General features: G+C 67.5%; 47 protein-coding genes and 2 tRNA genes (1 of these 49 cut by a window edge). 19 read left to right on the top strand and 30 right to left on the bottom strand.

Annotation, left to right across the window (positions count from 1 at the left end; genetic code table 11):
• The 4 genes from EKG36_RS16055 to EKG36_RS16040 all read right to left on the bottom strand — a co-directional run.
• Positions 1-1839: glucose PTS transporter subunit IIA (locus EKG36_RS16055; protein ID WP_126485915.1), on the bottom strand; the 1839-nt coding region annotated here is incomplete at its 3' end.
• Between the two features lie 42 nt (positions 1840-1881).
• On the bottom strand, positions 1882-2901 hold the full coding sequence (locus EKG36_RS16050; protein ID WP_221766100.1) for an SIS domain-containing protein: 1020 nt from the start codon (positions 2899-2901) through the stop codon (positions 1882-1884).
• On the bottom strand, positions 2885-4003 hold the full coding sequence (nagA, locus tag EKG36_RS16045; protein ID WP_126485912.1) for an N-acetylglucosamine-6-phosphate deacetylase: 1119 nt from the start codon (positions 4001-4003) through the stop codon (positions 2885-2887). Before nagA ends, EKG36_RS16050 begins: the two co-directional genes overlap by 17 nt.
• An 11-nt stretch (positions 4004-4014) precedes the next feature.
• Positions 4015-4749, bottom strand: a complete 735-nt coding sequence (locus tag EKG36_RS16040; protein WP_126485910.1) for a GntR family transcriptional regulator — start codon at positions 4747-4749, stop codon at positions 4015-4017.
• A gap of 249 nt (positions 4750-4998) precedes the next feature.
• Between EKG36_RS16040 and EKG36_RS16035 the strand changes: the two genes are divergently transcribed.
• On the top strand, positions 4999-6939 hold the full coding sequence (locus EKG36_RS16035; protein ID WP_126485908.1) for an exoribonuclease II: 1941 nt from the start codon (positions 4999-5001) through the stop codon (positions 6937-6939).
• A 144-nt stretch (positions 6940-7083) separates the two neighbouring features.
• The gene (locus tag EKG36_RS16030; protein WP_221766099.1) at positions 7084-7248 is read left to right on the top strand and encodes a hypothetical protein; all 165 of its coding nucleotides are present in this window, start codon (positions 7084-7086) and stop codon (positions 7246-7248) included.
• Positions 7249-7259: 11 nt separating this feature from the next.
• On the opposite strand, the gene EKG36_RS16025 is transcribed toward EKG36_RS16030, so the two are convergent.
• Entirely contained in the window at positions 7260-8582 is a 1323-nt protein-coding gene (locus EKG36_RS16025; protein WP_126485906.1) for an HlyD family type I secretion periplasmic adaptor subunit, read from the bottom strand.
• A complete protein-coding gene (locus EKG36_RS16020; protein ID WP_126485903.1) occupies positions 8579-10309 on the bottom strand; it encodes a type I secretion system permease/ATPase in 1731 nt (576 codons plus the stop codon). The genes EKG36_RS16025 and EKG36_RS16020 overlap by 4 nt, the downstream gene beginning before the upstream one ends.
• A 335-nt stretch (positions 10310-10644) precedes the next feature.
• Here EKG36_RS16020 and EKG36_RS16015 point away from each other — a divergent pair, with 335 nt between their 5' ends.
• From EKG36_RS16015 to siaD, 6 genes are all read left to right on the top strand, one after another.
• A complete protein-coding gene (locus EKG36_RS16015) occupies positions 10645-12513 on the top strand; it encodes a cellulose binding domain-containing protein (RefSeq protein ID WP_126485901.1) in 1869 nt (622 codons plus the stop codon).
• Between the two features lie 547 nt (positions 12514-13060).
• Positions 13061-15253 carry a cellulose binding domain-containing protein gene (locus EKG36_RS16010; RefSeq protein ID WP_126485899.1) on the top strand — a complete coding sequence of 731 codons (2193 nt, stop codon included), beginning with the start codon at positions 13061-13063 and terminating at the stop codon, positions 15251-15253.
• A 158-nt stretch (positions 15254-15411) separates the two neighbouring features.
• A complete protein-coding gene (siaA, locus tag EKG36_RS16005; protein WP_126485897.1) occupies positions 15412-17496 on the top strand; it encodes a biofilm regulation protein phosphatase SiaA in 2085 nt (694 codons plus the stop codon).
• On the top strand, positions 17484-18014 hold the full coding sequence (gene siaB / locus EKG36_RS16000; RefSeq protein ID WP_126485894.1) for a biofilm regulation protein kinase SiaB: 531 nt from the start codon (positions 17484-17486) through the stop codon (positions 18012-18014). The genes siaA and siaB overlap by 13 nt, the downstream gene beginning before the upstream one ends.
• 15 nt (positions 18015-18029) lie before the next feature.
• Positions 18030-18419: a biofilm regulation phosphoprotein SiaC gene (gene siaC / locus EKG36_RS15995; RefSeq protein ID WP_281274432.1), complete on the top strand. Its 390-nt coding sequence runs from the start codon at positions 18030-18032 to the stop codon at positions 18417-18419.
• Positions 18416-19204 carry a biofilm regulation diguanylate cyclase SiaD gene (gene siaD, locus EKG36_RS15990; protein ID WP_185827579.1) on the top strand — a complete coding sequence of 263 codons (789 nt, stop codon included), beginning with the start codon at positions 18416-18418 and terminating at the stop codon, positions 19202-19204. The genes siaC and siaD overlap by 4 nt, the downstream gene beginning before the upstream one ends.
• Positions 19205-19274: 70 nt before the next feature.
• Here siaD and sucD read toward each other — a convergent pair whose 3' ends face one another.
• The 9 genes from sucD to sdhC all read right to left on the bottom strand — a co-directional run bounded on the left by sucD (position 19275) and on the right by sdhC (position 30812).
• Positions 19275-20147 (bottom strand): succinate--CoA ligase subunit alpha, encoded by an 873-nt coding sequence (sucD, locus tag EKG36_RS15985; RefSeq protein WP_126485890.1) that lies wholly within the window; start codon positions 20145-20147, stop codon positions 19275-19277.
• Positions 20147-21313: an ADP-forming succinate--CoA ligase subunit beta gene (gene sucC / locus EKG36_RS15980; RefSeq protein WP_126485888.1), complete on the bottom strand. Its 1167-nt coding sequence runs from the start codon at positions 21311-21313 to the stop codon at positions 20147-20149. The genes sucD and sucC overlap by 1 nt, the downstream gene beginning before the upstream one ends.
• Positions 21314-21450: 137 nt before the next feature.
• The gene (gene lpdA, locus EKG36_RS15975) at positions 21451-22890 is read right to left on the bottom strand and encodes a dihydrolipoyl dehydrogenase (protein ID WP_126485887.1); all 1440 of its coding nucleotides are present in this window, start codon (positions 22888-22890) and stop codon (positions 21451-21453) included.
• 51 nt (positions 22891-22941) lie between these two features.
• A complete protein-coding gene (gene odhB / locus EKG36_RS15970) occupies positions 22942-24501 on the bottom strand; it encodes a 2-oxoglutarate dehydrogenase complex dihydrolipoyllysine-residue succinyltransferase (protein WP_126485885.1) in 1560 nt (519 codons plus the stop codon).
• Positions 24502-24543: 42 nt separating this feature from the next.
• Positions 24544-27378 (bottom strand): 2-oxoglutarate dehydrogenase E1 component, encoded by a 2835-nt coding sequence (locus EKG36_RS15965; RefSeq protein WP_126485883.1) that lies wholly within the window; start codon positions 27376-27378, stop codon positions 24544-24546.
• 216 nt (positions 27379-27594) lie between these two features.
• Positions 27595-28305, bottom strand: a complete 711-nt coding sequence (locus tag EKG36_RS15960) for a succinate dehydrogenase iron-sulfur subunit (RefSeq protein ID WP_126485881.1) — start codon at positions 28303-28305, stop codon at positions 27595-27597.
• A gap of 12 nt (positions 28306-28317) precedes the next feature.
• Positions 28318-30090, bottom strand: coding sequence for a succinate dehydrogenase flavoprotein subunit (sdhA, locus tag EKG36_RS15955; protein WP_126485879.1), 1773 nt, complete (start codon positions 30088-30090; stop codon positions 28318-28320).
• Positions 30091-30093: 3 nt separating this feature from the next.
• Entirely contained in the window at positions 30094-30441 is a 348-nt protein-coding gene (gene sdhD / locus EKG36_RS15950) for a succinate dehydrogenase, hydrophobic membrane anchor protein (protein ID WP_126485877.1), read from the bottom strand.
• Positions 30435-30812 carry a succinate dehydrogenase, cytochrome b556 subunit gene (gene sdhC / locus EKG36_RS15945; protein ID WP_126485875.1) on the bottom strand — a complete coding sequence of 126 codons (378 nt, stop codon included), beginning with the start codon at positions 30810-30812 and terminating at the stop codon, positions 30435-30437. The genes sdhD and sdhC overlap by 7 nt, the downstream gene beginning before the upstream one ends.
• 460 nt (positions 30813-31272) lie before the next feature.
• Here sdhC and gltA point away from each other — a divergent pair, with 460 nt between their 5' ends.
• Together gltA and EKG36_RS15935 are read left to right on the top strand one after the other, a co-directional pair.
• Entirely contained in the window at positions 31273-32559 is a 1287-nt protein-coding gene (gltA, locus tag EKG36_RS15940) for a citrate synthase (protein WP_126485873.1), read from the top strand.
• 84 nt (positions 32560-32643) lie between these two features.
• Positions 32644-33534 carry an NAD(P)-dependent oxidoreductase gene (locus tag EKG36_RS15935; RefSeq protein ID WP_126485871.1) on the top strand — a complete coding sequence of 297 codons (891 nt, stop codon included), beginning with the start codon at positions 32644-32646 and terminating at the stop codon, positions 33532-33534.
• A 438-nt stretch (positions 33535-33972) separates the two neighbouring features.
• Here the strand turns inward: EKG36_RS15935 and EKG36_RS15930 are convergent.
• From EKG36_RS15930 to gltX, 3 genes are all read right to left on the bottom strand, one after another.
• Positions 33973-34048: transfer RNA gene (locus EKG36_RS15930), tRNA-Glu, on the bottom strand.
• Positions 34049-34070: 22 nt separating this feature from the next.
• Positions 34071-34146 (bottom strand) — tRNA-Ala (locus EKG36_RS15925).
• Positions 34147-34339: 193 nt separating this feature from the next.
• Complete coding sequence (gltX, locus tag EKG36_RS15920; RefSeq protein ID WP_126485869.1) at positions 34340-35818, bottom strand: glutamate--tRNA ligase; 1479 nt, start codon at positions 35816-35818, stop codon at positions 34340-34342.
• A gap of 155 nt (positions 35819-35973) precedes the next feature.
• On the opposite strand from gltX, the gene EKG36_RS15915 reads away from it, so the two are divergent.
• Both EKG36_RS15915 and EKG36_RS15910 read left to right on the top strand, forming a co-directional pair.
• Positions 35974-36714, top strand: a complete 741-nt coding sequence (locus EKG36_RS15915; protein ID WP_126485868.1) for an SDR family NAD(P)-dependent oxidoreductase — start codon at positions 35974-35976, stop codon at positions 36712-36714.
• A gap of 101 nt (positions 36715-36815) precedes the next feature.
• Positions 36816-37403 (top strand): helix-turn-helix domain-containing protein, encoded by a 588-nt coding sequence (locus EKG36_RS15910; RefSeq protein WP_126485866.1) that lies wholly within the window; start codon positions 36816-36818, stop codon positions 37401-37403.
• Between the two features lie 52 nt (positions 37404-37455).
• Here the strand turns inward: EKG36_RS15910 and EKG36_RS15905 are convergent, their stop codons facing one another.
• From EKG36_RS15905 to EKG36_RS15895, 3 genes are all read right to left on the bottom strand, one after another.
• Entirely contained in the window at positions 37456-38052 is a 597-nt protein-coding gene (locus tag EKG36_RS15905; RefSeq protein ID WP_185827578.1) for a hypothetical protein, read from the bottom strand.
• 59 nt (positions 38053-38111) lie between these two features.
• The gene (locus tag EKG36_RS15900) at positions 38112-38432 is read right to left on the bottom strand and encodes a TraR/DksA family transcriptional regulator (protein ID WP_126485864.1); all 321 of its coding nucleotides are present in this window, start codon (positions 38430-38432) and stop codon (positions 38112-38114) included.
• 92 nt (positions 38433-38524) lie between these two features.
• Complete coding sequence (locus tag EKG36_RS15895) at positions 38525-38761, bottom strand: hypothetical protein (protein ID WP_126485862.1); 237 nt, start codon at positions 38759-38761, stop codon at positions 38525-38527.
• 170 nt (positions 38762-38931) lie between these two features.
• Between EKG36_RS15895 and dusA the strand changes: the two genes are divergently transcribed.
• Positions 38932-39927, top strand: coding sequence for a tRNA dihydrouridine(20/20a) synthase DusA (gene dusA, locus EKG36_RS15890; protein ID WP_126485860.1), 996 nt, complete (start codon positions 38932-38934; stop codon positions 39925-39927).
• Here the strand turns inward: dusA and EKG36_RS15885 are convergent, their stop codons facing one another.
• Complete coding sequence (locus tag EKG36_RS15885) at positions 39928-40959, bottom strand: succinylglutamate desuccinylase/aspartoacylase family protein (protein WP_126485858.1); 1032 nt, start codon at positions 40957-40959, stop codon at positions 39928-39930.
• 178 nt (positions 40960-41137) lie between these two features.
• Between EKG36_RS15885 and EKG36_RS15880 the strand changes: the two genes are divergently transcribed.
• Positions 41138-41764, top strand: a complete 627-nt coding sequence (locus EKG36_RS15880) for a TetR family transcriptional regulator (RefSeq protein WP_126485856.1) — start codon at positions 41138-41140, stop codon at positions 41762-41764.
• Here EKG36_RS15880 and EKG36_RS15875 read toward each other — a convergent pair.
• From EKG36_RS15875 to EKG36_RS15860, 4 genes are all read right to left on the bottom strand, one after another.
• Positions 41756-42466 carry a hypothetical protein gene (locus EKG36_RS15875; RefSeq protein ID WP_126485854.1) on the bottom strand — a complete coding sequence of 237 codons (711 nt, stop codon included), beginning with the start codon at positions 42464-42466 and terminating at the stop codon, positions 41756-41758. The two genes, EKG36_RS15880 and EKG36_RS15875, sit on opposite strands and share 9 nt — an antisense overlap.
• Positions 42467-42626: 160 nt before the next feature.
• Positions 42627-45806 carry an efflux RND transporter permease subunit gene (locus tag EKG36_RS15870; RefSeq protein ID WP_126485852.1) on the bottom strand — a complete coding sequence of 1060 codons (3180 nt, stop codon included), beginning with the start codon at positions 45804-45806 and terminating at the stop codon, positions 42627-42629.
• Positions 45803-47053 (bottom strand): efflux RND transporter periplasmic adaptor subunit, encoded by a 1251-nt coding sequence (locus EKG36_RS15865; protein ID WP_126485850.1) that lies wholly within the window; start codon positions 47051-47053, stop codon positions 45803-45805. Before EKG36_RS15865 ends, EKG36_RS15870 begins: the two co-directional genes overlap by 4 nt.
• A 107-nt stretch (positions 47054-47160) precedes the next feature.
• Positions 47161-48636, bottom strand: a complete 1476-nt coding sequence (locus EKG36_RS15860) for a TolC family outer membrane protein (RefSeq protein ID WP_126485848.1) — start codon at positions 48634-48636, stop codon at positions 47161-47163.
• Positions 48637-48801: 165 nt separating this feature from the next.
• Between EKG36_RS15860 and EKG36_RS15855 the strand changes: the two genes are divergently transcribed.
• Positions 48802-49722: an alpha/beta fold hydrolase gene (locus EKG36_RS15855; RefSeq protein ID WP_126485846.1), complete on the top strand. Its 921-nt coding sequence runs from the start codon at positions 48802-48804 to the stop codon at positions 49720-49722.
• Between the two features lie 214 nt (positions 49723-49936).
• Here EKG36_RS15855 and EKG36_RS15850 read toward each other — a convergent pair whose 3' ends face one another.
• The gene (locus tag EKG36_RS15850) at positions 49937-50776 is read right to left on the bottom strand and encodes a fructosamine kinase family protein (RefSeq protein ID WP_126485844.1); all 840 of its coding nucleotides are present in this window, start codon (positions 50774-50776) and stop codon (positions 49937-49939) included.
• Positions 50777-50897: 121 nt separating this feature from the next.
• Positions 50898-51404, bottom strand: a complete 507-nt coding sequence (locus EKG36_RS15845) for a fasciclin domain-containing protein (RefSeq protein ID WP_126485842.1) — start codon at positions 51402-51404, stop codon at positions 50898-50900.
• Between the two features lie 218 nt (positions 51405-51622).
• Between EKG36_RS15845 and EKG36_RS15840 the strand changes: the two genes are divergently transcribed.
• A complete protein-coding gene (locus EKG36_RS15840) occupies positions 51623-51934 on the top strand; it encodes a YqfO family protein (RefSeq protein ID WP_126485840.1) in 312 nt (103 codons plus the stop codon).
• A gap of 226 nt (positions 51935-52160) precedes the next feature.
• On the opposite strand, the gene EKG36_RS15835 is transcribed toward EKG36_RS15840, so the two are convergent.
• Together EKG36_RS15835 and EKG36_RS15830 are read right to left on the bottom strand one after the other, a co-directional pair.
• A complete protein-coding gene (locus tag EKG36_RS15835; protein WP_126485838.1) occupies positions 52161-52979 on the bottom strand; it encodes a TRAP transporter large permease subunit in 819 nt (272 codons plus the stop codon).
• An 85-nt stretch (positions 52980-53064) separates the two neighbouring features.
• Entirely contained in the window at positions 53065-53622 is a 558-nt protein-coding gene (locus EKG36_RS15830) for an NUDIX hydrolase (RefSeq protein WP_126485836.1), read from the bottom strand.
• A 93-nt stretch (positions 53623-53715) separates the two neighbouring features.
• Here EKG36_RS15830 and EKG36_RS15825 point away from each other — a divergent pair, with 93 nt between their 5' ends.
• The 3 genes in view from EKG36_RS15825 to EKG36_RS15815 are tightly spaced (each overlapping or abutting the next) and all read left to right on the top strand, a layout consistent with a single transcriptional unit that may run on beyond the window.
• The gene (locus EKG36_RS15825) at positions 53716-54336 is read left to right on the top strand and encodes a CoA pyrophosphatase (RefSeq protein WP_126485834.1); all 621 of its coding nucleotides are present in this window, start codon (positions 53716-53718) and stop codon (positions 54334-54336) included.
• A complete protein-coding gene (locus tag EKG36_RS15820; protein WP_126485832.1) occupies positions 54333-54995 on the top strand; it encodes a 2OG-Fe(II) oxygenase in 663 nt (220 codons plus the stop codon). Before EKG36_RS15825 ends, EKG36_RS15820 begins: the two co-directional genes overlap by 4 nt.
• Positions 54995-55856, top strand: partial view of an ATP-binding protein gene (locus EKG36_RS15815; protein WP_126485830.1) — the 5' portion only. Its footprint extends 683 nt past the window's final position; the window shows 862 of its 1545 coding nt (coding positions 1-862); the start codon lies at positions 54995-54997; the stop codon falls past the right edge of the window. Before EKG36_RS15820 ends, EKG36_RS15815 begins: the two co-directional genes overlap by 1 nt.

Here is a 55856-nt window from a genome sequence, read left to right as displayed (position 1 = left end):
CGCCGGCAGGCGCAGGTAGGGCAGCTGCTTGTCGGCGCCGATGTCCAGGGTACGGATGACCACCGGCTTGCCGTCCAGGGCCGCCACCGCAGCCTGGTACTCGCGGTGCTGGTCCGCCTCGTCGGGGGCAACCTCGCGAGCGAGGAACAGAAACTCGCTGCGCATCAGGCCGATGCCGTCAGCGCCGGCCTCGGCGGCCTGCCGGGCCTCGTCGGCAGCGCCGACGTTGGCGCCGACCTCGACCTCGCGGCCATCCCGGGTGACGGCCGGGGCATGGGCGGCCGCCCGATCGCGGGCCTCGCGACCGGCACGCTCGGCCAGCGCCGCCTCGACTTCGGCCAGCCGCGCGGGATCGGGGGCAGGTTCCAGCACGCCGGCCGCGGCGTCGAGCACCGCGCGCTCGCCGGCCAGCCCCGTCAGCTCCCCCATGGCCGCCAGGCAGGGGATTCCCCGCGCCCGGGCCAGGATCGCCACGTGGGAGGTGGTGCCCCCCGCGGCGAGGCAGAGCCCCGCCGGAGAGTGGGCGGCGAGGGCCACGAACTGCGAGGGCGTCAGGTCATCGGCGAGCAGGATGGCGCCCTCGGGAAGGTCGCCGTCGCCCTCCTCCGCGGTCTCGGCGAACTCGGCCATCACCCGGCGCTGCAGGTCGCGCAGGTCGGCGACCCGGCCGACGAGCAGCGCATTGCCGCTGGCGACCAGCCGCTCGGCCTCGTCGTCGAGGGCCTCGCGCCAGGCCTGCCCGGGACTGCGGCCGGCCGCCAGGCGATCCCCGGCGGCCTCGCGCAGGTCGGGGTCCGCCAGCCAGGCCTGGTGGGCGGCGAAGACCTCCGCTTCGGCGTCCTGCCCGGCCGCCGCGGCCGCCTGCCGCGCGCCTTCCAGGTGGTCGGCGACCCGGGCCAGGGCGTGGTCGAGGCGCGGCGCCTCCACCTCGGCGCCTGCCCCGTCCCGGGGGACGCGGGGCAGTGCCGCCGCCACCGACACCAGGGGACCGACCGCCAGGCCGGCGCTCGCCACCAGGCCGGCGAGCTGCCCCTCTCCCGCCACCGGGGCCGCCGGCGCGGGGACCGGCTCGGCGGCCTCCGGGGTGGTCAGCAGCGCCTCGGCCGCGTCCAGGGCCGCGTCGGCCAGCTCGCCCCGGGCCTCCAGGGTGAGGCGGTCGCCCTCGGTGAGCCCGAGGTTCATCAGCGCGCTCAGGCTGTCGGCACCGGCGCGGCCGGCGGCGCAGGCCACCGTCAGGCTCACCCCGCAATCGCGGGCGATGGCGCGCAACCGGGCCGCCGGGCGGGCATGCAGGCCGGCCGCCAGCGCCAGGCAGAGTTCCCGGGAGCGGCTTGCCCCCTCGGCCGCGGCTGGTGCCGGGCCCGTCGCCTCGGCCACCAGGGTCAGCAGCGGCTCGCCCCGGGCCACGCAACGCCCGGCCTGGTACTCGACTGGCTCGAGCCGGAAGCCGGCGGGCTCAGTGACCACCACAGGGGTGATCAACGCCGTGGCCCGCCGGGCCAGCAGGTCCGGATCGAAGCGGCACAGCGGCTGGCCGGCCGTCACCCGATCGCCGGTCGTGACCACGAGGTCGATGCCCTCGCCGTCCAGTTCGACGGTGTCGAGGCCCAGGTGCAGCAGCAGCTCGACGCCCTCGGCAGTGCGCAGGGTCACGGCATGACGGGTGCGGGCGCACTGCACCACCTCGCCGTCGCAGGGGGCATGCAGGGCATCGCCCAGGGGGTCGAGGGCAATGCCCTCGCCCAGGGTCTGCTCGGCGAAGACCGGATCGGGCACCTCGGCCAGGGGCAGCACGACCCCCTCGACCGGGGCCAGCACTATCAGGGAAGGGGGGGACATGGTGATCTCCATGGGGTTGTTGTTGTCGCGATGCTCGATGGGCTAGAGGGTCCGGGTGACCTTGCGCAGGTGCCGCGGCCGGTCGGGATCGCTGCCGCGGGCCTCGGCCAGCCCCGCCGCCATGCCGTAGAAGCTCTGGATCACCGAGAGCGGCTGCAGGTCATCGTGGCCGGCATCGGTCAGGGTCAGCCGGCGCCGGGCGACCCCTGCATCGGCAGCCAGCAGCACCCGCGCCCCGACGCCTTCCAGCCAGTCGGCCAGCTCGAGCAGGCCCGCCTGCTCGGCGCCGGGAGGGGCGAACACCAGGACCGGGTAGCCGGCCTCGATCAACGCCATGGGCCCGTGGCGGACCTCGGCGCCACTGAACGGCTCGGCCTGGATGGCGCAGGTCTCCTTGAACTTGAGGGCCGCCTCCTGGGCCACCGCCAGGCCCGCGCCGCGGCCGATCACCATCATCCGATCGACCCCGACCAGCGCCTCGATGGCCGGCGACCAGTCCTGCTCCGCGGCTCGGGCCAGGCGTTCGGGCAGCCCCGCCAGGGCCTCGCCCAGGGCGCAGTCGGGGCCCCAGCCGGCGACCAGCTGGGCAGCGGCAGACAGGGTGGCCAGGTAGCTCTTGGTGGCCGCCACGCTGCGCTCCTCGCCGGCATACAGCGGCAGCTCGTCGTCGCTGGCCGCGCCCAGCGGTGACTGTGGGGTGTTGACCAGCGCCAGGGTCCGGGCCCCGCCGCCGGCCAGCGCCCGTTGGGCGGTGACCAGGTCCGGGCTCTGCCCCGACTGGGAGATCGCCACCGCCAGCTGGCCGGCCAGGCGCCAGGGCGCCTCGGCCAGGGTGGCAAGCGACGGCGGCAGGGAGGCCACCGGGACACCCAGGTGCTTCATGACCAGGTAGGCCAGGTAGGCCGCCGCATGGTCGGAGCTGCCCCGGGCCACGGTGACGGCGCCTTGGGGAGGCGCCTGGCGCAGGCGCTCGCCCAGGGCCGCCAGGACCTCGGCGTTGCGCTGCAGCTGGCCGTGAATTCGCTCTGGGGCATTGCGTGCCTCGTCAAGCATCAGTGACATGAGGAACTCCTTCGATGCGTCGACCGGCCACGTGGACGGCCCGCAGGTTGAGGTGAGGGTCGAGCACCACCAGGTCGGCGTGTGCGCCCGGCGCCAGCCGGCCGAGGTCTTGCCGTCCCAGGAAGTCCGCGGGGAAGCGCGATAGCCGGTCGGAGGCCTCGGCGAGCGTGAGCCCCAGGCTCACCAGGTTGCGCAGCGCCTGGTCCATGGTCAGGGTGCTGCCGGCCAGGGTGCCGTCGGCGAGACGCACGCCGCCCAGGCACTTGGTGACGGCCTGCTCGCCGAGCCGATACTCGCCGTCGGGCATGCCCGCCGCCGCGGTGGAATCGGTCACGGCATAGAGCCGGGGGATGCAGCGCAGCGCGGTGCGGATGGCCCCGGGATGCACGTGCAGCAGGTCGGGAATCAGCTCCGCGTACTCGGCGTGGGCCAGGGCCGCCCCGACCATGCCGGGCTTGCGGTGATGCAGGCCGGTCATGGCGTTGAACAGGTGGGTGAAGCCGCAGGCGCCATGGTCCAGTGCCGCCACCCCGTCCTCGTAGCTTCCCAGGGTGTGGCCGAGCTGCACCCGCACGCCCCGCTCGCTGAGCCAGCGGATCAGCGCGTGGTGTCCGGCCAGTTCCGGGGCCAGGGTCAGCAGGCGGATCGGCGCCAGGCGGCTCAGCGCCTCGACCTCCTCGATCACCCCGGACCGGGCGTGGGACGGCTGGGCCCCGAGCTTGCCGGGATTGATGTAGGGCCCCTCCAGGTGGCCCCCCAGCACCCGGCTGGCCAGCGCCCCGGGCGCCTCGAGGTAGGCGCCGATCTCGCCGAGCACCCGGCGGATCTCGGCGTCGGGCGCGGTCATGGTGGTCGCCAGCAGGCTGGTGGTGCCAAAGCGCGCATGGGTGCGGGCCACGGTGGCCAGGGCCTCGCCGCCCTCCATGACGTCGGCCCCGCCGCCGCCGTGGACGTGCAGGTCGATGAAGCCGGGCAGGATGCGTGGCGCGTCGTTGTCGGCGGGGTCCACCGGCGTATCGGGCAGCGCCGTGATACGGCCGTCGCGGCACTGCAGCTCGCCGTGCCGCCAGCCGTCGGGGGTGAGGATGTTGCCTTTGAGCATGGGGCCTCCGTCTAGCGGGTGAGCTCGACGATGAAGTCGTAGTAGTCGGTGCGGCAGTAGGTGACGGTCAGCTCCGCCGGGGTGCCGTCGGCCAGGTAGCCCAACCGGGTGACCTTGAGCAGGGCCTGGCCCTCGGGGACCTCGGCCAGCCGCGCCAGCTCGGCATCGGCATTGACCGCGCTGACATGCTGCAGGGCCCGGGCGACCGGCCGGCCGGCCGCCTCGAGGGTCGCGTAGAGCGAGACCGCCACCGCCTCGGGATCGCCGAGGATCGCCGCGGGCAGGCAGCTCTCCTCCACCGCCATGACCACGTCGTCGGCCAGGCGCAGGCGGCGCAGCCGGGCGACCCGGGCATCGGCGCCGAGGCCCAGGCGCAGGCTCTCCTCGGCGGTGGGCGCGGCCAGGCGACGCGACAGCCAGTGCGAACGCGGGGTGAAGCCGCGCTGGGCGAGCATCTCGGTGAAGCTGACCAGGCGGGTCAGCGGCTGGTTGAGGCGCGGGGTGATGAAGGTGCCCGAGCCCCGGGTGCGGCGGATCAGGCCCCGCTCGGCCAGCCGGTCCAGGGCCTTGCGGGCAGTGATCCGCGAAACGTCCAGGGTCTCGGCCAGGGCGCGCTCGGAGGGCAGCGCCTCCCCCGCCTGCCAGGCCCCGGCCTCGATGGCCTGCTCCAGCCGGCTGGCCAGCTGGTGATAGAGCGGCGTGGAGAGGGTGGCGTCGAGACGCAGCTGCTGCAGGCGATCATCCATCGGGGCGGACTCTTCGAGGAATATGACAATACCAATATAGACCATTAGCAATACCAATCAAATACCAATAATCCCCGACCTTGGTCGCAGCCCGCCGTCCGGAGCGGCCCGGGCATCGCCGGCCGCGACACCCACGACGCGCCGGGCGCCCGGGGTGACGGGGGGTAACGAATCAGGCGCGTCCCCCGATTGGCGCGGGCTGGCGGAATCCGTATAGTGGCCCCCCTACCCCGCCAATCGATCGTGACCATGCTGCAGAACAACTCGATGCTTGCTCAGCTCAAGCAACAGATCCGCGACAACACGCCCCGCGTCGAGGGGGTCATCAAGGCCACCGACCGCGGCTTCGGTTTCCTCGAGACCGATGACGGCGAGTCCTACTTCGTGCCGCCCCCCGCCATGAAGCAGGTGCTCCATGGCGATCGCGTCGAGGCCGTCCTCCACGAGGAGGGCGAGAAGAAGTCGGTGGAGCCCGACACCCTGGTCGAGACCGGCATGGCGCGCTTCATTGCCCGCGTGCAGAAACGCGACGGGCGCCTGGCGGTGATTCCTGACCATCCCTCGGTGAACAACGCTCTCAAGGCGCGCATCAAGCGCAGCCTCGACGAGGCAAGCATCGGCGAGGGCGACTGGGTGGTGGCCCGGCTGGTACGCCATCCCCTGAAGCCCGACGACCGCGCCTTCTTCACCCAGATCGACGAGCTGGTGGCCAAGACCGACGACCCGGCCGTGCCGTGGCGCGTGACCCTGGCCCGCCATGCCCTTGAGCAGGAATGCCCCGACGCCGGCGACGACTGGCCGCTGCGCGACGAGGGCCTCGCGCGCGAGGACCTGACCGCCGAGCCCTTCTTCACCATCGACGGCGAGAAGACCCGGGACATGGACGATGCCCTGCGCATCGAACCGCGCGCCGAGGGTGGCTGGCGCCTGACCGTGGCCATTGCCGATCCCACCGCCTATGTGGAGGAAGGCCACGCCGCCGACCTGGAGGCCCGCACCCGCGCCTTCACCGTCTACCTGCCGGGCCAGAACGTGACCATGCTGCCCGAGCAGCTGGCCGACGACCTCTGCTCGCTGTGGGAGGACCGGGACCGCCCGGTACTGGCTTGCGCGCTGGACATCGAGGCCGATGGCAGCCTGGGCGACTACCGCTTCTTCGCCGCCACCGCCCGCTCGCATGCCAAGCTGGCCTACGACCGCGTCTCCGACTGGCTCGAGGGCCAGGGCGACTGGACGCCGAACGAGACCATCGGCGAGCAGCTCAAGGCTCTGGCCGCGCTCACCGAGGCCAGGGCCGACTGGCGAGCCCGGCACGCCCTGGTGTTCAAGGACCGTCCCGACTATGTCTTCGACCTGGACGCGGCGGGCAACGTGCTGGACATCCGCACCGAGGAGCGGCGCATCGCCAACCGCATGATCGAGGAGTCGATGATCGCGGCCAATGCGTGCTGCGCGCACCTGCTGGCCGAGCACGTGGGCCATGGCATCTTCAACGTCCACCGCGCCTTCGAGCCGGACAAGGCCGAGGCCGCCCACGAGTTCCTCACCGCCCAGGACATCGCGGTGGCGCCCGAGGCGCTCACCGAGCTGCCCCGCTACCGGGAGCTCAAGCGCGAGCTCGAGGGGCGCGACGACGCCTGGCTGGACGCCCGCCTGCGCCGCTTCCAGGGCTTCACCAGCATGTCCGCGCGCCCCGGCCCCCACTTCGGCCTGGGCCTCGAGGCCTATGCCACCTGGACCTCGCCGATCCGCAAGTACGGCGACATGGTCAACCACCGGCTGATCAAGCGCGTGCTCAAGGGCGAACAGGCCCCGGCGGAGGCCAGCCAGGCGCTCACCGAGCAGCTCACCGAGCGCCGTCGTCTCAACCGCATGGCCGAGCGCGACGTGAAGGACTGGCTCTATGTGCGCTACCTGAGCCCCTCGGCCGAGGCCGGCGAGGCCTTCGACGCCGAGATCATCGCCATCAACCGCGGCGGCATGCGAGTCCGCCTGACCGCCAACGGCGCCACTGCCTTCATCCCGGCGCCGCTGATGCACAGCGACCGCGACAAGGTGGTGATCGACGACAAGGAAGGCCGCATCCAGATCGAGGGCGAGGAGCGCTTCAAGCTGGGCGACCACCTGCGGGTCGCCCTGACCGAGGCCCGCGAGGAGACCCGCTCGCTGGTCGGCCGCCCGGCCGACTGAGCCGCGACACGCGCTCCCTTCCGTGCGACGGCGGCCTTGCGGGCCGCCGTCTTGCGTTGCGGCTGTCGTCGAACTGTCGCCAAGGCCGGATACCCTGACGGGCGAGTCCACGGCGCGATCGGGAGGGAGCCTTGCATATCGCCGATGTCACCATGTTCCACGCCCCGGCCAGCGGCGGGGGCCGCCGTGGTGGTGTGGCGCTTCGTCACCTATCACGCCTATCTGCTGGCCGGGGGGCCGGTGTTCCTGGCCATGCTTGGCACGGCCCTGAGGCGGCGGGAGCGGGCCACTGCCCGGCGCCCCGCCTGAGCCGTGCCGGCTCAGTCCGCGCGCAGGGCCCGGGACAGCATGTCGGTGACCGGCTTGGCCAGGTAGCTGGCCAGCGTGCGGCTGGCGGTGTGCAGGCGGACCTCGGCGGGCATGCCGGCCATCAGGCGCATTCCCTCGGGCATCGCTTCCCGCTCGGCCTCGCTGACGCGGATCCGCACCTTGTAGAAGCGCCCCCCCGTGGCCTCGTCCGCGAAGCTGTCGGCGGAGACCCGTCGCACGGTGCCCTCGATGACCCGCGAGCGCCCCCGGTTGAAGGCACTGAAGCGGATCTCCGCGGGCTGCCCCGGATAGACGTTGTCGACGTCCCGGTCGGCGACCCGCGCCTCGACGACGAAGGCCTCGCCCTGGGGGACGATCTCCAAGAGCGTCGTTCCCGGCTCGATCACCGCGCCCCGGGTATGCACCGCCAGGCCCACCACCGTCCCGGCGACCGGGGCCTCGATGGTGGTCCGGCGGCGCTGGTCGCGCAGCGCCGTCAGTCGCTCCTCGGCGTCGGCGATCTGCCGCCGGGTCTCGCGCAGGCGCTCGCCCACTTCCTGGCGGAACTCCTGGATGCGCACCTGCTTCTGCAGGTCGTTCTCGCTGATCTGGGAGCGCAGGCGGGCGATCTCGGTGCGGTGCTGTTCGATCTCGCCTTGGTACTGCAGGATCTCCCGCTCCAGCTCGCGCAGGCGACGGTTGTCCCCCAGGCCGTCCTTGAACAGCGAGCGGTAGGCCTCGGCATCCTCGCGCAGCGAGCCCAGCTGGTCGCGGCTGACCCGGATCATCGACTCGCGTCCCTCGATACGCCGGTGCAGCTGCTCGGTCTGCTGGTCGAGGGACGCCAGGGCCCCGTCGAGGGCTTCCCGGCGAGCATGGAAAAGACCGCGCTGCACTGCCGCCAGCTGCTCCAGGCGCGCCTCATCGGGATCGCGCAGTTCCGCGGGGAAACGCAGCGTCTCCTGGCCGGCCTGCTCGGCCATCAGGCGGACCTCGGCGGCGCGATTGATCAGGTACTGCGAGCGGGCAATCTGCAGGCGTGATTCGACCCGGGTATCGTCCAGCACCAGCAGGGGCTGCCCTTCCTCAACGCGGTCGCCGTCCTCGACCTCGATCCGTCGGACAATGCCCCCCTCGAGGTGCTGTACCGTCTTCTTGGCGGAGGCAACGGTGACCCGCCCCGGGGCGATCACCGAGACGGCCAGCTCGGCCGACAGGGCCCAGCCGCCGAAACCGCACAGGCAGACCAGCACCAGGGCCAACCCCAGACGACGGTGGCACCGATCGCTGACCGGCGGTACCCGGGAGGGCTCGACCGGGGAAGCATGACTCATGGGGCCTCCGAATCGCTGGACTGACGGCGGGCTGCCTGGCCGCCCTCGCTATCGCGGCCGGCCATCCGCGCCAGCACGCGATCCCGCGGGCCGAACAGCCGGACCCGCCCACTCTCCAGCACCAGCAGGCGATCGACCCGGCGCAACACACCCGTGCGGTGGCTGATGACCAGCAGGGTGACGCCCTCGCGGCGCAGGGCGTCCATGGCGTGGGAGAGGGCCTGTTCGCCGCGGTGATCGAGGTTGCTGTTGGGCTCGTCCAGCACGACCAGGGCGGGACGGCCGTAGAGCGCCCGTGCCAGCCCGATGCGCTGGCGCTGCCCCGCGGACAGCAGGCCGCCGCTCGGCTCGATGCGGGTGTCGTAGCCATCGGGAAGCCGCAAAATCATCTCGTGGACGCCGGCGCGGCGGGCGGCCGCGATCACCTGGTCGCTGTCGACGGGGGCGAAGCGGGCGATGTTCTCGCCGATGGTTCCGCTGAACAGCTCGACATCCTGCGGCAGATAGCCGAGATGGGGCCCCAGGGCCTCGCGATCCCAGCGGGCGATATCCGCTCCATCCAGGCGCACGCAGCCGTCCCAGGTCGGCCAGATCCCCAGCACCAGCCGCGCCAGGGTCGACTTGCCCGAGGCGCTGGGGCCGATGATGCCGACCTGCTCCCCGGGCTCGAGGCGCAGGTCGACGCCGGCCACGATGGGCTGCGACCCACCCGGCGCCCCGGCGGTGACGGCCTCCAGGGCCAGCCGACCCGCGGGCGGCGGCAGTGACATGGCCGGCGCCGCGGCCGGCTGCTCGCGGAACAGCGCCTCGAGGCGACGGTAGGCGGCCCGCGCCCCGACGATGCCACGCCAGCTGCCGACCAGCTGATCCACCGGCGACAGCACTCGGCCCAGCAGGATCGAGCCGGCGATCATCATCCCCGGGGTGATGCGCTCCTCGAGTACCAGCAGGGCGCCGAGCCCCAGGATCAGCGACTGCAGCAGCAGGCGCAGGGCCCGGGTGAGGCTCGCGAGCAGCGCGGCCCGATCGCTGGCCCGTGACTGCAGCCACAGCCCGTGCCGATGGCGCGCCAGCCAACGGCCGGCGATGCTCGACAGCATGCCCATGGCATCGAGCGCCTCGGCGTTGCGCAGGTTGCCGGCGGCCAGCTCCCGGGCCCCGCTCTGCTCGCGCCCCGCCGCGTCCAGCAGCCCCCGGGTGGCCTTCTCGCTGGCCACGACCAGGGTCAGCAACATGACGCCGGCGAAGGTCGCGAAGGCCCCGAACCAGGGGTCGAACAGGTACAGCAGGCCGAGATAGACCGGCACCCAGACGACGTCGAAGAAGGCCAGCAGCCCGCCCCCGGCCAGTCCCTGGCGCAGGGTCGCGAGGTCGTCCAGGGGCCAGGCGGCATGCCCACCCGGACGTCCCAGACCACGGCGGAACATCGCCGCGTGGAGGGGCTCGCTGACCCAGGCGTCGAGGCGGTTGCCGAGGCGCACCAGGATGTCCGCCCGCACCCATTCGAGGCCGCCGACCACCAGGAACAGGAAGACCACCACCAGGGTCAGCATCAGCAGGGTCTCCTCGCTGCCGGTGGTGATCACCCGGTCGTAGACCTGCAGCATGTACAGGGCCGGCGTCAGCATCAGCAGGTTGAGACACAGGCTGAACCCGGCCACCCAGAGCAGGGAGCCGCGACAGGCGGTGAGCGCGCGATGCAGTGTGGTGTTCGAGTCAGATGCCATAACGCCTATCCGGAATGCAGGCCTCCTCGCCGCCGAAGTCCTGCCCCTCCTCCCTGCTTCAGACGAGCCGATCGTCGATCGACATCAGCGAGCGATCCTGGCCATTGCCCGACACGCCGTTGACGTCCTTCAACGCCTTATAGAACACTAAAAAAGCCGTGTCTTATCACGGAACGTGCGGCACCTTACCCGCCACCCTGCCTATCATCAACCTCTCGATACCGTCGCGGATTGACGACAGCACCGGACCGATTTATCGCCAAATGCCTCGCGATATTCGGGTGAAAATGGCCAGGAGAAAGGTGTCGCAACATCCAGACAACAAGGAGTCTTGAATGAGCTCAACCATCGAGATTGACACCGGCACCCCCGCCGACGAACTCGAGTCATTGATCCGGGAGGCCGCCCCTGGAACCACCGTGAAGCTCGCTGCCGGCGACTTCGAATTCGATGACGCCATCACCATCGACCGCTCCGATGTGTCCCTGATCGGCGCGGGGAGTGGCGAGACACGCCTGACCTTCACCTACACGGCCCTGTCGCGGAACGATGACCACGCGATTCACGTGGATGGCAGCGAAAACACCGATCTCGGCGAGCTCGCCGCCGACGCCGCGGAAGGCGCACGTCGGCTGACGCTGGACGGCGCCCGGGAGCTTGCCATCGGCGACACTATCCGGATCTGGCAGGACAACGACGACGCCTTCCTCGACGCGATCGGCGACAGCTCCTGGCGCAAGGTGGAGAACGCGGAACTGCGCACCAGCATGGCCAAGGTCACCGGCGTCGAGGACAACGAGATCACCCTCGATCGCGGCGTCCGCTTCGACTTCCAGTCGGGCAAGGCCGAGGTGGAGAAACTCGACACGGTCGACAACGTCAGCCTGAAGGGCTTCAGCGTCGACTTCGAGCTCGGCGAGGCCGATGCCGGCGAGTTCTCGAACACCCAGGAAGACCTGACCGACTATCGCGCGGTGCACCTGGAAGGGGCGGTGAACAGCGACCTCGAGGACATCCAGGTCCACGATGGTCCGTCAACGGCCTTCCGCTTCTCCCGGGCCATGGATCTCCAGGCCGACGGCCTGCAGGCCCACGGGGCCTTCAACAAGGGCAGCGGCGGCAACGGCTACGCCTTTGAGCTGCACGAGAGCTACGAGGGGCAGCTCAAGGGCCTCGAGGACAGCGGCATGCGTCATGGCCTGGTGTTCGCCTCCTGGCGGTCCTCGGCGGGCAACGACGTCGAGGTGACCTCCACCACCCGGGACGTCAACTTCCACGGCGGGCGCGATCATGACAACAGCGTCCGCGTGCTGCGCTCGGAGCGGGACCCGGAGGCCGATGCGCTGTCGCCGACCCTGTATGTCAACGAGGACGGCGAGAGCTTCGGCGCGCCCACCGATGCCGGCGCCAACCGGGTGACCTTCGACTACGTCCTCGGCTCGCGCCGCGAGGACGAGATCCAGGGCTCGGACGACGGCGTCTACCTGGATGGCGGCCTGGGCCACGACGTGCTGCTGGGCGGTGCCGGCGACGACATCCTCCAGGGCGGCCCCGGCGATGACTGGTATGACGGCACCGACCGGCTTGACGGCGGCCAGGGAGTCGATACCGCGCGCTACTCGGGCGACTTTTCGGCCCACGAGATCGCCGTCACCGAGGACGGCACCGTGGTGACCGGCCAGGGCAGCGAGGACACCCTGGTGGACATGGAGTTCGCGGTCTTCGGCGACGGCACCACCCTGCACCTGGCCTCGGGCAATGCCTTCGCCGGCACGGCCCTCGAGACGCCCGACGCCGAGGCGATCCTCACCGGCGACGGCGAGACCCCGGCACTGCTGGACGACGACGCCGAGCTGCTGGTCACCGGCAATGTCACCAGCCAGTGGTCGGCGGGCTATGTGGCCGAGATCTTCGTCGAGAACGTCTCCGACGACGACATCGTCGACCCCGAGATGGCCTTCGACCTGCCCGCCGAGATCGCCACCCTGTGGAACGGCGAGTTCACCGGAGGGACGGACGGCTATCACGTCCAGGACAACAGCGCCAACACCCTGTCGCCGGGCGAAGCCTGGCGCTTCGCCTTCAAGGCCAGGGGCGACGATGCACTGCCCGACGAGATGACGGCCAGCAGTGCGCAGGGCCAGTCCCTGGACGTGCAGGTCCTCGGACTGGGCAACATCGCCATCGAGGAAGTGGCGGCCTGAGGCCTTAAGCCCGACACAAGCGGCGAAGCAAGGGCACCCCCGGGGTGCCCTTTTTCGTGCACTGTCGCCGGATGGCGTCAGCAGGGGTGGCAGCCCCGAGACGGGGCGGACGCCAGCGCCAATCGGGCACCGCCATCATTTCAAATATTCATACTTTTTTACTATAAATTATGACTCACTGTTACAAAAAACAGCTTAGGCATTTAATTTATTAATTCTTATGTATCCACCCTGACGTCTCAAATCCTTCTCATATCAATTTCTTACCGATCGAGTCTGGATCATCCACGGAAATAGCCCCGAAAAGCCCCGCAGTCCCGCCCACCGGGCGCCGCACAACTCCGTTTTACTTCCCCTACAACCATAGTTAGGATTCGCGACCGTCGGCGAGGAGTGGCCGCGCTCCGGGGCTCCCCGCAGGTGCCGAAACATTCCCGCCAGCGAGGTGTGATCGGAATGTCGGCCCCGGTCTCAGCACTGGCTCTGCCTCGCCACCGGCCGACACCACCAAGGTTGACGCGCAAGGCGCATCCAGAGGGCGATACCCATGACGACCATCGATATCGATCTTTCCATCACGGCCGACGAGCTGCAGACCCTGATCGACGAGGCGCCGAGCGGCGCCACCCTGCGCTTCGCCGCCGGCCACTACGAGTTCGATGATGCCCTGACCATCTCGCGCTCCGACATCTCCCTGATCGGCGCCGGTGCCGGCGAGACGATGCTGACTTTCACCGACTCGGCCCTGTCGGGCAACGACTATGCCATCCGCCTCGACGGGACGGAGAAGACCTACGAGAGGGAACTCGCCGCCGACATCAGTGAGGGCAGCCGCCAACTGACGCTCGCGGAGGGACACGACCTCCAGGTCGGCGACACCCTGCGAATCTGGCAGGACAACGATGATGCCTTCTTCGACGAGATCGGCGACACCAGCTGGCGCAAGGTACAATATGCCGAGCTGCGCACCAGCATGGCCAGGATCGAGTCGGTCGAGGGCAGTACCGTTACCCTCGATCGGGGCGTCCACTTCGACTTCGAGGGTGGCAAGACCCAGGTCGCCCGCATGGAGACCGTGGACAACGTTTCCCTCGAGGGCTTCAGCGTCGACTTTTCGCTGGGCTCACCTGAACCTGGCACCTTCGAGAACACCCTGGAGGCACTGACCGGCTATAACGCCATCCTGCTGACTGGCACCACGGATACCCAGCTTTCCGACATCCGGGTGAATGACGGCCCCTCCACGGCCTTCCGCTTCTCCCGGACCCTGGATCCCGTCGCCGAGGATCTCGAGGCCCACGGTGCCTTCAACAAGGGCAGCGGCGGCAATGGCTACGCCTATGAGCTGCACGAGAGCTACGACGGCCAGTTCACCGGGCTCGAGGACAGCGGCATGCGCCACAGCCTGGTCTTCGCCTCCTGGCGCTCGTCCGTCGGCAACGAGGTCGAGGTCGCCTTCACCGATCGGGACATCAACTTCCATGGCGGCCGCGATCACGACAACAGCGTCCGCGTCCTGAGCTCCATCCGGGACCCGGAAACCGACGCCCTGTCACCGGCACTCTACGTCAACGAGGAGGGCGAGAGCTTCGGCGCCCCCACCGATCCCGAGGCCAACGAGGTGCTGTTCGACTACCTGATCGGCTCGCGGCGCGATGACGAGGTCCAGGGCTCGGACGACGGCGTCTACCTGAATGGCGGCCTGGGCCATGACACCCTGTCGGGGGGCAACGGCGATGACCTTCTCCAGGGCGGGCCCGGCGACGACTGGTATGATGGCACCGATACCCTCGACGGCGGCCAGGGCATCGATACCGCCCGCTACACCGGCGCTTTCGCGGACCACGATATCCAGTTCGCCGAGAGCGGCGTCATCATCACCGGCCAGGGCAGCCAGGACACCCTGACCGACATGGAATTCGCGGTGTTCGGCGACGGCATCACCCTGCACCTGGAATCGGGGAATGCCTTCCGCGGCAGCCCCCTCGAGATGCCCAGCCCCGAGGACATCCTCAGCGGTGGTGGCGACGACCCGGCATTGAAGATCACCAGCCAGGTCACCAGCAGCTGGTCATCTGGCTATGTCGCGGAAGTGTTCGTCGAGAATGTGTCCGATGAGGCCATCGTCAACCCCGAGGTCGGCTTCGACCTGGCCGCAGACATCGATACCCTGTGGAATGGCGACGTCACCCGGGCTACCGACCGCTACTGGGTGCGCGACGACAGCGACATCACCCTGGCCCCGGGAGACAGCTGGCGCTTCGCCTACAAGGCCTATGGCGAGGAATCGACGCCCAGCCAGGTGGCGGCCCGGGACGAGGATGGCCAACCCCTGGAGATTCTCGGCAAGGGGGGAGCGACCCCGGCGCTGCTGGATGACGACGCCGAGATGCTGGTCACCGGCAATGTCACCAGCCGCTGGTCCTCGGGCTATGTGGCCGAGGTCTTCGTCGAGAACGTCTCCGATGACGAGATCATCGACCCGGAGCTTGCCTTCGACCTGCCTGCCGACATCGACACTCTGTGGAATGGCGAGGTCATCGAGGGAGTCGAGGGCTACCGGGCCCGCGACGACAGCGACCTCACCCTCGCGCCCGGCGAGACCTGGCGCTTCGCCTTCAAGGCCTACGGCGAGGATACGCTGCCCGCCGAGATGACGGCCCAGGACGCGGCGGGTCAGGCACTGGACGTCCAGGTCCTCGGGCTCGGCAGCACCGCGATCGAGGAGGTGGCCGGCTGAGCCGACGGCCTGTCCGGGCGGGTCCCCTGGAGGGACCCGCTCGTCCCGCTCCAGCCGTTAATACACTACACTTCGGACTGTGGCATAGTAGTCACAATTCATTACATAACTAGTACGCCCCGAATGACGCAAGCGGGGCGACGCAAGGGAAGTTGCCCATGGCCAACTCCTGGGGGCTGCGCAGCAAGTCCACCCTGACGCTGCTGATTGCCTGCCTGCTGGCACTGGTGCCCGCGCTGCTGATCGGCTGGCAGGCGATCGATGATGTCAGGCGCCACTTCGCCGGCGGCTATGCCGAGCAGTACACCCTGCTGCACATGCAGAAGATCCACACCCCCGTCTCCCGGGAACTGGCGCTGTCGCGCCGTCTCGCCGACTCGGTGGTGACCCGGGAGTGGCTCCTGGACCCCGATGACCCCGACAAGCGCGAGCGCTTCTTCCGCGAGGCGGAGGGCTTTCGCTGGCAGTTCAGCGGCGACGCCTATTTCGTGGTCCGCGATGCCACGGGGGACTACTACTACAACGATGCCACCGCCCCGCTGAGCCGCCTGCCCCGCTACCGGCTCTCCCCCGCGGATCCCGACGACGCCTGGTATTTCTCCACCATGGACAGCACCGGGGCCTACGACATCAACGTCAACCTGGACGAGAAGCTCGGCCTCGCCAAGGTCTGGATCAACGTCAAGGTTAAGCACGACGGCCATACCCTGGGCCTCGCCGGCGGCGGCCTGGATCTCGGTCGCTTCCTCGATCGTTTCCTCCGCGACGACACCCCCGGCCTGACGCCGATGATCGTCAACCCACGGGGCTTCCTCCAGGCACACCCCGAGCGCCGGCGACTGGCCTTCAACTCGGGGTCCGGCGCCCTCGAGGCCAACGAGGCGCAGCACCTGCCGTCGATGCTCGGCGACGAGGCCCAGCGCGAGCGCCTGGCCTCGGCCATGCAGGCGGCCATGCGCCGTCCTGGCCAGGTCCACAGCCTGGAGGCCACCCTGGAGGGTGCCCCCCGCCTGCTCAGCATCGGCTATATCCCGGAGCTCGAATGGCTCATGGTCACCGCCCTGGACCTGGACGCCGCCCCGATCCTCGACAACCGCTGGCTATGGTCGCTGGTGGTCGCCCTCAGCCTGATCCTGGTCATCCTGATGGCCGGCTTCGCCTTCGGCATCGAACGCCTGATCCTCGGCCCGCTGCGCCGCCTCCAGCAGTCCGCCCGGGCCATGGCCGGCGGCGATTACGACCATGCCCTGCCCACCGAGCGCGACGACGAGATCGGCGAGCTCTCGCGGGACTTCACGCACATGGCGCGGCAGGTCGAGCGCCATACCCAGGACCTGGAGGACAAGGTGCGTCAGCGCACCCGGGACCTGGAGCAGGCCAATGCCGAGATGGTCCGGGCCCGGCGCCAGATCGACGCGTCCCTGGAATACGCCAGCATCATCCAGCGCGCGATCCTGCCCAGCCGCCAGTTGCAGGATCACCTGCCCCGCCATCACGCGGTCATGTGGCGGCCCAGGGATATGGTGGGCGGCGATTTCTATGTGTTCCGGGCCACCCAGCGCGGCTGGCTGATGGGGGTCATCGACTGTGCCGGCCATGGGGTGCCGGGCTCGCTGATGACCATGCTGGCCCGGGCCATCATCGACAATGCCATCCTCCACGTCGGCGCCGACGATCCCGCCGCCATCCTCAACGAAACCGACCGCCAGAACCGCAGCACCCTGCACAAGGACACCCTGCCCCGCTCGATCGCCACCAACATGGACATGGGCCTGGTATGGGTGGATCCCGCGGCCGGCCGGCTGACCTTCGCCGGCGCCAAGATGTCGCTGTATGCCAGCGATGGCGACCATCTCGAGGTCCATGCCGGCGGCAAGCGCGCCCTGGGCCACAAGCGCGCCATGACCTATGAAAACCAGGAGATGCCCCTGCACCGGGGCTGGACCTATACCCTGGCCACCGACGGCTTCCTCGACCAGGCCGGCGGCGAGCACGGCTTCGGCTTCGGCCATACCCGCTTCGAGGCGATGCTCAGGCGCCATGCCCGCGAGCCGCTGGCCCATCAGGTCGAGGCCTTCGGCGAGGCCCTCGACCGCTACCGCGGCGACCTCCCACAGCGGGACGACATTACCCTGCTGAGCTTCCGCTTCGATGACGAGGTCCCGACCGCGCCGAACGCCAGCGGTGCGTCCAGCACCTGTCCCGAACGTCCCGTCCACCAGGAGGTGTCATGGACCTGCTGACACTGCGCGACAACTACCTGCAGCAACGGATCATGCTGTGCTTCAACGGCCCGATCTCCCGCAGCTTGATCGAGGAGATCGGCCATGCCCTGCGCAACTACCTGAACAGCCAGTCCGCGGCGCCTAGTGCGGCGATGGACGTATTCGCCGTCTACATCGAGATGACCCAGAACATCCGCCACTATGCCCGCCGCCAGGGCTATGACGAGCACACGGCCACCGCCACCCTGGCCGTGGCCCGGGATCCCCGGGGCCATTACCAGGTCTCGGCGGGCAACCTGGTGGAAGCGGCCGACGGACGACGCCTGGTCGAGACCGTCGAGCAGCTGGCCAGCCTCGACAGCGCCGCGCTCAAGCAGGCCTACAAGCGGCAGCTGCGGCGCCCCCGCGAGGATGACAAGAGCGGCGCGGGGCTGGGGCTGATCGACATGGCCCGCAAGTCCAGCCAGCCGCTGACGGCCTCGCTGCAGGCGTTGCCCTCGGGGCTAAGCTTCTTTAGCCTGACAGCCACTATCTGATTCCGGACCCTGCCCATGATCCACGATCTGAATATCCCCGGTAGCCCGTCCACCCCCGCGATCCAGAGCGACTGGCAGGCCGGCCGGCTCAGCATGCAAGGGGATTCCTATCCGGAGAACTCCTACGAGCTGTTCCGCCAGGTCACCGACTGGACGGAAGCCTACCTCGCCCGGGCTTCGGCTCCCCTCGCCCTCGACCTGGAGCTCGTCTACCTCAATACCAGCTCGGTGAAGGCGATGATGGACATCTTCGACCTGCTCGAGGATGCCCACCAGCAAGGACGCGAAGTCGGCGTCACCTGGCGCTACGACAGCCGCAACGAGCGCATTGCCGAACTCGCCGAGGAGTTCAAGGAGGACTGCAGCTATCCCTTCGCCATCACGGCGATGCAGGCCGCCCCGTGACGCCCCAGGACCAGGCGCTCCTCGACCGGGTGGCGGCGCTGATCGACAGCGCTGCCTACCGGGGGCATCCACTGCACGAAGCCTTGAGCCAGCTCTATGCGCATCACCTGGAACAGCGCGAGCGCCTCGAGCGGCTGATCAGCATTGCCGACGGCTTCCAGCAGACCGCCCACGAGGACCTCCATGCGACGCGCCACCAGCTGCAGCGCCAGCTCAAGCGCCAGCGCAAGCTGTCGCGCATTGCCGACCGCTACCAGGCGCTGCTGCGCGAGCGCAACGCCGCCCTGGTGGATGCCGCGACCCTGGACCCCCTGACCGGCCTCGCCAACCGTCGTCTGCTCGACGAGCAGCTCCAGCGCCTGGCAGTGGACGCGCACCGTCATGGGCGCCCGTTTACCCTCGCCATGATCGACATCGACCACTTCAAGCGCGTCAATGACCACCACGGCCATGCGGCCGGCGACCGTCTTCTGGTCGCCCTGGCCAAGGCTCTGGGCAGCGAACTGCGGGCGGCGGACCACTGCGCCCGCTGGGGCGGCGAGGAATTCCTGGTGGTGCTGCCAGCCACCCTGCTGAACCAGGCAGAGCCCATGGTGGCTCGGCTGTGCGAGCGACTCCGCGCCCTGAGCGTCACCTTCGAGGGCGAGCGGCTGCGCCTCACCGCCAGCATCGGCGTGGCCCAGCATCGCCTCGACGACGACATTGCCACGACCATCCAGCGCGCCGACGAGGCCCTGCTCGAGGCCAAGCGCGAGGGCCGCGACCGCTGGCGCTGCGCCGGCTGAGTGACTCCGTGCGGGCACGCAAAAGGGCACCCTCGGGTGCCCTTTTCTCACTCCTGCAAGCTGGCGCGGCTTACCAGCCGGCGGCCACCTTCAGGGCGTCGCCGATCTCGGCCAGCGAACGCACGGTCTTGACACCCGCCGCCTCCAGGGCACCGAACTTCTCGTCCGCGGTGCCCTTGCCACCGGCAATGATGGCACCGGCATGGCCCATGCGCTTGCCGGGAGGGGCGGTCACGCCGGCGATGTAGGACACGACCGGCTTGGAGACATGCTCCTTGATGTAGGCCGCGGCCTCTTCCTCGGCAGTACCGCCGATCTCGCCGATCATCACGATCGCCTCGGTCGCCGGATCCTTCTCGAACTGCTCGAGGATGTCGATGAAGGTGGAGCCCGGGATCGGGTCACCGCCGATACCCACGCAGGTGGACTGGCCGAAGCCGTGGTCGGTGGTCTGCTTGACCGCCTCGTAGGTCAGGGTGCCGGAGCGGGAGACAATGCCGACCTTGCCGGGCTTGTGGATGTGGCCCGGCATGATGCCGATCTTGCTCTCGCCCGGGGTGATCACGCCGGGGCAGTTCGGGCCGATCAGGCGCACGCCCAGCTCGTCACACTTCACCTTGACATCGAGCATGTCCAGCGTCGGGATGCCCTCGGTGATGCACACGATCAGCTTGATGCCGGCGTTGGCAGCCTCGAGGATCGAGTCCTTGCAGAACGGGGCCGGCACGTAGATCACGCTGGCCTCGGCACCGGTCTCGGCCACGGCTTCCTTGACGGTGTTGAACACCGGCAGGCCCAGGTGCTCCTGGCCACCCTTGCCGGGGGTCACGCCGCCGACCATCTGGGTGCCATAGGCGATCGCCTGCTCGGAGTGGAAGGTCCCCTGGCCGCCAGTGAAGCCCTGGCAGATGACCTTGGTGTTCTTGTCGATCAGGATGCTCATTACTTGCCCTCCGCTGCCTTGACGACCTGCTGAGCCGCGTCGGTCAGGCTCTTGGCAGCGATGATGTTCAGACCGCTGGAGGCCAGTTTCTCGGCACCCAGCTCGGCGTTATTACCCTCGAGACGCACCACCACCGGCACGTTGACACCGACCTGCTCGACGGCACCGATGATGCCCTCGGCGATCATGTCGCAGCGCACGATGCCGCCGAAGATGTTGACCAGCACGGCCTTCACGGAATCGTCGGAGAGGATGATCTTGAACGCCTCGGCCACCCGCTCCTTGGTCGCGCCGCCCCCCACGTCGAGGAAGTTGGCCGGCTGGCCGCCGTTGAGCTTGATGATGTCCATGGTGCCCATGGCCAGGCCAGCACCGTTGACCATGCAGCCGATGTTGCCGTCCAGGGCCACGTAGTTCAGGTCCCAGGCCGCGGCCTCGGCCTCGCGGGAATCCTCCTGGGAGGGGTCGCGCATGGCCTGCAGGTCCGGGTGACGGTACAGGGCGTTGCCGTCCAGGTTGATCTTGGCGTCGAGGCAGTGCAGGTTGCCCTCGTCGGTGATCACCAGCGGGTTGATTTCCAGCAGCGCCAGGTCCTTGTCGTGGAACAGCTTGGACAGCCCCAGGAAGATCTTGGTGAACTGCTTGACCTGGTCGCCCGACAGGCCCAGGGCAAAGGCCAGCTCACGCGCCTGGTACGGCTGGGCGCCGACCAGCGGGTCGATCTCGGCCTTGAGAATCTTCTCGGGGGTTTCCTCGGCGACCTTCTCGATTTCCACGCCGCCCTCGGTGGAGGCCATGAAGACCACCCGGCGCGTGGCGCGATCGACCACGGCCCCCAGGTAGAGCTCGTTGGCGATGTCGGTGCAGTTCTCGACCAGGATCTTGGCGACCGGCTGACCGTGCTCGTCGGTCTGGAAGGTCACCAGGTTCTTGCCCAGCCACTGCTCGGCGAAGGCCTTGGCCTCCTCCGGGCTCTTGATCAGCTTGACGCCGCCGGCCTTGCCGCGACCCCCGGCATGCACCTGGGCCTTGACGACCCACATCTCGCCGCCGATCTTCTTGCAGGCTTCCGCCGCTTCCTCGGGGGTGTCGACAGCGAAGCCCTTGGAAACCGGCAGACCATAGTCGGCAAACAGCTGTTTGCTCTGATACTCGTGAAGGTTCATCGATTCATGCCATTGGTTGCATGTGACTCGAACGGTAGCCGTGACGGCGCCCGGGCGGCGCGAGGGTCAGGCTACCACCGGCCCCTTCCGATACTTGGCCGGAAGGGATGCGCCGCCCTCGGGCGGCGCTTGTTGTCTTACTTGCGTTTCTTGCGGTTGGCCATATGGATGGCATGGCCTTCCACGGCCAGCGCGGCCTCGTGCACGGCTTCCGACATGGTCGGGTGCGCGTAGCAGGAGAGCGCCAGGTCCTCGGCGCTGGAGCCAAACTCCATGGCAATCACGCCCTGGGCAATCATCTCGCCGGCGTGCTGGCCGACGATGTGCATGCCCAGCATACGATCGGTCTCGGCGTCGGCGATCACCTTGGCCTGACCCTCGGTGGCATTGTTGGCCATGGCGCGACCGCTGGCGGCGAACGGGAAGGCGCCGGTCTTGACCTTGATGCCGGCGGCCTTGGCGTCCTGCTCGGTCATGCCGACCCAGGCCACTTCCGGGAAGGTATAGATGACGTTGGGGATGGCATCATAGTTCATCTCGGCCTTGTGGCCGGCGATGATGTCCGCAACCATGATGCCCTCCTCGGAGGCCTTGTGCGCCAGCATCGGGCCCCGCACGCAGTCGCCGATGGCATAGACGCCCGGGACGCTGGTCCGGCACTGGTCGTCGACGTGGATGAAGCCCCGCTCGTCGAGGTCGACGCCGACGCCGTCACCGATCACGCCCTTGGTGTAGGGCTTGCGGCCAACACAGACGATCAGCTTGTCGAAGGTGAGCTCCTGCTCGCCCTGGCTGTCGGAGTACTTGACCACGACCTCGTCGCCCTTGACCTCGGAGCCGGTGACGCGGGCACCGAGCTTGATGTCCAGGCCCTGCTTCTTGAGCAGCTTCTGGGTTTCCTTGGCGATGGCGGAATCGACCATCGGCAGGAAGTCATCCATGGCCTCGAGGACGGTGACCTCGCTGCCCAGGCGGCTCCACACGCTGCCGAGTTCGAGGCCGATGACACCGGCGCCGATCACCCCCAGCCGCTTCGGGGTCTCCTGGAATTCCAGGGCCCCGGTGGAGTCGACGATCAGCCCCTCGGTCAGCGGCGTCGGCGGGATCTCCACCGGCACGGAACCGGCGGCGACGACGATGTTGTCCGCCTCATAGCTGGCACTGTTGCCGTCCTTGTCGGTGACCTCGACCTGCTTGCTGCCGGTCACCTTGCCGGTGCCTTCCAGGGCAGTGACGCCGTTGGCCTTGAACAGGCCGGCGATGCCGCCGGTCAGGTTCTTAACGATCGTGTCCTTGCGGGCCATCATCTTCTTGACGTCCATGGTGACGTCACCGGCCTCGATCCCCATGTCGTCGAAGTCATGCTTGGCCTCGACGAACTTGTGGGAGGCCTCCAGCAGCGCCTTGGACGGGATGCAACCCACGTTCAGGCAGGTCCCGCCGTGGACCACCTTGCCTTCCTTGCCGATCCACTTCTCGACACAGGCGGTCTTCAGGCCCAGCTGAGCGGCACGGATGGCGGCAACGTAGCCGCCGGGGCCCGCACCAATGACGATCACATCAAACTTGTCGGCCATGTTGGCTCCTATGCATTGCGCTTCGCTGAAATACGTAGTGCGGTCCGCGGATCAGATGTCCAGCAGCAGGCGCGCCGGATCCTCGAGCAGTTCCTTGATGGTCACCAGGAATTGCACCGCGTCCTTGCCGTCGATCATGCGGTGATCGTATGACAGCGCCAGGTACATCATCGGGCGGATCTCGACCTGGCCGTTCACCGCCATGGGGCGCTCCTGGATCTTGTGCATGCCCAGGATGGCGGTCTGCGGCGGGTTGAGGATCGGCGTCGACATCAGCGAGCCGAAGATACCGCCGTTGGTGATGGTGAAGGTGCCACCCTGCATCTCGTCGATGCCGAGCTTGCCGTCACGGGCGCGCTTGCCGAAATCGACGATGCCCTTCTCGACGTCGGCGATCTTCATGCTGTCGGTGTCACGCAGCACCGGCACGACCAGGCCACGATCCGTGGACACGGCCACCCCGATGTCCTGGTAGCCGTGATAGACGATGTCGGTGCCGTCGATGGAGGCGTTGACGTCCGGGAAGCGCTTGAGGGCCTCGGAGGCCGCCTTGACGAAGAAGCCCATGAAGCCGAGCTTGGTGTCGTGGGCCTTGAGGAAGGTGTCCTTGTACTGGGCGCGCAGGTCCATGACCGCACCCATGTCCACCTCGTTGTAGGTGGTCAGCATGGCGGCCGTCTGCTGGGCCTGGACCAGGCGCTTGGCGATGGTCTGGCGCAGGCGGCTCATCGGCACGCGCTTCTCGGGGCGCTCACCCTCGACGGCCGGGGCGGCGGCTGCGGCAGCCTGGACCGCACCGCCAGCCGGCTTGGTCGCCTTCTTGGCGGAGCCATCCTTCACGGCCTTCTGCACGTCTTCCTTGAGGACGCGGCCGCCCTTGCCGGTGCCCTCGAGCTTGCTGACGTCGAGGTCGTGCTCGGCGACCAGCTTGCGGGCTGCCGGGGCGAGGATCTTGTCGCCGACCTTCGCGTCGCTGGCGCCATCGTCGGCGGACGCCGGCGCCTTGTCCTCGCCGCCGCTCTCGTCGGCACCGCCGGCACCCTCGGTGAACAGCGCGAGCACGGCCTCGGACTCCACCTGGCTGCCCTCCTCGGCCTTGATCTCGCTGAGCGCGCCGTCGGCCGGCGCCACCACCTCGAGCACCACCTTGTCGGTCTCGATCTCGGCCAGTACCTCGTCGCGCTTGACCGCCTCGCCGACCTGCTTGTTCCAGCTGGCCACGGTGCCTTCCTGGATGGACTCGGGGAAGGTCGGGGCCTTCACCTCGTGCTGCTTGCCGCCGCCGGCCGGTGCCTTGGCCTCGGCCGGTGCCTTGGCCTCGGCTGGCGCCTCGGACGCGGCCTCGGCCCCGCCCCTCTCGCCGCCGCTTGCGGCGCCCTCGCCAATCCGGCCCAGCACTTGCTCAGACTCGACGGTATCGCCTTCCTCCACCAGCACCTCGGCGAGGGTGCCGGCCTCGGGTGCCACGACCTCGAGCACCACCTTGTCGGTCTCGATCTCGACGATCAGCTCGTCACGCTCGACGCTGTCGCCCGGCTTCTTGTGCCAGGCGGCCACGCTGCCTTCGGCAACGGATTCCGGAAAGGTGGGTGCCTTGATCTCGGTAGCCATGTCGTTTCCCTTGTGTGTTCTCTCTCGTCCCGGTGGGCTGCCTTAGAGGTTGAAGGCGTCTTCCACCAGCTGGCGCTGCTGTTCGGTATGCACGGACATGTAGCCCGCCGCGGGGGCTGCCGAGGCCGGCCGGCCGGCAAACTTGAGCTTGCCGCCCAGGCCCGCCTTGAGGCGTTCGGCGACGCTCCGCATGTGGTGCTGGCTGGGATACCAGGCCCCCTGGTTGAGCGGCTCCTCCTGGCACCACACCACGTCGGTGACATTGGTGTAGTGCTGGATCGCCTCGAAGAGCTCTTCTTCGGGGAAGGGGTAGAGCTGCTCGAGGCGCAGGATGGCCACGTCGTCCCGAGCGTTCTCCTCGCGCCAGTTGGCCAGGTCGTAGTAGACCTTGCCGGCACACAGGACGATGCGCTCGACCTGCGCCGCCTCGCGCTCGCCCTGGTCGGGGATGACCATCTGGAAGGTGCCGTTGGCCAGTTCGTCCAGGCTGGACGTGGCCTCCTTGTGGCGCAGCAGGCTCTTGGGCGACATCACCACCAGGGGCTTTCTCAGCTTGCGGATCACCTGGCGACGCAGCAGATGGAAGATCTGGGCCGGGGTGGTCGGCACGCAGACTTGCATGTTGTGCTCGGCACACAGCTGCAGGAAGCGCTCGAGGCGCGCCGAGGAGTGCTCGGGGCCCTGTCCCTCGTAGCCATGGGGCAGCAGCATGGTCAGACCGCACAGCCGCTCCCACTTGGTCTCGCCCGAGGAGATGAACTGGTCGACCACCACCTGGGCGCCGTTGAAGAAGTCACCGAACTGGGCTTCCCAGATCACCAGATCGTTGGGGGCCGTGGTCGAGTAGCCGTACTCGAAGGCCAGCACCGCCTCTTCCGACAGGAAGGAGTCGTGGATGGTGAAGCGTGGCTGGCCATCGGCCAGGTGCTGGAGCGGCACGTAGGTAGTGCCGTCCTTCTGGTTGTGCACGACGGCGTGGCGATGCGAGAAGGTACCGCGACCCACGTCCTGGCCGGTCAGGCGTACCGGATGGCCCTGGTCGAGCAGGGTGGCATAGGCCAGGGTCTCGGCGAACCCCCAGTTGGCGGCCATGCCGCCGGCCTGCATCTTGCGGCGATCATCATAGATCTTGGCCACCTGGCGCTGGACAGCGATGCCGTCGGGGATCTCGCACATCCGCGCTGCCAGGTGCTGCAGGCGCTTGAGGTCGAAACTGGTATCGGTGTGGCCAGACCACTCGTGGCCCAGGTAGGGCTTCCAGTTGACGAACAGCGCCGTATTGGGCTTCTGCACCAGGGCATTGGCGACGTGGTTGCCGGCCACCAGATCGTCCCGGTACTTCTCCATCATGGCCTTGGCATCGTCGTCGCTGAGCAGCCCCTGCTTGACCAGGCGCTCGACGTAGCGGGTCCGCGAGGACGGGTGGGCCTTGATCTTGCCGTACATCATCGGCTGGGTGCCGGAGGGCTCGTCCGCCTCGTTGTGACCGCGGCGGCGATAGCAGACCAGATCGATGACCACGTCCTTCTTGAACTGCTGACGATAGTCCAGCGCCACCTGGGTGGCATGCAGCACGGCATCGGGATCGTCGCCATTGACGTGGAAGATCGGCGCCTGGACCATCTTGGCGATATCGGTGCAGTACTCGGTGGAACGCGAGTCCAGCGGGTGCGAGGTGGTGAAACCCACCTGGTTGTTGATCACGATATGCACCGTACCGCCGGTGCGGTAGGCGCGGGTCTGGGACATCTGGAAGGTCTCCATGACCACGCCCTGGCCGGCGAAGGCCGCGTCACCGTGCACGTTGATCGGCAGCACCTTGCCACCTTCATGGTCGTTGCGGCGATCCTGGCGGGCCCGTACCGAGCCCTCCACCACCGGCGCGACGATCTCCAGATGGGAGGGGTTGAACGACAGCGCCAGGTGGACCTCGCCCCCCGGTGTCATGACGTTCGAGCTGAACCCCTGGTGGTACTTGACGTCACCGGAGCCTCGCTCGACCACCTTCTTGCCGTCGAACTCGTCGATCAGTTCGGAGGGGTTCTTGCCGAGGATGTTGACCAGCACATTGAGACGCCCGCGGTGGGCCATGCCGATCACCACTTCCTTGGTGCCGTAGCCACCGGCGCGCTGGATCAACTCGTCCATCATGGGAATGAAGGACTCACCGCCTTCCAGGCCAAAGCGCTTGGTGCCAGGGTACTTGGAGGCCAGGTAGCTCTCCAGACCCTCTGCGGCGCTCAGGCGCTCCAGTACGTGCTTGCGCACGTCATCGCTGAACCTTGGTGCCGAGCGCACCGACTCGAAACGCTGCTGCAGCCAGCGTTTCTCCTCGGTGTCGACGATATGCATGATCTCGCAGCCGATGCTTCGGCAATAGGTCTGCTCCAGCGCCTCGACGATCTCCTTCAGCGGCGCCTTGTCCACGCCGAGAAAGAAGGAACCGGTCTGGAACTCGGTGTCCAGGTCGGCCTTGGAGAGCTGATGGAAGGACAGGTCGAGGTCGGGCACCGGGGTCGGGCTGCGCAGATCGAGGGGATCGATGTTGGCCTTCTGGTGCCCGCGGAAGCGGTAGGCGTTGATCAGCTGCAGCACCTTGACCTGCTTGCGGCTCGCGTCGCTCTCGGAGGCGGCGGCGGTCTGGGCGGTGCGGCGCTGACGGCCTAGCTGATAGAACTCTTCTCGGGTCGGGGCAAGCGGAACGTCGCTGGTGGCGCTGCCGTCAGGTCTCGGCAGTTGGTCGAAGTACTGGCGCCATTCGTCGGGAACGGCGGAGGGGTCATCGAGGTACTGCTCGTAGAGCGCTTCCACATAGTGGACATTACTGCCACTGACGTGGGAGGAGCGCCACATCAACTCCATTATGCCTTGTTGCATTTCTCGGTCACCCTGCACTGATGGGGTGGTATCGGCGTCGCCACGGCTCACCCGTGGCGACATCGGGGGTGGCCTGCCGAGGCCGGACACCTTTCATTCGATGGTCAAGAGCCGGTGCACAAGGCACCGGCTCTTCGACGACACACCGGGTCAAGGCTGCGACCACGTGCCGCAGCTCAGGGCCGGTGCGTATGATAACAAGCCGACGGCCACGATTTAAGTGGCATTCGCCAGCAGCATCTCGCGGATCTTGCCGATCGCACGTGTCGGGTTGAGACCCTTGGGGCATACGGCCACGCAGTTCATGATGCCCCGGCAGCGGAATACGGAGAACGGATCTTCGAGCTCGGCCAGGCGCTCGCGAGTGGCCTCGTCCCGGGAGTCAGCCAGGAAGCGATAGGCCTGCAGCAGGCCGGCCGGGCCAACGAACTTGTCCGGGTTCCACCAGAACGACGGGCAGGCGGTCGAACAGCAGGCGCACAGGATGCACTCGTAGAGACCGTCGAGCTTGTCGCGCTCCTCCGGCGACTGCAGGCGCTCGATGGCCGGCGCCGGCTGGTCGTTCTGCAGGTACGGCTGGATGCGCTCGTACTGCTTGTAGAACAGCCCCATGTCGACCACCAGGTCACGGATCACCGGCAGGCCGGGCAGCGGACGCAGCGTGAGCTTGCCCTTCTTGACCACCTCGGACAGCGGCGTGATGCAGGCCAGGCCGTTCTTGCCGTTCATGTTCATGCCGTCGGAACCGCAAACGCCCTCGCGGCAGCTGCGACGATAGGCCAGGCCGTTGTCCTGTTCCTTCACCAGATGCAGCACATCCAGCACCATCAGGTCGCGACCCTGGGTGTCGACCTGGAACTCCTCCATGTAGGGGGCGGAGTCCGTTTCCGGGTTGTAGCGGTACAGGGATACCTGAAGCTTGGACATCGTGACTCCCCCTCAGTAAGTGCGGACTTTCGGCTCGAACATGTCGACGGTCTTGGGCGCGAAGTTGACCTCGCGCTGTCCCAGTCGCTTCTCGGCCGGGAAGTACATCGAGTGCTTCAGCCAGTTGACGTCGTCGCGATCCGGGTAATCGTAGCGGGAATGGGCGCCACGACTTTCCTTGCGCTCCAGGGCAGCAACGGCGGTGGCCTCGGCAACCTCCATCAGATTGTCGAGCTCCAGTGCCTCCACCCGGGCGGTGTTGAAGGTGTTCGACTTGTCCGGCAGGTAGGCATTGTTGATGCGCTCACGGAGCTCTGCCAGCTGCTTGACGCCCTTCTGCATGTTGTCTTCCTGACGGAAGACGCCGAAGGCGTTCTGCATGATGTCCTGCAGATCGCGCTTGAGCTCGGGCACGGTCTCGCCACTCTCGGATTCGTTCCAGCGGTTCATGCGCTTCATGGCCGACTCGACGTCGGACTCGCTGGCCTCGAGGTACTCGATGCCCTCGTTGAGGGCGCTCTCGATGAACATGCCGGCGGCACGGCCGAAGACCACCAGGTCGAGCAACGAGTTGCCGCCCAGGCGATTGGCACCGTGCACCGAGACACAGGCCGCCTCGCCGCAGGCGAACAGGCCGTTGATGATCTTGTCGTTGCCCTCGGCGTCTTGCATGATCGCCTGCCCGTGCACGTTGGTGGGCACGCCACCCATCATGTAGTGGCAGGTCGGCACCACCGGGATCGGCTCCTTGGCCGGATCCACGTGGGCAAAGGTCTTGGACAGCTCGACGATGCCCGGCAGGCGCTTGCCGAGGACTTCCTCGCCCAGATGGTCCAGCTTGAGGTAGACGTGGTCGCCCTTCTCGCCGCAACCACGGCCCTCGAGGATCTCCATGACCATGGAGCGGGCGACCACGTCACGGCCGGCCAGGTCCTTGGCGTTGGGCGCATAGCGCTCCATGAAACGCTCGCCGTCCTTGTTGATCAGGTAGCCGCCCTCGCCGCGGCAGCCCTCGGTCACCAGGGTGCCCGCGCCGTAGATGCCGGTCGGGTGGAACTGCCACATTTCCATGTCCTGCATCGGGAAACCGGCGCGCAGCGCCATGCCGATGCCGTCCCCGGTGTTGATCAGGGCGTTGGTGGTGGAGGCGTAGATCCGGCCGGAGCCGCCGGTGGCCAGGACGGTGGCCTTGGACTTGACGTGAACCACGTCGCCGGTCTCGATGTCCATGGCGATGCAACCCACCACATCGCCGTTGGCGTTTTTGACCAGGTCGACGGCGTACCACTCGTTGAGGAAGGTGGTATTGTTCTTCAGGTTGTTCTGGTAAAGGGTGTGCAGCAGCGCATGGCCGGTCCGGTCGGCGGCGGCGCAGGTGCGGGCGGCCTGCCCTCCCTCACCGAAGTTCTTGGACTGGCCGCCGAACGGGCGCTGGTAGATGCGACCGTTGTCGAAGCGGGAGAACGGCAGGCCCATGTGCTCCAGCTCGAAGACCGCCTTGGGGCCCTCGGAGCACATGTATTCGGCGGCGTCCTGGTCGGCGATGTAGTCCCCGCCCTTGACGGTGTCGTACATGTGCCAGCGCCAGTCGTCGTTGGGGTCGGCGGAGGCGATGGCACAGGTGATGCCGCCCTGGGCGGACACGGTGTGCGAGCGGGTCGGGAAGACCTTGGACAGCACGGCAGTCTTCTTGCCGGACTTGGCCAGCTCGAGGGCGGCCCGCAGGCCGGCACCGCCACCGCCGATGATGATGGCGTCGAAGGTCAGGCTACGCAGGTTGGACATGGATCAGGCTCCCCACAGAACTTGGATGCCCCAGACCAGGAACACGAAGATGGCCAGGATGATGACGGTCTGGGTCGCAATACGAATGCCGGTCGGCTTGAGATAGTCGGTGGTCACGGTCCACAGCCCGACCCAGGCGTGGGCGGCCAGGGACACGAAGGCCAGCAGCGAGAAGATACGCATCCATGTCTGGGCGAAGAGCCCGTTCCAGGTCATGTAATCCAGGCCCGGATGCAGCAGCAGGTAGCCGACAATAAAGAGAGAGTAGAGGGCCAGAATGATGGCCGAGACGCGCTGGACAAGCCAGTCGGACAGACCGCTGCGTCCGAAGTTCGTGACGTTGGTTACCATACCCAGACTCCAGCCAGAATGATCAGGACCACGCTCACCACGACGGTGATCTGTGCCTTCTTGACGCCCCCCTCGAGGGTCACGCCGATGTCGATATCCATCAGCAGGTGCTTGATGCCGGCCACGAAGTGAAAGGCCAGCGCCGACAGCAGTCCCCAGGCGATCAGCTTGGCCAGGAAATTGTGAGCCAGCGCGTCGGTCACGGCGGCGAAGCCGGCGGGCGACGACAGTGACGTGTCGAGGGCCCAGAAGGCGAAGATCAGGCCGATGAAAAGGATGACGCCGGTGATGCGGTGGGCAATCGACGTCAAGGCGGGGAGGGGGAACTGTATCGTGGACAGGTCCAGATTTACGGGTCGTTTGCTATTCACGGCTCTCTACACACTCTCTTGGCCCGCGGGTGGACGCTCGGGCGAGGCCCGACACGGGCGGTGGTTTCGGGAAGGGACAGGACCATGACCCCTGGGGGGTCGTGATCGTCGTTTCCTGCCAGTCGCGCGACAGGATTATAGGGTCATGCCCCACCCATGACAAATGGCCGTCCCGCCGACTCGACCATGGTGGAAGGCCCCGAAGTGTGCCCGAAATACCGTCGTCAGGGGACTTGTCCCGATGACGTCGCGGGCCGCGGCGGGCCGGGGCTGCGGATGATGCAGAGCATCATTTCCTGTACAGAAAGTATACTAGCAGAAGGACCTGGTACAGCACGAGAAGGGCTATGGGCTAATTGACAATCTCCAAGACGCTTCTATAGTGGGCGAACCTTTTCGCCGGCAAGTTCTGCGAAATAACGACTTATCGCGCCACCATGAACTCGAGAGGAGGCCAGTTATGGCTGACAGAAAAGCGACATTGACGGTAGAGGGTCTGGACCAGCCGATCGATCTGCCGATCTACTCGGGCACCGTGGGGCCAGACGTCATCGATGTGCGCGGCCTCGGCGCGCAGGGCCTCTTTACCTACGACCCCGGCTTCATGGCGACCTCCTCTTGCCAGTCGGCGATCACCTACATCGATGGCGGCAAGGGCGTCCTGCTGCACCGCGGCTACCCCATCGAGCAACTGGCGAAGCACTCGAACTTCGTCGAGATGTGCTACATGCTGCTGTTCGGCGAACTGCCCGACAAGGCCCAGTACCAGGATTTCGAGGGTCGCGTGCGCGGCCACACCATGGTCCACGAGCAACTGGCCAACTTCTACAAGGGCTTCCGGCGCGACGCCCACCCGATGTCCATCCTGTGCGGCGTGGTTGGCGGCCTGGCGGCCTTCTACCATGACCACCTGGACATCACCCAGCCGCAGGACCGCGAGATCAGCGCCATTCGCCTGATCGCCAAGATGCCAACGATCGCGGCGATGTCCTACAAGTACAATATTGGCCAGCCGTTCAACTATCCCCGCAACGACCTGAGCTATGCAGAGAACTTTCTCTACATGATGTTCAGCAACCCTTGCGAGGAGTATCGGGTCAATCCGGTGTTCGCCAAGGCCATGGACCGCATCTTCATGCTGCATGCCGACCATGAGCAGAACGCCTCCACCTCCACGGTGCGCCTGGCCGGCTCCACCGGGGCCAATCCCTTCGCCTGCATCAGCGCCGGCATCGCCGCCCTCTGGGGCCCGGCCCATGGTGGTGCCAACGAGGCCGTGCTGAACATGCTCGACGAGATCGGCGACGAGTCCGAGGAGAACATTCAGCGCTTTATCGACAAGGCCAAGGACAAGGACGATCCCTTCAAGCTGATGGGCTTCGGGCACCGCGTCTACCGCAACTTCGATCCGCGGGCCAAGGTGATGAAGGAGACCTGCGACGAGGTACTGGCCGAGCTGGGCATGGCCGACGATCCCCAGCTCAAGATCGCCAAGCGCCTGGAGCAGATCGCCCTGGAGGACGAGTACTTCATCGAGCGCAAGCTGTACCCCAATGTCGACTTCTACTCCGGCATCATCCTCAAGGCCATGGGCATCCCGACCAACATGTTCACCGTGATCTTCGCGGTGTCTCGGACCATCGGCTGGATCTCCCACTGGAACGAGATGGTCACCGACAGCTACAAGATCGGCCGCCCGCGCCAGCTCTATGTGGGTCACGACCAGCGCGACTATCCCAGCGAGTAAGTCGCCACCCTGCAGCATCCTTGAAGAAGGCCGCCCCCGGGCGGCCTTCTGCGTTTCGAAGACCATCAAGCGAGGAGACCGAACATGCCGCAAGACATCTCCACTGTCGCCTTTATCGGCCTCGGCGTCATGGGCTTCCCCATGGCCGGCCACCTGGCCACAGCCGGCTGCACCGTCCGGGTCTACAACCGCACCACCGGCAAGGCCGCCGCCTGGGTGGCCGAGTACGGCGGCAGCCATCATGCCACGCCAAGCGAGGCCGCACGGGGCGCCGACCTGGTGCTGGTCTGCGTCGGCAACGATGATGATGTCCGCCAGGTGACCCAGGGTGACGGCGGTGCCCTGCAGGGCATGGCCCCGGGCAGCCTGCTGGTGGATCACACCACGGCGTCCGCCGAGCTGGCCAGCGAGCTCGACGTCGCCTGCCGCGAGCGGCAGATTGGCTTTCTGGACGCTCCGGTATCCGGCGGCCAGCAGGGGGCCGAAACGGGAGCGCTGACCATCATGTGCGGCGGCGAGCCAGCGGATTTCGCGCGGGCTCGCCCCCTGCTCGATCATTACGGACGAGCGGTGAACCTGATGGGGGCGGCCGGCAGCGGCCAGTTGACCAAGATGGTCAACCAGATCTGCATCGGTGGGCTGATCCAGGGGCTGGCCGAGGGCCTGCACTTCGCCGACAAGGCCGGCCTGGACCCGTCCCGGGTGGTGGAGGTCATCAGCCAGGGGGCCGCCGGCTCCTGGCAGATGGACAACCGGCACCGGACCATGATCGCCGACGAGTATGACCACGGCTTCGCCGTGGACTGGATGCGCAAGGACCTGGGGATCTGCCTGGACCAGGCACGACGCCTCGGCGCCCGCCTGCCAGTGACCGCCCTGGTGGACCAGTTCTATGCTGACGTCCAGGCGATGGGAGGCGGCCGCTGGGATACCTCTTCCCTGCTGCGCCGCCTGCGCGACCCGGACACGAAATGACAGCTCGGGCGGGGGGGACCGCCCGGCCGGGGCACCCCTGCCTGCGGGCAGGCCGACCCCACCGCGCCCCACCGCCCCATGCCTTGCCTGACGCTGTAGCGTTTTCCACACATTCTGTGGATAAACCTGTTTAAAACCCTTAGACAAGCGCCTCGAATCGCCATGAACAGCGGCTCCGACTCAGATTGATCAATTTTTGACCTGCTCTAATTAATTGATTTTAAAGGAGTTATACAAAAAGCCCACTAGCACGGGGCCTCGTGGGCAATTTATTCACAGAAGGAGGCGCTGGAACGGGGCTCGTGGACAAGTCAAGAGGAAATGTACCACTTTCTTAATGCGATAGTATGAGATGCCATCGCCTCAGGATGACAAAAGACATCCGAAGGGCGGGCATAAAAAAAGACGCTCGCAGCGCCTGGGGATAATTCGGAAGAGTGGCGTCCCATAGGGGGTTCGAACCCCTGTTCCCGCCGTGAAAGGGCGGTGTCCTAGACCACTAGACGAATGGGACGCATCGACTTCGTTCGAGAAGGTGGTGGAGCCTAGCGGGATCGAACCGCTGACCTCGACACTGCCAGTGTCGCGCTCTCCCAGCTGAGCTAAGGCCCCGCATCTCGTGAAGACGAGGCGTATAATACTGATTCCCCTCGCCTTCGTCAACCCCCTCGTGCTTCGCACAAGAGCTTTAAGCTGTAAGCCTGAAGCTGGAAGAGGAACACAGCCCACGTCGGGGCTCCCATCGGACCTCGGCAACCCCGCTGCCGGGCTTGCCGAGGTGTTCTTGAAGCTTACAGCTTACGGCTTACAGTTCCCGATATTCCTTCTCGAAGCGCTTGGTCTGCTTCTTGGACACGCCGCCGAGCACCGCGATGGCGTGGCGCAGACGGGCCCGGGTCATGTCGGAGCCGAGGATCGCCATGGCGTCCATCACCGAGGTGCTGGACGCCGAACCGGTGATGGCGATGAAGACCGGCGCCAGAAAATCCTTCATCTTCAGCTCGAAGTGGGACGCCAGTGCCTTCACCTCGGCGAGCAGGGTGTCCTTGTGCCAGGCCGGCACGACCTCGAAGCGCCACACCAGGAACTGCAGCAGCTTGACCAGGTCCTCGCGCCCCAGCTTGACCGCATCGAAGCTCGCTTCGTCGATCGCCGGCAGCCCCGAGAAGAAATGCCCCGCCAGCGGCATGACATCGGACAGGGTCTCCACCCGCGGGCGCACCTGGGGCAGGATCTGGCGCACGTAGTCCTCGTTGAAGGCCCAATCGCGCAGGGCCTTGAGGAAGGCCTCATCGTCGAGGTCCTCGCGAATATACAGGCCGTTCAGCCAGGTCAGCTTCTGCAGATCGAAGACCGGCCCGCCCAAGGACACCCGCTGGATGTCGAAATGGCTCATCATCTCGTCGAGGGTGAACTTCTCGCGCTCGTCGGGCATCGACCAGCCCATGCGCCCCAGGTAGTTGGTCACCGCCTGGGGCAGGAAGCCCATGCGCCGGTAGTAGTTGATGGACGTGGGGTTCTTGCGCTTGGAGAGCTTGGACTTGTCCGGGTTGCGCAGCAGCGGCATATGGCAGAGCACCGGCATCTTCCAGCCGAAGTACTCGTAGAGCAGCTGGTGCTTGGGGGCGGAGTTGATCCACTCCTCGCCACGCAGCACATGGGTGATCCCCATCAGGTGGTCATCGACGACGTTGGCCAGGTGGTAGGTCGGCATGCCGTCGGACTTGAGCAGGATCTGGGCATCGACCTGGGCCCAGTCCACCTCGATGACCCCGCGCAGCATGTCCTCGACCACGCAGGTGCCGCTGGCCGGCACCTGCATGCGCACCACATGGGGCCAGCCCTCGCGCTCCCGGCGAGCCTGCTCGTCGGCGGGCAGGGCCAGATCGGCAGGCTTCAGCGCCAGGTGCAGCCCGGCGGCCTTGCGGGCCTCGCGCAGCTCGTCGAGCTCCTCGCTGGTCCGGTAGCAGCGGAAGGCATGCCCGGCCTCGATCAGCTGCCGCGCATACTCGCCGTAGATATCCCCGCGCTCGCTCTGCCGATAGGGACCGTGCGGCCCCCCCACGTCGGGGCCCTCGTCCCATTCCAGCCCCAGCCAGCGCAGCGAGTCGAGGATCATCTGCTCCGACTCCTCGGTGGAACGCACCCGGTCGGTATCCTCGATCCGCAGGATGAACTGCCCGCCATGCTGGCGAGCGAAGCACAGGTTGAACAGGGCGATATAGGCAGTGCCCACATGGGGGTCACCGGTGGGAGACGGCGCGATACGAGTACGTACGGTCATGTCGTCCTTGGTCCAATGGTGGGAATGGGGCCCTGAGCCAGGGCGGATGGCCGCATTATACGCACCTGGCCCATGGCGGGCAGCCGTGGCCACGGAATCATTTGTGGCTGCGGCGGTCCATCCTTGAATATTTCGACGACGCGCAAGGAGCGACCATGCTGCCCCAGCTACCCGACGGTTTCTCTGCCTTGGTGACCGGCGCCTCCGGTGGCATCGGCACGGCCCTGGTCGAGAAACTGCTGGCGAGCCCACGTCCCGGCCGGGTCTATGCGGTGAGCCGGCAGGCCATTTGCCACCCCGACCCTCGCCTGACCGCCCTGCCCCTGGACATCACCACCCCACAGGGCCGCGCGGGGCTGGCCGAGGCGATCGGCGACACGCCGCTGCATCTGCTCATCAACACCGTGGGGCTGCTGCACGATACCCAGGCTGGCATCGCGCCGGAGAAGAAGTTGGGCGACCTCGACGCCGAGGCGCTGTCCCGGCTCTTCCAGGTCAATGCCGCCACCCCGGCACTGTTGCTCGGGACATTGGAAGGCTCTCTGAAGGGGCGCCATCCGGCGGTGATCGCCAGCCTCTCGGCGCGGGTCGGGTCGATTGGCGACAACCGGCTGGGTGGCTGGTATGCCTACCGGGCCAGCAAGGCAGCGCATAATATGTTGATGAAGACCGTCGCGGTGGAGATGCATCGGCTGAACCCGCAGGCCATCGTGGTGTGCCTGCATCCGGGCACCACCGATACCCCCCTGTCGGCCCCCTTCCAGTCCCGTGTCCCCGAGGGCAAGCTGTTCTCGACGGCCTTCGTGGCCGAACGGCTGCTGGAGGTCCTGGGCCGGCGGACACCGGAGGACAGTGGCGACTTTCGCGACTGGAACGACGACCCGATTGCCTGGTGACGGCGATGCTCATGGATTGGCGCAGCGTTGATGCGCGCTATTGCACAGTCATGGACGATCACGGACCATGCTTTCTTTCCTACCACTGACAGGTATGCGTCATGGATACACTCGGCCCACGGATCAAGCAGCTTAGGCTGGAGGCCAAGCTCAACAAGGCCGCCCTGGCTCGCCGAGTCGGCGTCTCGGACGTGACCATCTCATACTGGGAGTCCGGGGCCATCAAGCAGATCGGCCACGAGCGCCTGGTGGCCCTCGCCCAGGCCCTGAACTGTCCGCTCTCGGCGCTGCTGGACGGTGGCACGTCACGTCCCTCCCCCCTCTACCTGCGCCACGAACTTCCCGAGCCCTGGCAGGCCAGCAACAGCAAGGGCATCGAGCTGCCGATGGAGTTGACCCCGGCCCAGCGCTGGGACGGTGACTGCCACCTGGTGACGCCCGCCCCGGGCGAGACCTTCGACTTCCTGTGTCAGGGGGATCTGGCGGCCGTCGCGCCCACCGACATCTTTCGCCAGCCAGGCCTGTACCTCGTCGAGGAGGCCGGCCGCCTGGTGATCCGCCGGGTCCATCAGGGGCCCACTGGGGAATTGATGTTCCAGGGGCAGAACGACGCCGAGGCTCGCCCCTACACCCCCGATTGCCGACTGGTCGCCAAGCTGGTGGCCCTGTGGCGCCACGAGCCGCTGTGACGCCTCCCCCCGTCCACCCGGGCGGTGGCTTGTTAGCGAAGTCCTGGCGGGCTTACTCCAGCGCCTGCACCTCCACCTTGTCGGTCGTCCGCCTCGGCTGGCTGCCGACCAGGAAACGCTCACTGGCACTGATCACACGCCCCAGGCCATGGCGGGATTCCTCGACCAAAGGGCCGCTCAGGTGCTCACCCTGCGCACCGAGACGGGCCCGGACCTCAGGGGGCTGAATACTGACAGCCGGCATGTTGATCGTGATGCGATAGCCGCCATCCGGCAGGCCGCTGCCGGGACCGAACGGGCCGGCGGCGAAACGGCCACCCTCGACCTCGGTGCGTTCCTGCCAGCGCACACCGCTCAGCTCCCGCTCCACCAGGAGCTGCAAGCGAGTGCTATCCGGGAGGTTGGTGGTGCCTTCGACCATCAGGCGGCGATCGCTGCGCAATCGCGCCGAGACGTCGATCGCCACCGCCTCGTCGAAGGGCGCGACCTCGGGTGACGGCGGCGCCGCCGCGGTCGGTTCTGGCTGGGCCACGCCGCCGAGGCGCTCCGCATCGCCGGACGCGGAATCGGAGTCGGCGTCCTCACTGCCGCCGCAGCCGACCAGCAACAGCAGCAGGCCGGCCACGCCGCTCCATCTCCATGCCTTCATGCATGTCCTCCCTGACCATGGCTCGATCGCCAGCCTAACATCCCATACCGCCTCCCCTATCAGGCAGCACTGCAGTCGCGACACAGGGTGGCATAGGGCACGGCGCCCAGGCGCCCGGCATCGATGACCTCGCCACAGCGCTCGCAGATATCACCCTGGCCCTCGCGGGTACGCGCCAGGGCATGCCGCACCTGACTGAGCTCTTCCTCGGCCTCGGCCTCGAGGGAGGCCACCACCTCGTCATCCCGGGTCTGCAGGGGCTGATCCTCCATATCCTTGTCCACTGCACCGTCCGCACGCTGCCGATGCGCCCGATAGCGCTCCAGCCGTTCCTTGAGTTCGTCACGCAGCCGCTCCAGTTGTTCCTGCCGATCACTCATGCCGTGTCTCCTGCCTGCTCATGCTTCGAGGCGGCGCGCCGCTTGCCGCCGCTTCCCCCAGCATAGGTGCTGAGGCGTCCCCGCATGCCCGGTCAGGTCATCCCCAGGGCGGCATATCCCGCCTCGGTGAGCTCGAGGCGCTCGGCCGCCCCCCGGGCATCCCGCAGTACCCGAAGCATGCCACGAGCCTCCAGGTGGTCAATATCCCTCAGCATCTCGGGCAGCTGGCTGTCTTCCCCGACATGCCCGAAGGGCGCGGACAGCACACCCCCGTGCTGCAGCACGCGGGCCAGCAGGTCCTGCTGGGATAGGCTCAGATCGTCACGCATGCCTGGCTCCTTGTGACGGCAGGCGGAGGGGCCTCGCCGATGTGAACAGTATGGGCGATCTGCCAGGTGATAGCGCCGATCGGGCCCACTTCGGCACCACCACACTTCTCGCAACCTGCGCTGCGGCTGGTAGAATACGCCCTCCCCTGGTCCGCTGCCCGTGATGCCCCATGACCGATCTCGACCGCACCTTCTCCGTCGCGCCGATGATGGATTGGACGACGCGCGACTATCGCGCCTTCGCCCGGACCCTGACCCGGCGTTCCCTGCTGTACACCGAGATGGTGACCACCGGCGCCATTCTCCACGGCAGCCCCCGCGAGCGCTTCCTCGGCCATGATGCGGTGGAGCACCCGCTGGCGCTGCAGCTTGGGGGCAGCGATGCCGGCGAGCTCGCCGAATGCGCCGCCATCGCCGAGGCCTGGGGCTACGACGAGGTGAACCTGAATGTCGGCTGCCCCAGCGACCGGGTTCAGAACAACCTGATCGGCGCCTGCCTGATGGCGCATCCTCACAAGGTGGCCGCAGCCGTCAGGGCCATGCGCGCCGCGGTGACGATCCCGGTCACCGTGAAGTGTCGCATCGGCATCAACGACCAGGACGAGGACGCCGACCTGGCCCGCTTCATCGACACCGTCGCCGACGCCGGCTGCGAGGTCTTCATCGTGCATGCGCGCAAGGCCTGGCTGGAGGGCCTGTCCCCCAAGGAGAATCGCGACGTACCGCCGCTGAACTATCCGCGGGTCCATCGGCTCAAGGCCCAGCACCCCGAGCTGCACATCGGCATCAACGGCGGCCTCAAGTCGCTCGATGACTGCCGGGTGCAGCTGCGCCACGTCGACAGCGTGATGGTCGGCCGCGAGGCCTACCAGAACCCCTGGCTGCTGGCCGGCGTCGACGAGCGGCTCTACGGCGTGCCGGGCCCGGCGGCAAGCCGCCATGCCGCGGCCCAGGCGCTGCGGCCCTATATCGCCAGTCGCCTCGAGGAAGGCGCGCGACTGAACCATCTCACCCGCCACCTGCTCGGCCTCTTCCAGGGCTGCCCCGGCGGGCGCCGCTTCCGACGCCACCTGTCCGAGAACGCTCACCGCGACGGCGCCGGCCTGGCGGTATTCGACGACGCCCTGGGCCTGGTGCCGGCGCCCGAGCCCGCACTGGCCGGCTGATCAATAGAGCGCATCCGGCGGCGCTTCCAGGCTGGACTGGAAGGTCTCCACGGCGCTCTCCGCCTCCTCGATGGCATCGAAGCGGGCGATGTGGAACAGCGCCTCACCCTCGTTGACCAGCGGCAGCCGTCCCATGCCGATGACGATACCATCGGCAATGGAGCGCACCTCCCCCTCGGCGTTGCCGAAGGGGTCGGCCACCCGTCCCAGCAACTCCCCGCTGGCCACTCTGGCCCCGAGCCGCACCCGGGGCCGCAGGATGCCGTCGATGGGGGCCCGCGCCCAGCTCGAGCCGTTGGCGATCTCCGCCGCCGGCGGGGGCCGCCGGCGCTGCTCGCCGCTGAGCATGCCCAGCCGACGCATCACCCGTAACACACCCCGCACCCCTGGGGCGATCGCCCACTCGTCGAAGCGCAGCGCCTCGCCGGCCTCGTAGGTCAGCACCGGGATGCCCCGGGTCTGGGCATAATGGCGCAGGCTCCCCTCACGCAGGTCGGCATTGAGGATCACCGGGGCACCGAAGGCATTGGCCATACGCTCGGTTTCGCCATCGGGCGTAAGCTGGGCGCGGATCTGGGGCAGGTTGGTGCGATGGATGGCCCCGGTATGCAGATCGATGATGTGTGTCGCCTGGTCGACGATCTGCTGACGGAACAGGGCTGCCACCCGCCCCCCCAGGGAACCGGACTCGCTACCGGGAAAGCAGCGGTTGAGGTCACGGCGATCCGGCAGGTAGCGACTGTGCTGCACGAAGCCGAAGACGTTGACGATGGGCACCCCGATCAGGGTCCCGCGCAGGCGCTGGATCTGACGGGAGCGCAGCAAGCGCCGCACGATCTCCACACCATTGATCTCGTCGCCATGGATGCCGCCGCACACCAGTATCACTGGCCCAGGCTGTCGCCCATGCACCACCTCCACCGGGATATACAGCGGCGCATGGGTATAGAGGCGCGCGACGGGCACGTCGATCTGGTTGCGCGATCCCGGCGCCACCCGGACGCCGGCAAGTTCGAAGGGGGCACGGGCCATGAGCCGTCCTTGTGTGACAAAAACCGTATGACAAAAACAGTGTTTCCTCATGTCCCGTTATACGCCCGGCACCAGCAAAAGACGAGCCCCGGAGCGGCAACCAGCATACATGGGCGAATGTAAAACAGCCTGTGGCTCCGGTAGAATGAGACGATGTTTTCCCGGAGGCGAAATCCCCATGGCCAGACGTACCAAGGCCGAAGCCGAGGCTACCCGGGCGGCGCTGCTGGATGCCGCCGAGGAGGTATTCTTCGACAAAGGCGTCGCCCGCACTTCCCTGGAGCAGATCGCCCGCCATGCCGGCCTGACCCGAGGCGCCGTCTACTGGCACTTCCGCAACAAGGCCGACCTGTTCCGGGCCATGCTGGACAGGGTCCGCATGCCCTTCGAGGAGCTGGTCGAGGAGGCCGAGGATCCGGCTGCCGCCTCGTCTCCCCTCCAGGCCATCCGGCTAGGGTGCCAGCAGGGCTTCCTGAGGCTGGAACAGCCCCGCCATTGCCGCGTGCATGCCATCCTCGTGCATCGCTGCGAATTCTTCAGCGACATCGACCCCGGTGCCATGCAAAGCGAGATGGCCGACGAATGCCTGGCGGCCCTGGCGGACTACTTCGACGCCGCCCATGCCCAGGGCCTGCTCAGGACAGACATGGCGCCGGAGCTCGCCACCCGCCTGCTGCAGTCGGTGCTGAGCGGGCTGTTCCATGATTGGCTACGCGACACCGAGGCCTTCCAGCTGAGCGAGCACGGCATGGAACTGGTCGATGCCCAGCTGACGCTGCTCAGCCGCCAGCCGCCCTCAGGCTGAGGGTGTCGAGCCATTGTGCCCATGGCCACTATCGTCCAGGGGGCGTTCGTGGCGCTCCAGCAGGTGCAGGCGCACCAGCCGCGTGCGGGCATCGAGGTAATCCTGCTCCCGCACCGAACGATAGCCGTTGGCGTCCGGCAGGTACTTGACCAGCACGTGCCGCTCGCCCGGCCGGGGCAGGTGGCCCGGCTTGCCCAGCAACACCACCTCATGACTGTCATCTTCATCCAGCACGGCCGTGACGCGCCCATCGGCACCGGCGTCGGCAGTGACGCGCACCCGTTCGCCGAGCAGGCAACGTGGCAGGCGCTCGGGCGCTCGGTGCAGCCGACGATGCAGACGCCGGCATACCCCTGCCGCCAGGGGCGAGGCCAGGGCGAAGGCGCCCCACAGGACCAGCACTCCCAGCGGGATCCGCAAGAACCCCAGGGGCAGCCAACGCAGCACCGCCAGCTCGACGACCAGGGTCACGCCCCCCGTCAGGACGATCAGCACGGTCAGCGCCAGTGACGCGGGTACCCCGGCGAACCCCAGCGAGACCATGGTGCTGGCCAGGTGCTCCTCCTTGAGGCTGTCATGCTCGAAGAGCTCGGTCGGGGCCAGGCGCAGCAGCACCAGCAGCCAGTAGACGGCCAGCAGCCCCAGCAGCACCGTGATGACGACCAGCGGGAAGCTCGTGGCAAGATCGACTATGGCATTCATGGCGGCGCCTCCGATCGGCTCGATTAGCCGGCAAAGTGTTTGTCTTCTCCTAGCGTAGCCAGCGTCGCCGGGAACGATGCCGGCACTTTGGTCGCAGGCCTCAACAAAAACGGGCACCGCCCCCGGGAGGAGCGGTGCCCGCCGGCCGCTGACGCGGCAATCAGGGCGCGTCGTGGGTCAACGCTGGCTGGCCTGCCCCGGTCGAGCGGGTCTTGCGCTGCAACCAGTCGGAGACTGCGGCGATCATGGCATAGAAGGTCGGCACGAAGAGGCTGCCGAGCACCGCCACCGAGGCCATGCCCACCGCGACCGTGGTCCCGATATGGTGGCTGCTGGTGTCACTCGCCCCGGTGGCCAGCGCCAGCGGCAAGGTGCCGAAGATGAATGCCAGGGAAGTCATGACGATCGGCCGGAAGCGCAGCTCCGCCGCCGTCACCGCAGCCTCGCGGATCGATCGGCCCATCTCGCGACGCTGCAGCTCGGCGAACTCGACGATCAGAATCGCGTTCTTGGCCGCCAGCCCCACCACCACCAGCATGCCGATCTGTACATAGACGCTGGTATCCAGGCCACGCAGGAAGATGCCGCCGATCCCGCCCAGGAAGGCGAAGGGTGTGGCGGTCAGTACCGCCAGCGGCAACGACCAGCTCTCGTACTGCGCCGCGAGGATCAGGAACACCATCAACAGGCCAAAGACGATGGCCAGGGTCGCCGCACTGCCTGCCTGGCTCTCCTGATAGGCTGTGCCGGTCCAGCCCATGCCCCAGCCGTCGCCGAGCTGCTCCGCGACGATCTCCTCCATGGCGGTGATCGCCTGCCCGGAGCTGTAGCCCGGGGCGGGGCCGCCCTGGAACTGGGCGCCGGTATAGACACCGAAGCGCGTGACCACCGCCGGCGCTGCCTGGCGTTCCAGGGTCACGAACTCGGAGAGCGGGATGCGCTCCCCGTTGCCGCCGCGTACATAGATGCTGGACACGTCGTCCGGCGTCTTGCGGAACTCGTCCTCGTTCTGCAGGTAGACCTGGAAATTGCGGCTCTGGTAGTTGAAGTAGTTGACGAACCCGTTGCCGAAGGTGCTCGACAGGGTATCGTTCAGGTCCGCCAGGGAGACTCCATAGCTAAGCGCCTTCTGCCGGTCGATCTCGGCGCGGAAGGACGGCACGTTGACGTTGAAGGTGGTGAACACCTGATTCAGCACGGGATGCTGGCCGGCCGCCTGCATCACCTTCAGCGATGCCTGGTACAGCTCCTGGGGCGTCGCGCCCTCGAAGGACTGCAGGTAGCCGGTGAAACCGCCGGTGGTCGACAGGCCCATGATTGGCGGCATGTTGAAGGCCATGGCCGAGCCGCCCTCGAGCTGGGCACCGAGCTGCATGATGCGACCGACCAGGCCGGTAGCGGTCAGGGTCCGCTCCTCCCAGGGGTCCATGTTGACGAAGATGATGCCACGGGCCGTGTTCACCGAACTCGACAGGATGTCGTAGCCGGCAACGGCCGAGGAATACTTGACCCCGGGGATCTCCTCGATGGCCGCACTGAGCCGGCCCATGTAGTCCCGGGTCCGCGCCAGAGAGGCGGAATCCGGGAGCTGCACGGCGGCCAGCACGATGCCCTGGTCGGTCTCCGGCACCAGGGTCGACGGCGTGCTCTGGTAGAGCCACCAGGAACCGCCGCCCACCAGGGCGGTCAGCAGCAGCGCCAGCCCCCAGAAGCGCACGAGCGCCTTCACGATCCACATGTAGACCGCGGTGATGCCCGCGAACAGGCGGTCGAAGAGCCGCAATGGGGTGCCCAGGGCACGGCCGACGGGTGTGGTGGTCTGGTGCCACTTGCGCTTGATGAAGAGCGCCGAGAGCGCCGGGGTGAAGGTCAGCGCCATCAGCGCCGAGAAGCCCACCGAGATGGCGATGGTCAGCGCGAACTGCTGGTAGATCTGCCCGGTGAAGCCGCCCAGGAAGGCGACCGGCACGAACACCGCCGCCATGATCAGCGAGGTGGCGATAACCGGCCCCCCCACCTCGCGCATGGCCTGCACGGTGGCCTGGCGGACGGTGATCTCCTCGTCCTCGCCGAGCACCCGCTCCACGTTCTCCACCACCAGGATGGCATCGTCGACGACGATGCCGATGGACAGTACCAGGGCGAACAGCGTCAGCAGATTGATGGAGAAACCGAAGGCGAAGAAGCCGGCGAAGGTCGCCAGCACCGAGACCGGCACCACCGACATGGCGATCACCGTGAAGCGCCAGTTCTGCAGGAAGATGAACAGGATGACGCCGACGATCAGGAAGGCCTCGATAAAGGTATGGAAGACCGTCTCCACCGAGGCATCGATGAACTGGGTGGTGTCGTAGGGCACCACGTATTCGAGCCCCGGTGGGAAGCGGCCGGCCAGCTCCTCCATGGCGGCCTCGACCGCCGCGGCAGTCTCCAGGGCATTCGCCCCGGGCTGCTGATTGATGATGATCGGCGCCATGGTGCCGCCGTTGAGCCGCGCCTCGACCCCGTAGAACGACGCCCCCAGTTCGATGCGCGCCACGTCGCCGAGGCGCAGCGCCGAGCCGTCGGGATTGGTGCGCAGGAAGATCTCGCGGAAGTCATCGGTGCTCGACAGTCGCCCACCGGCGGTGATGGTGTAGGTGAACGCCCGGGGGTCCGACTGGGGCGTGGCCGCCAGATTGCCCGCCGGCACCTCGGTGCTCTGGGCCCGGATGGCCGCGGCAACCTCGCTGGGCGTCAGGTCATACTGGGCCAGCTTGTCGGGGTTCATCCACACCCGCATGGCGAACTCGCCACCGCCCAGCACCTCGGCGTCGCCGACCCCGGGGACCTGGCGCAGTTCGTCCAGGACGTTGAGGGTCGCATAGTTCTGCAGGTAGGTGCGGTCGTAGTCGCCCTCCGGGGAGATCAGCGAGACCAGCATCAGGATCGAGCTCGAGCGCAGCTCCACGGTCACGCCCTGGTCCTGCACCGCCTCGGGCAGCTGGGAAAGCGCGCCCTGCACCCGGTTGTTGACGTTGATGGTGTTGATGTCGCCGTCGGTGCCGATGTTGAAGGCCACCTCCAGCTGCATCGAGCCATTGTCGGCACTGGTCGAGGTCATGTAGAGCATGTCCTCGACGCCGTTGATGGCCTCTGCCAGGGGCGCGGCCACGGTCTGCGCCACGGTCTCGGCGTCGGCCCCCGGAAAGGTGGCGTTGACCGAGACCGTGGGCGGCACCACGCTGGGGTATTGCTCGATGGGCAGCACCCGCATGCTCATCAGCCCGACCAGCGTCAGGATGATCGCCAGCACCGACGCGAAGATCGGCCGCTTGATGAAGAAGTTGGAGAAGTTCATTGCCCGGCATCCCCTTCGTCCGGGCCGGCCGCGGCGGCGTCATCGTCCGCCTCGCCCGAAGCGGATGCGCCCTGCCCCGGGCCGGCCGCGGTCTGCTGAGCCATCAGGGCCTCCGCATTGCCGTCGAAGGCTTGGGGGGCGATGGCCGTGCCGGGCTGCAGGCCCGCGGGGTCGCTCACCACGATCCGCTCACCGCTTTCGAGGCCATCGCGCAGGAGCTGCCAGGGACCGGCGATCTCGCCAAGCTGCACGGTGCGCGCCCTGGCCTTGTTGTCCTCGTCGAGCACGAATACCTGGGGCCCCATCAGCCCCTGGGTCAGGGCGATCTCGGGGACCGCCAGGACATCGAAACGCTTCATGCCCTCCAGCTGCACCCGCACGAACTGGCCGGGCAGCACTCGCGCCTCGGGATTGGCGAAGGTCGCCTTGGCCTGGACGGTGCTGGTGGCCTCGTCGACCCGCGAGCCGAGAAAGTCCAAGTGACCCGTCAGGGTGCCGCCGTCGCCGGGCAGCTCCAGGCGGGCGCCGATGTCGGTGATCGCTTGGTCGTTCAGCTGGTGGCGTAGCGCGAAGGCATCCTCCTGGGGCAGCTGGAAGCGCACCTCCAGGGGATCCAGCGGAGTGATGGTCGCCAGTTCGGTGCCGGGCTCCACCAGGTTGCCCACGTTGACCTGGCTCAGGCCGATCATGCCGGTCACCGGCGCGGTGACGTCGGCATAGCCGAGATCGATCCGGGCGTTGGCCAGGGCCGCCTCGGCCTGAGCCACCGCGGCCCGGGCGACGTTCAGATCGGCCAGGGCCTGGTCGTACTGCTGACGGCTCACCGAGTTCTGGTTGAGCAGCTGCTGGAAGCGGTTGGCATCCCGCTGGGCGCGGGACAACTCGGCCCGGGCACTCTCCAGGTCGGCCTCGCGCTGCGCCACGACGGATTCATAGAGGTCCGGCTCGATGGAATAGAGGCTGTCGCCCTGCTCCACCAACTGCCCCGGCTCGAAGTGGCGAGCCTCGAGGAAACCCGTCACCCGGGCCACCAGGGTCACCTCGTTCTCGCTGCGCAGCTTGGCGGGATAAGACTTGTCCAGGGGGATATCCTGGCGTACCACCTCCATCACCTGCATGGGCCGGGGAGGGGCGTCCCCGCCACCGGCTTGTTGTTGCGGGGCCTTCTCCTGGCCACACGCTGCCAGCATCAGGCTCGAGGCCAGCGCCAGCAGACCGACCCGACTCCTCTGGATCATCGTTTTCATGCCTTGCTATCCCGTTGAGCGCGGAAAAAAGTCGACAGAGATTACACGCATACAGTCGTGAATGTAAACTATACATTCACTCCCGTATGTTGCTTGCACGGGGTGCTTCATTCGGCGGGCCGAGGGGGGTCCCCGATCTCCAGCGCGGCCTCATAGCGATCCCCCTCGCCCTCCTCGGGCAGCGTGAAGGACACGCCCTCTTCCTCGTCGAGCCAGGCATTGATTTCCTCGATGGCCTCGACGTTCAGGGTGCCCGACTGCTGACGCAGGGTGAGCAGGTTGGTCACGTAGCTGAAGCGGGCATCGGCGTAGTCGGCGACAGCGTTGTAGAGATTCTGCTCGGCGTTGAGCACGTCGACGATATTGCGCGTCCCGACCTCGTAGCCGGCACGGGTGGCGTCCAGGGCGCTCTGGTTGGAGACGATGGCCTGGGCACGGGCCTCCACCGTGGCCACGTCATTGCTGACCTGGGTGAAAAGCGAGCGCACCTGCTGGACGGTATCGCGGCGCTGGGACTCGAAGTCATACTGGCTCGCTTCCAGCGCATAGGTGCTCTGCCGGATGCTCGCCGTGGTGCGTCCCCCCGTATAGAGCGGCAGGCTCACTCCGACCCCGACCTGGCTGGCGGAGTTGTACCCCTCCACGCCGTCGCGATCGTCGTCGCTGTAGTTATAGTTGGCGAAGGCCTCGACCACCGGCAGGCGCTGCGCCCGGGCGACATCCACGCCACTGCGCGACGCCTCGACGCCGGCCTGGCTGGCCAGCACCAGCGGGCTGTTGTCCAGGGCCTTCTCCACCCAGGCATCGCGACGGGCGGGTTGCGGCGGGGTGACCGGCATGGCCTCCTTGAGCGACTCGATGCTGTCGTAGCGCTTGCCGGTGAGACGCTCGAGGGCCTCGAAGCTGACCTGCAGGTCGCTCTCCGCCGCGATCCGCTCGGCCCGGGACTGGTCGAACCTCGCCTGGGCCTCTTCCACCTCGGTAATGGCGATCAGGCCCACATCGAACTGCTCGCGGGCCTGCTCGAGCTGACGCCCGATGGCTCGCTCCTGGGCCCGGCGGGCCTCGAGGATCTCGTGGGCACGCAGGATATCGAAGTAGGCCGATGCCACGTCGATCAGGACCTGCTGCTCGGTGGCGGCAAGCTGGTAGGTCTGCTGGTCGATCTGGCGCTCGGCCTGCTCCACTTCGGCGCCATTGCGGGCATCATAGAGCGCCTGGGTGGCCTCCAGGGTCAGGGCGCCACTGTTGTAGGTGTCGTCTCCCGCCCCCGCGCCGCCGCCTAGCCGCGAGGCCAGAGGCGAGGTCTGACTTTCGTAATCACGGTTGTGGGCCAGCTGCCCCGAGGCATTGACCTGCGGCAGCAGGTCGCCACGCTCGACGTCCCGACCGGCCTCCACGCTGCCGAACTGGGCGCGGGCCGAGGCCAGCTCGGCATTGTTGGCGAGGGCATCGCGGGCGATGGTCAGCAGATCGGCTGCCTGGACCGGCGCCGCCATCAACGACGCCACCAGCATTGGTAGCAGGGCCCGCGCCCCCGGGCGAGGGACTGAGCCCGGAAGCACCGAACGAAACGGCATCATCGGCAAGTTCCTTGTGTCGATAGGGGTTATACATTCATTGTCGCATGTTTATGGCGCCAATCCATCGTCAACCATGCAAGCCGCGTGAAATTTTTCATGGTCCTCGGCAGGTTTCGCCGAATCCGCTATGCTGCCATGCAGCATAGACTATCCCGGGAGCCCGACATGGACGCACTGACACTGCTGCGAGTCAGGGAGCTGGAGGTGGCGGTGCGCATCTGGCACCCGCAGGCCCCGCGAACCGTCATCGCCTGGCACGGACTGTCCCGCCATGGCGGCGACTTCGCCGACTTCGCCCGGGAACTCGGCCCCGACTGGCGGGTCCTGGCGCCCGATACGCCGGGACGGGGCCTGTCCAGCTGGTCGCTGTACCCGTCACACGACTATTTGTATTCGCACTACATGACCATAGCAGTTGCGGTGCTGGACCACTTTGGCCTGGAACGAGCGCCCTGGGTCGGCACGTCCATGGGTGGACTGCTGGGCATGCTGCTGGCCGCCGAGCCGGCCACTGCGGGACGCATCGAGCGCCTGGTGCTCAATGATGTCGGCCCGGAACTCGACCCCGACGGCCTGGCCGCGCTAGCCGCCTACTTCGGCGTTCCCCACCGCTTCTGCCGCTTCAGCGAACTCGAGGCGGAACTGCGCCGCCACTATGTCGGCTTCGGCATCGAGGGCGATGACGCCTGGCGACGCCTGGCACTCGCCAGCGCTCGCCGGTTGCCCGATGGCAGCTGGACCTACCACTATGATCCACGCATTGGCGAGCAATTCGTCCATGACACCCCACGCGACACCTGGGCCGACTGGCAGGCGATTCGCTGCCCGCTGATGGTGGTGCGTGGCGAGAGCTCTCCGCTGCTGACTGCCGAGAGCGTAACCCGCATGCGCGAGACCCAGCCCGACCTGGTCAGCCTGGAGGTCCCCGGCTGCGGTCATGCCCCCATGCTTGACCGGCCCGGCCAGGTGGCACCGATCAGTGACTTCCTGGCCGCCTCGCCCTCCCTGCCGCGTGCGTTCACGCCACTGGCCGGATGGTGGCGCCGTGGACGTCGCTGGCTACGCCAGCTCGGTGGCCTGTCCTGATCGCCCCTGGCCCATGAGCCCCCGGGCCGACCGGTCAGGCCCCGCAACGTCTCAGGGATGCCCACGTACACGGCCACCCTGGGGACTCCGCCCCCTCATCTCCCTGGCGCCCTGCCCCTTCCTGACATGACAGGGCCGCCAGACCAGAAGGGCCCGGACCGTGACCCGGTTGCCTCGCCACTACCCGCTTCGCCAGCGCTTCTCCACCAATGCGTCAGTCGAAGGTCAGCCTCCCCAGAGTGCGCTCCAGGGCCCCGCGATAGCCGGCCCCGAACAGCAGCAGGTGGTTGAGCAGCGGATAGAGCTGGAACAGGGCCTCGCGCCGAGGCCAGTCGTCCGGGCCCGCACCGTTCCAGTAGGCCTCGAAGAAGGCCGCGGACGGAGCGCCGAAGAGGGTCAGCATGGCCAGGTCCACCTCGGGATAGTGGCGATAGATCGCCGGGTCGATGAGTGCCGGCCCCCGCTCGGTATAGAGGACGTTGCCGGACCAGAGATCACCATGGACCAGGCTCGCCGGCGCATCCGGCCACCAGGCCTCCAGGCCCTCTGCCAGGGCCTCCAGGCGGGCTCGCAAGCGCCGATCCAGCAACCCCCGATCATGGCAGGCCCGGGTCAGCGGCAGGAGCCGGCGCTCTCGCTGGAAGGCGCGACCATCGGCGAGGGGCGCGTTGGGCTGGGGCGTGGCGCCGCAGGCATTGTCCCGATGCCAGCCATGGGGCCCGCCGCTCGCCGCGTGGAGCTCACGCAGCCCCTCGCCCAGCGCCACCTCGTCTCCCGGTGCCCGCCGGCAGGGCGCCAGGGCCTCCATCACCAGCCACTCCCCCTCCTGGCCCAGCACCTCGGGCACCACCAGCCGGGTCGCAGCCTCGCGCAACACCGTCAACCCCTCCGCTTCTCCGGCCAGGCGGTCGGGAGCATCCCGTTTGATCACCACCGCCCCCTGGTCGGTGTCCAGCCGGAACACCGCGGCGATGTCGCCGCCCGCCAGGCCAGCTGGCTCGCCATAGGGCGTCAGGCCGATATGCCCCAGCAGTCCTTCGAGTTCCTGGTGCATGCGTTCCCTCCCCTGCAGCGATGCCCCACAGCCTCAGCCGACACCCTCTGACTTGTCAAAAAAAGCCGCCCGGAGGGCGGCAAGGGGGTTGCACGAGACAACCGCAGGGGACGATAAGCCATCATTCGGGCATCAGTACGCTGTCGATCACATGGATGACCCCGTTGCTGGCCTCGATGTCGGCCTGGATAACGGTGGCATCGTCGACCATCACCTGGCCATCCATGGTCGTGATGGTGAGATCCTGGCTCTGTACCGTAGTGGCACTGTCGGCAGCCATGGCGTCCTCGGCCATGATTTCGCCGGGCACCACGTGGTAGGTGAGGATGGATTGCAGGGTCTCCTTGTTCTCGGGCTTGAGCAGGTCCTCGAGGGTACCGTCAGGCAGGGCCGCGAAGGCATCGTCGGTGGGCGCGAAGACGGTGAAGGGCCCCTCGCCCTTGAGGGTGTCGACCAGGTCCGCGGCCTGGACGGCCGCGACCAGGGTCTCGAACTGACCAGCCGCTGCCGCGGTGTCGACGATGTCCTTGGCCATACCATGGCTGTCGGCCTGCACGCTGCCGGCCAGCATCAGGCCCAGCATGCCGGCACCGATCCATTGCGGGGCGTGGGTGATGATCGCTTTCATGTTGACTCACTCCTATGGAATACCGCCTGCGCGTGGCGGGCGCTCGGCGTGGCACTTGCCGGGCGGCCAGACCGCTGCCGCCTTGCCTGTACAGAATCTATGTCATGTATAATTTTTGGACAAGAATTATTTTTCTCGACCTGCCACCCACCCTCCTGGCTGACGTCGCTCCCTTGTTGTGGCACAACGAGAGAACATCCCCAGCCAGGAGCATCACCATGTACAAGCTTGCGTTCTTCGTGCCCGCCGACGATGCCGAGCGGGTGAAGGAAGCCGTCTTTGCCACAGGCGCCGGACGCATCGGCGACTACGAGGCCTGCTGCTTCCAGACACCCGGCACCGGCCAGTTTCGGCCGCTGACCGGCGCCCAGCCGCACATCGGTCGGGTCGGCAAGTTGGAGACGGTGGCGGAGCTCAAGGTCGAGCTGGTCTGCGAGGATGCCTTGATCCGCGAGGCAGTGGCGGCCCTCAAGCTGGCCCATCCCTACGAGGAGCCGGCCTATGACATCTGGCAACTGGCGGACATGTAACCGAGAACGCCACGGGCCCAGAAAGCCGTGGCGTCGCATGGAGTACCCGGTGAGCCCCCTGCCCGGAGATTCGGGTACGTCGGGGCATGTGCTGATTCATGTCATGAGCGAAGACAGATTGGCCGTCGCCGAAGCGCAGCAACCGGAGTGGACACGCCAGTCAATGAGGATTGCGAGCATCGCCGACGGCCAAGATATCGAGCGCAGTAATGAATCAGTGCGTCCCCTAGATGAAGCCCAGCAGGCGCGGCAGCCACAGTGAAAGCTCGGGCATGAAGGTGGTAATCAGCATCACCGGGATGCCCACGAAGGCGATCAGCTGCAGGGCCGGCGAGAAGGTCTTGTGGATCGACACCCGGCCGATCCGGCAGGCCATGTAGAGAATCGGTGCCACTGGGGGACTGTTGGCCCCGATCACCACCGAGCAGGCGACGATGGCGCCGAAGTGCACGGGGTGGACGCCGGTGTCGACCATCAGCGGCAGGAAGAGTGGTGCCACCACCATCGTCACCGAGACGTCGTCGAGAATGGCCCCGGCCAGCACCAGGAAGAGATTCACCGCGATCAGGATCAGCAGCGGATTCTGGATCAGGGTGGTGATCATCTCGGTGAGGTCCTGGGGTACTCGCTCGAAGGCCAGGATACGGCCGATCATGAAGGAGAACAGCAGGATGAGAATGATCGAGCCAGTGGTCTCCGCAGCGGCGATCTCGCTGCGCGAGAAGTGCTTGAAGGATTGATCGCGGTACACCAGAAAGCCGATGACGATGGCCGCAAAGGCCGCGACGGCCGCCGCCTCGGTGGGCGTGAAGACACCGCCGTAGATACCGCCGAGGATGATGAATGGCAGGCTCAGCGCCGGCAGCGCCTGCCAGGTGACCCGGGCCTTGGAGGGCGCCTGGCCGGACGACTGCGCCACACCGGCCACCTCCTGGAAGAGCCGGCCCGCGGCCAGGCGGTTGACCAGGATCAGCCCGAGGATCAGCAGCAGCGGCGGGGCCACCGTGGCCGCAAACAGCGCCGCCACCGACTGCCGGGTCACCACGGCGTTGAGATAGTGCTTCGGCCCCGAGCCCCTTGGTGGCGGGACTCACACTCATAACGCGGACGCAGCATGCGGTACCGAGGCCTCAGGCCGAGCCGAAGTAGCGCTCGCGGTCTTCCGGGGTGATATCGCTGATGTGCAGCGGGTAGTCGCCGCTGGCGCGATCGGCAAAGAACTGGCGCAGGGTGCGCTCGATGGTGGGGAAGGCAAGCGCATCCCAGGGCACCTCGTGCTCCTCGAACAGCGCGACCTCGAGGCTTTCCGGGCCGGCTCCGAAGTCGCCGGCAAGGTCGGCGCGAAAGATCATGAAGACCTGGTTGATGTGCGGCAGGTTGATCAGGGTGTAGAGATCATGGATCGCCACGTCGGCCAGGGCCTCCTCGCGAGTCTCCCGCGCCGCCGCCTCCACGGTGGTCTCGGCGTTCTCCATGAACCCTGCCGGCAGGGTCCAGAAACCCTTGCGCGGCGCGATCGCGCGACGGCACAACAGCACCCGGGAACCGAGGATCGGCAGGGTACCGGCGACGATGCGCGGGTTCTGGTAATGGATGGTGCCGCAGGCCGCGCAGAGATACCGCGGTCGATCGTCGCCGTCCGGAATCGCGAAGCTGACCGGCTGGCCGCAATGGCTGCAGAAGTTCATGTGGCTCCCTGACAGGCTGGCGACAGGCCATGGCCCGGACTTGACGCCGCTCGCGGCGACTGGGTAAATGGGATGAAACCCGACGGAAGCACCATGTTAGAGAAACTTCGCGAGCGCCTGCAAGCGCATGCGCCCCGGCGGCTGCGAGCCGACCTGCCCCAGGCGGCCGTGCTGATCCCCCTGGTGGCGCGCCCCGAGCCGACGCTGCTCTTCACCCGCCGCGCCGCCCATCTCTCCACCCACAGCGGCCAGGTGGCCTTTCCCGGCGGCAAGCGCGAGGAGCAGGATGACGACCTGCTGGCCACCGCCCTGCGCGAATCCGAGGAGGAGATCGCCCTGCCCCCGTCTCGGGTCGAGGTACTTGGTCGGCTTTCCGACCTGCTCTCGCTGCATGGACTGAAGGTCACGCCCTATGTCGGCGTGATCCCGCCCGACCTGCCGCTGGTCCCGGACCACCGCGAGCTGGACGCCATCTTCGAGGTCCCGGTGGCGCACTTCCTCGAGGATCATCGCACCCACACCGACGTGATCCGCGTCGAGGGGCGGGACTACTATGTGCCCAGCTACCGTCGCGACGACCATGTCATCTGGGGCCTGTCCTCGATGATGCTGGTGGAACTGCTGGCTGAGGGCTGGGGGATGCCGATCAGCCTCTTCGCCCGCCCGTCCGGCGAGTTGCACCACCATCCCGAACGCCGGCTGCTCGATCGATGAAGGAAAGCGTCTCCCCTGCCCTGCTGCCACAGGCCCGCCTGGCCGACTTGGTCGATGCCCTGGTCGACCGGAGCTGGTACGTTGGCGAGGGCTTCCTGCCCGAGGCCCTGCACCGGCCACTGTTCGACGAGCTCGCCGACATGGCCCGTCGCGACGCCCTGGAAGCCGCCGGCATCGGCCGTGGCCAGACCCACCACCTGCGTCGCGACGTGCGCGGTGACGCCATCCGCTGGCTCGACCGCGAGAGCCTGGCCCAGCGCCGCTACCTGGAGGCCATGGGCGAGCTGCAGCAGGCGCTGAACCAGGCCCTGTTCCTGGGCCTGTTCGAGTACGAGGCCCATTTCGCCCAGTACCCGCCGGGCGCCTTCTACCGGCGCCACCTGGACAGCTTCCGCGGCCGGGCCAACCGAGTGGTCTCCACCGTCGGCTACCTCAACCCCGACTGGCCGGAGGATGGTGGCGGCGAGATGGTGATCTTCGCCCCCGACGACCCGGCGCGCGAGGTCGCCCGGGTGCGTCCCGAGGCCGGCACCTTCGCCTGCTTTCTCTCCGACAGCGTGCCCCATGAGGTCCTGCCGACCCGGTGGCCCCGGGCCAGCATTGCCGGCTGGTTCCGGCGCAATGCCTCCCTCGGCGGCGTGGTGGATCCGGCCCATTGATGGCCGATGACCGGATCCGCCGGCTCGAGGCGCGCGTGGCAGCGCTCGAGGCGCGCAATGTCGAGCTCGAGGTCCAGAATGCGGCCCTCGACGCGGAGAAGCGTCACTACCGCTGGCTGGCGGAGAGCACCACCGACCTGATTTCGCGCCACGCCCGGGACGGCACCTTCCTCTATGCCTCCCGGGCCGCCCGAGACCTGCTCGGCTACGCCCCCGAGGCGCTGATCGGTGTCTGCGCCTACGAGCTCTTCCACCCGGCCGACCTCGCCGACCTGCTCAACAAGTCGCCCCGGGTCTATCACCGCGACGGCTTCTACCAGTACACCTATCGCTTTCGCTCCCGGGACGGCCACTACGTCTGGTTCGAGACCACCAGTCGCACCCGTCGCGACCCCGAGACAGGCGAGCTGCTGGATATCCTCTGCGTGTCACGCGACGTGGGACGACGCCTGCGGGCGGAGGCCAATCGGGAGCGCCTGGCCCGGGTGGTCGAATCGACCACCGACTACGTGCTCTTCGCCGACGACAACGAGCAGCTGTTCTACTCCAACGAGGCCGCCAGACGACGGCTCGTTCTGCCCACCGGCGACGGCGGGGCCAGCCTCGCCGATGCCTATACCGCGGCCTCGCTGGGGGAACTACGGGATATCGTGCTGCCCGCCGTGGCCCGCTATGGCTCCTGGAGCGGCGAGCTGGCAATGCGCGGCCGTGGGGGAACGCTGCCGGTGCTCAGCGTGGTGCTGGCCCACCGGGGCCCCGGCGCCGAGCCCGGCCACCTGTCGTTGCTCAACCGCGATATCGGCCTGCGCAAGGCCGCCGAGGCCCAGGCCCGTCGGCATCAGGCACAGATCGCGCACGCCA

The organism is Halomonas nitroreducens, from assembly GCF_003966155.1.
GTDB classification, from domain to species: domain Bacteria; phylum Pseudomonadota; class Gammaproteobacteria; order Pseudomonadales; family Halomonadaceae; genus Halomonas; species Halomonas nitroreducens.
Note: the sequence above shows the minus strand (reverse complement) of the source record. Positions and strands in the feature narration are given on the sequence as shown.

Excerpts from the sequence above, each read along its gene's own strand:
- EKG36_RS16035 (WP_126485908.1), top strand. The coding sequence starts at position 4,999 with ATGCTGCAGAACAACTCGATGCTTGCTCAGCTCAAGCAACAGATCCGC.
- sdhA (WP_126485879.1), bottom strand. The coding sequence starts at position 30,090 with ATGTCCAACCTGCGTAGCCTGACCTTCGACGCCATCATCATCGGCGGT.
- EKG36_RS16015 (WP_126485901.1), top strand. The coding sequence starts at position 10,645 with ATGAGCTCAACCATCGAGATTGACACCGGCACCCCCGCCGACGAACTC.
- dusA (WP_126485860.1), top strand. The coding sequence starts at position 38,932 with ATGACCGATCTCGACCGCACCTTCTCCGTCGCGCCGATGATGGATTGG.
- siaB (WP_126485894.1), top strand. The coding sequence starts at position 17,484 with ATGGACCTGCTGACACTGCGCGACAACTACCTGCAGCAACGGATCATG.
- EKG36_RS15865 (WP_126485850.1), bottom strand. The coding sequence starts at position 47,053 with ATGAAAACGATGATCCAGAGGAGTCGGGTCGGTCTGCTGGCGCTGGCC.
- EKG36_RS15830 (WP_126485836.1), bottom strand. The coding sequence starts at position 53,622 with ATGAACTTCTGCAGCCATTGCGGCCAGCCGGTCAGCTTCGCGATTCCG.
- EKG36_RS15965 (WP_126485883.1), bottom strand. The coding sequence starts at position 27,378 with ATGCAACAAGGCATAATGGAGTTGATGTGGCGCTCCTCCCACGTCAGT.
- EKG36_RS16050 (WP_221766100.1), bottom strand. The coding sequence starts at position 2,901 with ATGTCACTGATGCTTGACGAGGCACGCAATGCCCCAGAGCGAATTCAC.
- EKG36_RS16030 (WP_221766099.1), top strand. The coding sequence starts at position 7,084 with ATGTCACCATGTTCCACGCCCCGGCCAGCGGCGGGGGCCGCCGTGGTG.
- EKG36_RS15860 (WP_126485848.1), bottom strand. The coding sequence starts at position 48,636 with ATGATGCCGTTTCGTTCGGTGCTTCCGGGCTCAGTCCCTCGCCCGGGG.
- EKG36_RS16020 (WP_126485903.1), bottom strand. The coding sequence starts at position 10,309 with ATGGCATCTGACTCGAACACCACACTGCATCGCGCGCTCACCGCCTGT.
- odhB (WP_126485885.1), bottom strand. The coding sequence starts at position 24,501 with ATGGCTACCGAGATCAAGGCACCCACCTTTCCGGAATCCGTTGCCGAA.
- EKG36_RS16040 (WP_126485910.1), bottom strand. The coding sequence starts at position 4,749 with ATGGATGATCGCCTGCAGCAGCTGCGTCTCGACGCCACCCTCTCCACG.
- EKG36_RS15820 (WP_126485832.1), top strand. The coding sequence starts at position 54,333 with ATGAAGGAAAGCGTCTCCCCTGCCCTGCTGCCACAGGCCCGCCTGGCC.
- sucD (WP_126485890.1), bottom strand. The coding sequence starts at position 20,147 with ATGAGCATCCTGATCGACAAGAACACCAAGGTCATCTGCCAGGGCTTC.
- EKG36_RS15910 (WP_126485866.1), top strand. The coding sequence starts at position 36,816 with ATGGATACACTCGGCCCACGGATCAAGCAGCTTAGGCTGGAGGCCAAG.
- EKG36_RS15850 (WP_126485844.1), bottom strand. The coding sequence starts at position 50,776 with ATGCACCAGGAACTCGAAGGACTGCTGGGGCATATCGGCCTGACGCCC.
- EKG36_RS15845 (WP_126485842.1), bottom strand. The coding sequence starts at position 51,404 with ATGAAAGCGATCATCACCCACGCCCCGCAATGGATCGGTGCCGGCATG.
- EKG36_RS15880 (WP_126485856.1), top strand. The coding sequence starts at position 41,138 with ATGGCCAGACGTACCAAGGCCGAAGCCGAGGCTACCCGGGCGGCGCTG.
- EKG36_RS15935 (WP_126485871.1), top strand. The coding sequence starts at position 32,644 with ATGCCGCAAGACATCTCCACTGTCGCCTTTATCGGCCTCGGCGTCATG.
- EKG36_RS15840 (WP_126485840.1), top strand. The coding sequence starts at position 51,623 with ATGTACAAGCTTGCGTTCTTCGTGCCCGCCGACGATGCCGAGCGGGTG.
- sdhD (WP_126485877.1), bottom strand. The coding sequence starts at position 30,441 with ATGGTAACCAACGTCACGAACTTCGGACGCAGCGGTCTGTCCGACTGG.
- EKG36_RS15915 (WP_126485868.1), top strand. The coding sequence starts at position 35,974 with ATGCTGCCCCAGCTACCCGACGGTTTCTCTGCCTTGGTGACCGGCGCC.
- EKG36_RS15885 (WP_126485858.1), bottom strand. The coding sequence starts at position 40,959 with ATGGCCCGTGCCCCCTTCGAACTTGCCGGCGTCCGGGTGGCGCCGGGA.
- sucC (WP_126485888.1), bottom strand. The coding sequence starts at position 21,313 with ATGAACCTTCACGAGTATCAGAGCAAACAGCTGTTTGCCGACTATGGT.
- lpdA (WP_126485887.1), bottom strand. The coding sequence starts at position 22,890 with ATGGCCGACAAGTTTGATGTGATCGTCATTGGTGCGGGCCCCGGCGGC.
- EKG36_RS15905 (WP_185827578.1), bottom strand. The coding sequence starts at position 38,052 with ATGAAGGCATGGAGATGGAGCGGCGTGGCCGGCCTGCTGCTGTTGCTG.
- EKG36_RS15895 (WP_126485862.1), bottom strand. The coding sequence starts at position 38,761 with ATGCGTGACGATCTGAGCCTATCCCAGCAGGACCTGCTGGCCCGCGTG.
- siaA (WP_126485897.1), top strand. The coding sequence starts at position 15,412 with ATGGCCAACTCCTGGGGGCTGCGCAGCAAGTCCACCCTGACGCTGCTG.
- EKG36_RS15870 (WP_126485852.1), bottom strand. The coding sequence starts at position 45,806 with ATGAACTTCTCCAACTTCTTCATCAAGCGGCCGATCTTCGCGTCGGTG.
- gltA (WP_126485873.1), top strand. The coding sequence starts at position 31,273 with ATGGCTGACAGAAAAGCGACATTGACGGTAGAGGGTCTGGACCAGCCG.
- nagA (WP_126485912.1), bottom strand. The coding sequence starts at position 4,003 with ATGCTCAAAGGCAACATCCTCACCCCCGACGGCTGGCGGCACGGCGAG.
- EKG36_RS16010 (WP_126485899.1), top strand. The coding sequence starts at position 13,061 with ATGACGACCATCGATATCGATCTTTCCATCACGGCCGACGAGCTGCAG.
- EKG36_RS15855 (WP_126485846.1), top strand. The coding sequence starts at position 48,802 with ATGGACGCACTGACACTGCTGCGAGTCAGGGAGCTGGAGGTGGCGGTG.
- EKG36_RS15960 (WP_126485881.1), bottom strand. The coding sequence starts at position 28,305 with ATGTCCAAGCTTCAGGTATCCCTGTACCGCTACAACCCGGAAACGGAC.
- siaC (WP_281274432.1), top strand. The coding sequence starts at position 18,030 with ATGATCCACGATCTGAATATCCCCGGTAGCCCGTCCACCCCCGCGATC.
- gltX (WP_126485869.1), bottom strand. The coding sequence starts at position 35,818 with ATGACCGTACGTACTCGTATCGCGCCGTCTCCCACCGGTGACCCCCAT.
- EKG36_RS16025 (WP_126485906.1), bottom strand. The coding sequence starts at position 8,582 with ATGAGTCATGCTTCCCCGGTCGAGCCCTCCCGGGTACCGCCGGTCAGC.
- EKG36_RS15825 (WP_126485834.1), top strand. The coding sequence starts at position 53,716 with ATGTTAGAGAAACTTCGCGAGCGCCTGCAAGCGCATGCGCCCCGGCGG.
- EKG36_RS15875 (WP_126485854.1), bottom strand. The coding sequence starts at position 42,466 with ATGAATGCCATAGTCGATCTTGCCACGAGCTTCCCGCTGGTCGTCATC.
- EKG36_RS15900 (WP_126485864.1), bottom strand. The coding sequence starts at position 38,432 with ATGAGTGATCGGCAGGAACAACTGGAGCGGCTGCGTGACGAACTCAAG.